Source organism: uncultured Propionibacterium sp. (assembly GCF_963539965.1).
GTDB lineage: Bacteria > Actinomycetota > Actinomycetes > Propionibacteriales > Propionibacteriaceae > Propionibacterium.
Window position 1 is genome coordinate 1 of record NZ_CAUTOU010000003.1, and the last position, 57,071, is coordinate 57,071.

The 57,071-nt window shown below is 68.3% G+C and carries 54 protein-coding genes, 1 tRNA gene and 1 pseudogene (1 of these 56 running past the window's edge); 25 read left to right on the forward strand and 31 right to left on the reverse strand.

Translation table 11 applies throughout. The features are described 5' to 3' along the window. From R2N01_RS01630 to pgl, 4 genes and pseudogenes are all read left to right on the forward strand, one after another. Positions 1-949 (forward strand): annotated as a pseudogene (locus R2N01_RS01630) (hypothetical protein); the annotation flags it as partial. Positions 950-978: 29 nt separating this feature from the next. After that, entirely contained in the window at positions 979-2,520 is a 1,542-nt protein-coding gene (gene zwf / locus R2N01_RS01635; protein WP_316667797.1) for a glucose-6-phosphate dehydrogenase, read from the forward strand. A gap of 12 nt (positions 2,521-2,532) precedes the next feature. Then, on the forward strand, positions 2,533-3,441 hold the full coding sequence (locus R2N01_RS01640) for a glucose-6-phosphate dehydrogenase assembly protein OpcA (RefSeq protein ID WP_316667799.1): 909 nt from the start codon (positions 2,533-2,535) through the stop codon (positions 3,439-3,441). Then, complete coding sequence (gene pgl / locus R2N01_RS01645) at positions 3,438-4,178, forward strand: 6-phosphogluconolactonase (protein ID WP_316667801.1); 741 nt, start codon at positions 3,438-3,440, stop codon at positions 4,176-4,178. Before R2N01_RS01640 ends, pgl begins: the two co-directional genes overlap by 4 nt. A 53-nt stretch (positions 4,179-4,231) precedes the next feature. On the opposite strand, the gene R2N01_RS01650 is transcribed toward pgl, so the two are convergent. The 10 genes from R2N01_RS01650 to R2N01_RS01695 all read right to left on the reverse strand — a co-directional run bounded on the left by R2N01_RS01650 (position 4,232) and on the right by R2N01_RS01695 (position 13,838). Beyond that, complete coding sequence (locus tag R2N01_RS01650; RefSeq protein ID WP_316667803.1) at positions 4,232-4,588, reverse strand: RNA polymerase-binding protein RbpA; 357 nt, start codon at positions 4,586-4,588, stop codon at positions 4,232-4,234. A gap of 49 nt (positions 4,589-4,637) precedes the next feature. Next, positions 4,638-4,883 carry a preprotein translocase subunit SecG gene (secG, locus tag R2N01_RS01655; RefSeq protein ID WP_316667805.1) on the reverse strand — a complete coding sequence of 82 codons (246 nt, stop codon included), beginning with the start codon at positions 4,881-4,883 and terminating at the stop codon, positions 4,638-4,640. 172 nt (positions 4,884-5,055) lie between these two features. Then, positions 5,056-5,844 (reverse strand): triose-phosphate isomerase, encoded by a 789-nt coding sequence (tpiA, locus tag R2N01_RS01660; RefSeq protein WP_316667806.1) that lies wholly within the window; start codon positions 5,842-5,844, stop codon positions 5,056-5,058. A gap of 2 nt (positions 5,845-5,846) precedes the next feature. After that, entirely contained in the window at positions 5,847-7,058 is a 1,212-nt protein-coding gene (locus tag R2N01_RS01665) for a phosphoglycerate kinase (RefSeq protein ID WP_316667807.1), read from the reverse strand. A gap of 97 nt (positions 7,059-7,155) precedes the next feature. Beyond that, positions 7,156-8,160 (reverse strand): type I glyceraldehyde-3-phosphate dehydrogenase, encoded by a 1,005-nt coding sequence (gene gap, locus R2N01_RS01670; RefSeq protein ID WP_316667810.1) that lies wholly within the window; start codon positions 8,158-8,160, stop codon positions 7,156-7,158. A 248-nt stretch (positions 8,161-8,408) separates the two neighbouring features. Further along, entirely contained in the window at positions 8,409-9,398 is a 990-nt protein-coding gene (gene whiA / locus R2N01_RS01675; protein WP_316667812.1) for a DNA-binding protein WhiA, read from the reverse strand. A gap of 78 nt (positions 9,399-9,476) precedes the next feature. Then, positions 9,477-10,427: a uridine diphosphate-N-acetylglucosamine-binding protein YvcK gene (gene yvcK / locus R2N01_RS01680; RefSeq protein WP_316667813.1), complete on the reverse strand. Its 951-nt coding sequence runs from the start codon at positions 10,425-10,427 to the stop codon at positions 9,477-9,479. A 27-nt stretch (positions 10,428-10,454) separates the two neighbouring features. Next, positions 10,455-11,336, reverse strand: coding sequence for an RNase adapter RapZ (gene rapZ, locus R2N01_RS01685; protein ID WP_316667899.1), 882 nt, complete (start codon positions 11,334-11,336; stop codon positions 10,455-10,457). A 62-nt stretch (positions 11,337-11,398) separates the two neighbouring features. Further along, positions 11,399-13,339: an excinuclease ABC subunit UvrC gene (gene uvrC / locus R2N01_RS01690; protein ID WP_316667814.1), complete on the reverse strand. Its 1,941-nt coding sequence runs from the start codon at positions 13,337-13,339 to the stop codon at positions 11,399-11,401. 313 nt (positions 13,340-13,652) lie between these two features. Next, complete coding sequence (locus R2N01_RS01695; protein WP_316667815.1) at positions 13,653-13,838, reverse strand: hypothetical protein; 186 nt, start codon at positions 13,836-13,838, stop codon at positions 13,653-13,655. Between the two features lie 110 nt (positions 13,839-13,948). Between R2N01_RS01695 and R2N01_RS01700 the strand changes: the two genes are divergently transcribed. The 9 genes from R2N01_RS01700 to R2N01_RS01740 all read left to right on the forward strand — a co-directional run bounded on the left by R2N01_RS01700 (position 13,949) and on the right by R2N01_RS01740 (position 23,197). Continuing rightward, positions 13,949-14,860 carry a histidine kinase gene (locus R2N01_RS01700; protein WP_316667816.1) on the forward strand — a complete coding sequence of 304 codons (912 nt, stop codon included), beginning with the start codon at positions 13,949-13,951 and terminating at the stop codon, positions 14,858-14,860. Then, positions 14,857-15,528 (forward strand): response regulator transcription factor, encoded by a 672-nt coding sequence (locus R2N01_RS01705; protein WP_316667817.1) that lies wholly within the window; start codon positions 14,857-14,859, stop codon positions 15,526-15,528. Before R2N01_RS01700 ends, R2N01_RS01705 begins: the two co-directional genes overlap by 4 nt. Before the next feature lie 103 nt (positions 15,529-15,631). Beyond that, a complete protein-coding gene (locus tag R2N01_RS01710; protein ID WP_316667820.1) occupies positions 15,632-16,513 on the forward strand; it encodes an ATP-binding cassette domain-containing protein in 882 nt (293 codons plus the stop codon). Then, positions 16,510-17,715: an ABC transporter permease gene (locus R2N01_RS01715; RefSeq protein WP_316667821.1), complete on the forward strand. Its 1,206-nt coding sequence runs from the start codon at positions 16,510-16,512 to the stop codon at positions 17,713-17,715. The genes R2N01_RS01710 and R2N01_RS01715 overlap by 4 nt, the downstream gene beginning before the upstream one ends. A gap of 475 nt (positions 17,716-18,190) precedes the next feature. Beyond that, the gene (locus R2N01_RS01720; RefSeq protein WP_316667823.1) at positions 18,191-19,501 is read left to right on the forward strand and encodes an extracellular solute-binding protein; all 1,311 of its coding nucleotides are present in this window, start codon (positions 18,191-18,193) and stop codon (positions 19,499-19,501) included. Further along, the gene (locus tag R2N01_RS01725; RefSeq protein WP_316667825.1) at positions 19,498-20,427 is read left to right on the forward strand and encodes a sugar ABC transporter permease; all 930 of its coding nucleotides are present in this window, start codon (positions 19,498-19,500) and stop codon (positions 20,425-20,427) included. Before R2N01_RS01720 ends, R2N01_RS01725 begins: the two co-directional genes overlap by 4 nt. A gap of 6 nt (positions 20,428-20,433) precedes the next feature. Beyond that, on the forward strand, positions 20,434-21,276 hold the full coding sequence (locus tag R2N01_RS01730) for a carbohydrate ABC transporter permease (protein ID WP_316667827.1): 843 nt from the start codon (positions 20,434-20,436) through the stop codon (positions 21,274-21,276). 19 nt (positions 21,277-21,295) lie between these two features. Further along, positions 21,296-22,543, forward strand: coding sequence for a sn-glycerol-3-phosphate ABC transporter ATP-binding protein UgpC (locus tag R2N01_RS01735; protein ID WP_316667830.1), 1,248 nt, complete (start codon positions 21,296-21,298; stop codon positions 22,541-22,543). Between the two features lie 117 nt (positions 22,544-22,660). After that, complete coding sequence (locus R2N01_RS01740; protein WP_316667831.1) at positions 22,661-23,197, forward strand: GNAT family protein; 537 nt, start codon at positions 22,661-22,663, stop codon at positions 23,195-23,197. 13 nt (positions 23,198-23,210) lie between these two features. On the opposite strand, the gene uvrA is transcribed toward R2N01_RS01740, so the two are convergent. Further along, positions 23,211-26,252: an excinuclease ABC subunit UvrA gene (uvrA, locus tag R2N01_RS01745; protein ID WP_316667901.1), complete on the reverse strand. Its 3,042-nt coding sequence runs from the start codon at positions 26,250-26,252 to the stop codon at positions 23,211-23,213. Between the two features lie 232 nt (positions 26,253-26,484). Here uvrA and R2N01_RS01750 point away from each other — a divergent pair, with 232 nt between their 5' ends. Both R2N01_RS01750 and R2N01_RS01755 read left to right on the forward strand, forming a co-directional pair. Then, complete coding sequence (locus R2N01_RS01750) at positions 26,485-27,231, forward strand: maleylpyruvate isomerase family mycothiol-dependent enzyme (protein ID WP_316667833.1); 747 nt, start codon at positions 26,485-26,487, stop codon at positions 27,229-27,231. After that, positions 27,228-27,830, forward strand: coding sequence for an MBL fold metallo-hydrolase (locus R2N01_RS01755; protein ID WP_316667835.1), 603 nt, complete (start codon positions 27,228-27,230; stop codon positions 27,828-27,830). Before R2N01_RS01750 ends, R2N01_RS01755 begins: the two co-directional genes overlap by 4 nt. 35 nt (positions 27,831-27,865) lie before the next feature. On the opposite strand, the gene R2N01_RS01760 is transcribed toward R2N01_RS01755, so the two are convergent. Both R2N01_RS01760 and uvrB read right to left on the reverse strand, forming a co-directional pair. After that, positions 27,866-28,915: a TerC/Alx family metal homeostasis membrane protein gene (locus tag R2N01_RS01760; protein ID WP_399553212.1), complete on the reverse strand. Its 1,050-nt coding sequence runs from the start codon at positions 28,913-28,915 to the stop codon at positions 27,866-27,868. Positions 28,916-29,144: 229 nt separating this feature from the next. Then, positions 29,145-31,229, reverse strand: coding sequence for an excinuclease ABC subunit UvrB (gene uvrB, locus R2N01_RS01765; RefSeq protein ID WP_316667836.1), 2,085 nt, complete (start codon positions 31,227-31,229; stop codon positions 29,145-29,147). 662 nt (positions 31,230-31,891) lie between these two features. Here uvrB and R2N01_RS01770 point away from each other — a divergent pair. From R2N01_RS01770 to R2N01_RS01800, 8 genes are all read left to right on the forward strand, one after another. After that, entirely contained in the window at positions 31,892-33,082 is a 1,191-nt protein-coding gene (locus tag R2N01_RS01770; RefSeq protein WP_316667838.1) for a hypothetical protein, read from the forward strand. A 15-nt stretch (positions 33,083-33,097) separates the two neighbouring features. Beyond that, the gene (locus R2N01_RS11380; protein ID WP_399553213.1) at positions 33,098-33,418 is read left to right on the forward strand and encodes a hypothetical protein; all 321 of its coding nucleotides are present in this window, start codon (positions 33,098-33,100) and stop codon (positions 33,416-33,418) included. 13 nt (positions 33,419-33,431) lie between these two features. Beyond that, complete coding sequence (locus R2N01_RS01775; protein ID WP_316667839.1) at positions 33,432-34,097, forward strand: aldolase/citrate lyase family protein; 666 nt, start codon at positions 33,432-33,434, stop codon at positions 34,095-34,097. Between the two features lie 2 nt (positions 34,098-34,099). Further along, positions 34,100-34,630: a citrate lyase holo-[acyl-carrier protein] synthase gene (locus tag R2N01_RS01780; RefSeq protein WP_316667841.1), complete on the forward strand. Its 531-nt coding sequence runs from the start codon at positions 34,100-34,102 to the stop codon at positions 34,628-34,630. A 5-nt stretch (positions 34,631-34,635) separates the two neighbouring features. Next, complete coding sequence (locus R2N01_RS01785; RefSeq protein WP_316667844.1) at positions 34,636-36,096, forward strand: L-threonylcarbamoyladenylate synthase; 1,461 nt, start codon at positions 34,636-34,638, stop codon at positions 36,094-36,096. A 21-nt stretch (positions 36,097-36,117) separates the two neighbouring features. After that, the gene (locus R2N01_RS01790; RefSeq protein WP_316667846.1) at positions 36,118-37,056 is read left to right on the forward strand and encodes a triphosphoribosyl-dephospho-CoA synthase; all 939 of its coding nucleotides are present in this window, start codon (positions 36,118-36,120) and stop codon (positions 37,054-37,056) included. Further along, positions 37,034-38,569: an MFS transporter gene (locus R2N01_RS01795; protein WP_316667847.1), complete on the forward strand. Its 1,536-nt coding sequence runs from the start codon at positions 37,034-37,036 to the stop codon at positions 38,567-38,569. Before R2N01_RS01790 ends, R2N01_RS01795 begins: the two co-directional genes overlap by 23 nt. A gap of 731 nt (positions 38,570-39,300) precedes the next feature. Next, a complete protein-coding gene (locus R2N01_RS01800; protein WP_316667849.1) occupies positions 39,301-39,975 on the forward strand; it encodes a hypothetical protein in 675 nt (224 codons plus the stop codon). Here the strand turns inward: R2N01_RS01800 and R2N01_RS01805 are convergent. From R2N01_RS01805 to rpsA, 6 genes are all read right to left on the reverse strand, one after another. After that, positions 39,941-40,528, reverse strand: coding sequence for a metal-dependent phosphohydrolase (locus R2N01_RS01805; RefSeq protein WP_316667851.1), 588 nt, complete (start codon positions 40,526-40,528; stop codon positions 39,941-39,943). The two genes, R2N01_RS01800 and R2N01_RS01805, sit on opposite strands and share 35 nt — an antisense overlap. Then, positions 40,525-40,947 carry a hypothetical protein gene (locus R2N01_RS01810; protein WP_316667853.1) on the reverse strand — a complete coding sequence of 141 codons (423 nt, stop codon included), beginning with the start codon at positions 40,945-40,947 and terminating at the stop codon, positions 40,525-40,527. The genes R2N01_RS01805 and R2N01_RS01810 overlap by 4 nt, the downstream gene beginning before the upstream one ends. After that, positions 40,944-41,591, reverse strand: a complete 648-nt coding sequence (locus R2N01_RS01815; protein WP_316667855.1) for a hypothetical protein — start codon at positions 41,589-41,591, stop codon at positions 40,944-40,946. Before R2N01_RS01815 ends, R2N01_RS01810 begins: the two co-directional genes overlap by 4 nt. A 96-nt stretch (positions 41,592-41,687) precedes the next feature. Continuing rightward, on the reverse strand, positions 41,688-42,329 hold the full coding sequence (gene coaE, locus R2N01_RS01820) for a dephospho-CoA kinase (protein ID WP_316667857.1): 642 nt from the start codon (positions 42,327-42,329) through the stop codon (positions 41,688-41,690). A 6-nt stretch (positions 42,330-42,335) separates the two neighbouring features. Next, on the reverse strand, positions 42,336-43,115 hold the full coding sequence (locus R2N01_RS01825) for a nucleoside phosphorylase (protein WP_316667860.1): 780 nt from the start codon (positions 43,113-43,115) through the stop codon (positions 42,336-42,338). A 160-nt stretch (positions 43,116-43,275) separates the two neighbouring features. Continuing rightward, positions 43,276-44,730, reverse strand: coding sequence for a 30S ribosomal protein S1 (gene rpsA, locus R2N01_RS01830; RefSeq protein ID WP_316667861.1), 1,455 nt, complete (start codon positions 44,728-44,730; stop codon positions 43,276-43,278). A 534-nt stretch (positions 44,731-45,264) separates the two neighbouring features. Here rpsA and R2N01_RS01835 point away from each other — a divergent pair. Next, complete coding sequence (locus R2N01_RS01835; protein ID WP_316667863.1) at positions 45,265-45,933, forward strand: class F sortase; 669 nt, start codon at positions 45,265-45,267, stop codon at positions 45,931-45,933. On the opposite strand, the gene R2N01_RS01840 is transcribed toward R2N01_RS01835, so the two are convergent. The 3 genes from R2N01_RS01840 to R2N01_RS01850 form a co-directional block, all read right to left on the reverse strand. Then, complete coding sequence (locus tag R2N01_RS01840; protein ID WP_316667864.1) at positions 45,920-46,306, reverse strand: MGMT family protein; 387 nt, start codon at positions 46,304-46,306, stop codon at positions 45,920-45,922. The genes R2N01_RS01835 and R2N01_RS01840 overlap by 14 nt on opposite strands. A 10-nt stretch (positions 46,307-46,316) precedes the next feature. Beyond that, entirely contained in the window at positions 46,317-49,013 is a 2,697-nt protein-coding gene (gene polA, locus R2N01_RS01845; RefSeq protein WP_316667866.1) for a DNA polymerase I, read from the reverse strand. 144 nt (positions 49,014-49,157) lie between these two features. Next, complete coding sequence (locus tag R2N01_RS01850) at positions 49,158-49,775, reverse strand: response regulator (protein WP_316667868.1); 618 nt, start codon at positions 49,773-49,775, stop codon at positions 49,158-49,160. Positions 49,776-49,943: 168 nt separating this feature from the next. Here R2N01_RS01850 and R2N01_RS01855 point away from each other — a divergent pair. Then, positions 49,944-50,026, forward strand: a tRNA-Leu gene (locus tag R2N01_RS01855). A 125-nt stretch (positions 50,027-50,151) separates the two neighbouring features. Here the strand turns inward: R2N01_RS01855 and pyk are convergent. The 9 genes from pyk to ftsZ form a co-directional block, all read right to left on the reverse strand. Next, complete coding sequence (pyk, locus tag R2N01_RS01860) at positions 50,152-51,612, reverse strand: pyruvate kinase (protein WP_316667870.1); 1,461 nt, start codon at positions 51,610-51,612, stop codon at positions 50,152-50,154. Positions 51,613-51,679: 67 nt separating this feature from the next. Continuing rightward, positions 51,680-52,597 carry an RluA family pseudouridine synthase gene (locus R2N01_RS01865; RefSeq protein WP_316667872.1) on the reverse strand — a complete coding sequence of 306 codons (918 nt, stop codon included), beginning with the start codon at positions 52,595-52,597 and terminating at the stop codon, positions 51,680-51,682. After that, positions 52,594-53,151 carry a signal peptidase II gene (lspA, locus tag R2N01_RS01870; protein WP_316667875.1) on the reverse strand — a complete coding sequence of 186 codons (558 nt, stop codon included), beginning with the start codon at positions 53,149-53,151 and terminating at the stop codon, positions 52,594-52,596. Before lspA ends, R2N01_RS01865 begins: the two co-directional genes overlap by 4 nt. Positions 53,152-53,156: 5 nt before the next feature. Further along, positions 53,157-53,594, reverse strand: coding sequence for a TraR/DksA C4-type zinc finger protein (locus R2N01_RS01875; protein ID WP_316667876.1), 438 nt, complete (start codon positions 53,592-53,594; stop codon positions 53,157-53,159). Positions 53,595-53,706: 112 nt separating this feature from the next. Further along, positions 53,707-54,708: a DivIVA domain-containing protein gene (locus R2N01_RS01880; RefSeq protein WP_316667878.1), complete on the reverse strand. Its 1,002-nt coding sequence runs from the start codon at positions 54,706-54,708 to the stop codon at positions 53,707-53,709. A gap of 131 nt (positions 54,709-54,839) precedes the next feature. Continuing rightward, a complete protein-coding gene (locus tag R2N01_RS01885; RefSeq protein ID WP_316667880.1) occupies positions 54,840-55,127 on the reverse strand; it encodes a YggT family protein in 288 nt (95 codons plus the stop codon). Positions 55,128-55,134: 7 nt separating this feature from the next. After that, positions 55,135-55,671, reverse strand: coding sequence for a cell division protein SepF (locus R2N01_RS01890; RefSeq protein WP_316667882.1), 537 nt, complete (start codon positions 55,669-55,671; stop codon positions 55,135-55,137). Beyond that, positions 55,656-56,528 carry a polyphenol oxidase family protein gene (locus R2N01_RS01895; protein ID WP_316667884.1) on the reverse strand — a complete coding sequence of 291 codons (873 nt, stop codon included), beginning with the start codon at positions 56,526-56,528 and terminating at the stop codon, positions 55,656-55,658. Before R2N01_RS01895 ends, R2N01_RS01890 begins: the two co-directional genes overlap by 16 nt. 15 nt (positions 56,529-56,543) lie before the next feature. Beyond that, on the reverse strand, positions 56,544-57,071 hold the 3' portion of the coding sequence (ftsZ, locus tag R2N01_RS01900) for a cell division protein FtsZ (protein ID WP_316667887.1). Its footprint extends 687 nt past the window's final position; the window shows 528 of its 1,215 coding nt (coding positions 688-1,215); its start codon lies off the right edge, out of view; the stop codon is at positions 56,544-56,546.

The following is a 57,071-nucleotide window of genomic DNA, read 5'->3' on the forward strand; positions in this document are numbered from 1 at the left end:
GCTCGGTGCGCTCCCTGGCCCCCGCGCCCCGCGGCGGCTGAGAGTCGGTGTCGAGCGCCCGGGCCACCCCGCGCTGTCGGGGCTGCCCGCGGCCCTCGGGCACCGGACCATCGCCCTGGCGAGCGACGCCGGCGGGCTCGCCACCGAGCGCCTGCCGGACGCCGCGCGGATCGACGCGGTCATCGTCACGCCCAATCATCAGTACCCCTACGGCGGCGTGCTGGCGGCCCGGCGCCGTCAGGAACTGCTGGCCTGGGCGCAGTCCGGGCGGGTGCTCGTCATCGAGGACGACTACGACTCCGAGCTGCGCTACGTCGGCATGCCGCCGCCCTCGCTGGCCGCCCTCGACGACCCCGAGGCCGGCCGCGTCCTCACGCTGGGCACCTTCTCGACAGTGCTGTCACCGGCCCTGGCGACCGGTCATCTCATCGCCCCGGCCAATCTGCTCGAAACGCTGCTGAACCGCCGCCGGGCCCTCGGCCTGCCCGCCGGCGCGATCGTCCAGCAGGCCCTGGCCGGCTACCTGGCCAGCGGAGAGCTGCGCCGCCACATCCAGCGGATGCGCCGCAGCTACCGGGCGCGCCGGCGCATCGTCATGGAGTCCTTCGCCGATGCGCCCGGCGCACGGCTGGCCCCCCTTACGGGCGGCCTGCAGGCCGTCGTCCTCACCGCCGCGCCGGGGGCGCGGGTCATCGAGACGGCCCGGGCCCGCGGCGTCCTGGTCGGGGACCTGGCCGGCTACTGGGGGCCGACCGGCGGCGAACAGGGCGTCGTCTTCGGTTTCGCCGGCGCTCCCCTGCCCCGGCTGGAGACGGCGCTGAAGGTGATCGTCGAGGCGTGCGCGCGCCCCGCGCAGGATGCGCGCCGTGCGCGCCCGGGGCGGGGTGAGGCCGAGGACGGGGGGCGCGCGGGCGCGCGCGGGGAACCGCGGTCCTGCGGCTACCCTTGAGGGACGTTCCCGACATCCGGAAGGACCCCATGAACGCAGCTGCAGACCAGCAGGAGTGGGTGAACCCGCTCCATGACCCCGAGGACAGCCGCATGCCCCACATCGCGGGGCCGTGCGCGCTCGTCTTCTTCGGCGTGAGCGGTGATCTCTCCCGCAAGAAGCTCCTGCCCGCCGTCTACGACCTGGCCAACCGCGGCCTGCTGCCACCGGGTTTCGGCCTGGTCGGCGTGGCGCGCCGCGACTACACCAGCACCCGATTCGCCGAGATCGTCAAGGGCTACGTGCAGGAGAACGCCCGCACGCCCTTCCGGGACGAGACCTGGAAGCAGCTCGCCGCCGGCATCCGCTTCGTCCGGGGCGACTTCGACGACGGCGGTACCTTCGAGCGCCTGCACGACACGCTTGACGGGCTCGACGCCCGGCAGGGCACGGGCGGCAACCACGTCTTCTACCTGTCGGTGCCCCCGAGCAGCTTCGAGAAGGTCATCGACCAGCTCACCTGCCACGGCATGACCGACCAGTCGACCGGCTGGAAGCGCGTCGTCATCGAGAAGCCCTTCGGCCACGACCTGTCCAGCTCCCGCGAACTGTACGGCACCCTGTCCAAGGCCTTCCCGGCCGAGTCGGTCTTCCGCATCGACCACTACCTGGGCAAGGAGACCGTGCAGAACCTGCTGGCCCTGCGCTTCTCGAACCAGATGTTCGAACCCATCTGGAACAGCAACTACGTCAGCCACGTGCAGATCACCATGGCCGAGGACATCGGCATCGGAGGCCGCGCCGGCTACTACGACGGCATCGGCGCGGCCCGCGACGTCATCCAGAACCACCTGCTCCAGCTGATGGCCCTGACCGCCATGGAGGAGCCGAACAGCTTCGACGCCGGCCAGCTGCGCATCGAGAAGCAGAAGGTCCTCGCCGCGGCGCGGGTGCCCGGGGACCTGGACGCGCACACCGCGCGCGGCCAGTACGCCGCCGGCTGGCAGGGCGGCCTGGAGGTGCCCGGCTTCCTCGAGGAGACCGGCATCGCCCCGGACTCGATCACCGAGACCTACGCGGCCGTCCGCTTCGACATCGACACCCGCCGCTGGGCCGGCGTGCCGTTCTACCTGCGCACCGCCAAGCGCATGCCGCGCCGCGTCACCGAGATCGCGCTCATGTTCAAGCGGGCCCCGCACCTGCCCTTCAACAACACCGAGACCCGCGAGCTCGGCACGAACGCGCTCGTCCTGCGCATCCAGCCCGACGAGGGCGTCTCGATGCACTTCGGCGCCAAGGTACCGGCCACGTCCATGGAGATCCGCCAGGTCAGCATGGACTTCGCCTACGCCGGTTCGTTCAACGAGTCGAGCCCCGAGGCCTACGAGCGCCTCATCCTGGACGTCCTGCTCGGCGAGCCCCCGCTCTTCCCCCAGCAGGAGGAGGTCGAGCTCTCCTGGCGGCTGCTCGACCCGGTCCTCGAGCACTGGGCGGCCCGGGGCCGCCCCGAGCAGTACGCATCCGGCACGTGGGGCCCCGTCGGCGGCGCCCGCATGCTGGCCAACGACGGCTTCACCTGGCGCCGTCCGTAGGGAGTCACGCAAATGATCATCGAACTCACCAATACCAGCTCCGCCGAGGTGGCCTCGCAGGCGCTGACCGCCCGCCGTTCCACCGGCGTCGCCTCCGGCCTGGTCATGACGCTCATCGTCGCCAGCACCACCCGCCAGTACTCCGACGCCTTCGACGCCGCCCAGGCCACCGCCGTCGAGCACCCCTCGCGCATCATCGTCGTCATCGAGGGCAGCAGGGAGCGGCCCACTGCCATGGACGCGGAGATCCGCGTCGGCGAGGGCACGCCCGGCGACATGATCACCCTGCGCCTGACCGGCGATCTCGTCGGCCACGGCGACTCGGTCGTCCTGCCGCTGCTGCTGCCCGACCTGCCGGTCGTCGCCTGGTGGCCCGGTCGCGGCCCCGAGCTGCCCGGCAAGGACCCGATCGGGGCGCTGGCCCAGCGCCGCATCACCGACGCGGCCAATGCCGACGACCCGATCGCCGCCCTGGTGGCCCGCGCCAGCGGCGAGTACAGCGGCGCTGACACCGATCTGTCGTGGACCCGTCTGACGCGCTGGCGCGCGCTGGCGGCCTCCGCCCTCGACCAGTGCCGTCTGCCCGTGCGCTCGGCGATCGTCGAGGCCGCCGCCGACAACGCCCCGGCCGAGCTGTTCGCCGCCTGGCTGGACGCCCGTCTGGAGGTGCCGGTCGAGGTCAAGAGCTCGATGGGCCCGGGGCTGACGGCCGTCCGCCTGCAGACCGAGGCCGGCGAGGTCGCGGTGCGCCGCGAAAGGACCGCCGATGCGGCCTTCGTCATCCCCGGCCAGCCGGTACGCACCGCCGCTCTCGGTCGCCGCAGCGCCGTGGCCCTGCTGAGCGAGGAGCTGCGCCGCCTGGACCCCGATGCGGTCTTCGCCCAGGCACTGGGCAGGCTGGCCGAACGGGCCGGGAGATGAGCCCCCCGCGCGTCCTGCGCTACTCGGACGAGGACGAGCTCACCACCGAGGTGAGCAAGCATCTGGTGAACGCGCTGGCGCAGGCCCAGGCCGAGCGCGGGGACGCGCATCTGTGCCTCTGCGGGGGTCAGGTCGAGCGCGCGGTGTGCGGCCACCTGGCCTCGCTGGCCCGCTCGGGCAGCATCGACCCGGCCCGCCTGCACCTGTGGTGGAGTTGCGAGGCCTTCGTGGCCACTGCCGATCCCTCGCGCAATTCGCTGGCGACCCTGAGCGTCCTGGGCGGTGCCCTGGCCGTGCCGCCGGCCAACGTCCACGCCATGCCCAGCTCCAACGGCTCGGCGGACCCGGACGACGCCGCCTACGCCTATGCCAAGGAGCTCGACGGGACGGTCTTCGACATCTGCCTGCTCGAGCTGGGCCCGGGCGGGCGCGTGGCCTCGATCTTCCCGCGTCATCCCAGCTTCACCGCGCAGAGCGGCACGAGCCTGCTGGCGACCGGCGTCGCCGACGCCCCGGAGGGCCCGGCCGAGCAGGTCACGCTGACCTACAACGCGATCAACCGTTCACGTCAGGTCTGGGGTCTGGCCAGCGGCGCGGGGCACGCGAACTGCCTGGTCGCCACGCTCGGGGACGACCCGCGCACGCCGGCAGCCCGGGTGCGCGGCGTCGCCGGGACGATCTGGTTCGTCGACCGGGCCGCCTCCTCGGAAGTGCCCTATTTCCAGTGCGACCTGTGAGCGGCCGCGAAGGACGAGGGGGCCGTCCCATCCCCCGCCCGACCGGCGTCGGGTCAGTAGATGACCTCGCCGCTGCGGCGGCGCTCCTTGAGACTGGCCAGGGCCTCCTTGAGGATGGCCGCGGCCTCCTTGTCGCTGCGGCGCTCCTTCACATAGGCCAAGTGGGTCTTGTAGGGGGTGTTCTTCGGCGGTGGCGGCGGGTTCTGCTGGTCCCGGCTGGCCGGGAGACCGCACCTGGTGCACTCCCAGCCCTCGGGGACCTCGGCGTCTTCGGCGAACGAGGGGCGCGTCACATGCCCGTTCGCGCAGTAGTACGCGACCTGGGTGCGGGGCGCGGTCTCGCCGCGCTCGGCCTCACCCATCGGACCGGCGCCGACGCGACTGCCGCGGATTGCGCTGCCACTAGCCACAGCTGAATGCTCCTATCGGGGAGGGGATGATGCTGGCCCGGAATTCGACTCAAGCCGTCGCCCTGTACAGCACGAGCAGGCCGAGGATGCAGGCCAGCCACAGCAGACCGATGATGATCGTGAGCCGGTCGAGCATGCGCTCGGCCGAGGACGTACCGCTCGTCGAGGTGGTCATGCCGCCACCGAAAAGATCCGACAGGCCTCCGCCGCGGCTTCTGTGCAGGAGGATGAAGGCGGTGAGGGTGAAGCTCAGCACCACGAGCACGATGGACAGCGTCGTGATGGGCCATGTCATGAGCGGGATTAGCATCACTCGGTGATTTTAACCCACGGCCCAAGGCCGCCCCGTGCGGCGCAGGCGCCCGGCCCGAGCGCATCGACCGCCGGCGCCGCGAACCGCCCCGGACAGCCGTCAGGGGCGCCCGGCCGATGCCGGGCGCCCCTGACCCGCTCGTGCCCGAGCCCGCTCAGGCCTGGACCATGGCGTAGAAGCGGACGATGGCCGCGAAGTCGTCGGGCTTCAGGCTGGCGCCGCCGACGAGGGCGCCGTCGATGTCGGGCTTGGCCATGATGGCCGCCACGGAGCCGGGCTTGACCGAGCCGCCGTACTGGATGCGCACCCCCTGGCCGGTGGCCTCGTCGTACAGGCCGGTGACGGCCCGGCGGATCGCCCCGCAGACCTCCTGGGCGTCCTCGGGGGTGGCGACCTCGCCGGTGCCGATGGCCCAGACGGGCTCGTAGGCGATGACGAGACCGGCGACCTGCTCGGCCGGGATGCCGGCCAGCGCCCCTTCCACCTGGGCGACGGTGTGCTCGACGTGCCGGCCGGCCTTGCGGACCTCGAGGGGCTCGCCGACGCAGATGATCGGCGTCAGGCCCCTGGAGAGGGCCTTGACGGCCTTGGCGTTGACGACCTCGTCGGTCTCGCCGTGGTACTGGCGGCGCTCCGAATGGCCGACGACCACATAGGCGCAGCCCAGTTTGGCGAGCATGTCGGCGCTGATGTCGCCGGTGTAGGCGCCGTCGTCGTGCTCCGACAGGTCCTGGGCGCCGTAGACGATCGGGAGCCTGTCGCCCTCGACCAGCGTCTGGACCGTGCGGATGTCGGTGAACGGCGGGATGACGACGCACTCGGAGGCATCGGGGTCGTAGCCCTTGTCCTGCAGTGTGAAGGCCAGCTTCTGGACCAGGCCGACGGCGTCGACGTGGTTCATGTTCATCTTCCAGTTGCCGGCCATGATCGGCTTGCGTGCCATGATCAGTCGTCCCCTTCCAGGACTGCCAGGCCAGGCAGTTCCTTGCCCTCAAGGTACTCGAGAGAGGCGCCGCCGCCGGTGGAGATCCAGCCGAACCGGTCGTCGGAGTAGCCGAAGGCGCGCACTGCGGCGGCGGAGTCGCCGCCGCCGATGACGGAGAAGGCGTCGGAGGAGGCCAGGGCCTTGGCGATGGCCTCGGTGCCTCCGGCGAAATCGGCGATCTCGGAGACGCCGGCCGGACCGTTCCAGAAGACGGTCTTGGCGCCGGCGATCTCGGCGGCGACGGCCTCGGCGGAGGCGGGGCCGATGTCGAGGCCCTCACGGTCGGCGCCGATGGCGGCGGCGGGCACGACCTCGACCTCGCCGAGGGCCTTGCGGGCGTCGAGGTCCATGCCCTCGGCGACGACGACGTCGACGGGCAGCAGGATCTTCTTGCCGGCCGCCTCGGCGCGGGCGAGGTACTCGCGGCAGGTCTCGACCTTGGACTCGTCGAGGATCGAGGCGCCGACCTCGTGGCCCTGCGCCTTGAGGAAGGTGTAGGCCATGCCGCCGACGATGGCCAGCGTGTCGGCTACCTTGAGCAGATTGTCGATGACGGCCAGCTTGTCGGCGACCTTGGCGCCGCCGAGGACGACGACGTAGGGGCGCTCGGGGTCCGTGGTGATCTTCGACAGGACGGAGACCTCCTTGGCGACGAGCTCGCCGGCCGCGTTCGGCAGCAGCCCGGCCAGATCGTAGACGCTGGCCTGCTTGCGATGGACGACGCCGAAGCCGTCGGAGACGAAGATCTCGCCGAAGCGGGCGTACTCGGCCGCCAGGGCCTCGCGCTCGGCATCGACCTTGCTGGTCTCGCCCGGTTCGAAGCGGACGTTCTCGACGAGGGCGATCTCGCCGTCGGAAAGGGCCGCGCTGGTCGCCCGGGCGGAGGGGCCGACGGTGTCGGCGGCGAACTTCACGTCCCGGCCGAGCAGCTCGCCCAGGCGGGCGGCGACGGGGGCCAGGGAGAACTTGGGGTTGACCTCGCCCTTGGGACGGCCGAGGTGGGCGAGCGCGGTGACGCGGGCGCCGGCATCGAGCAGGGTCTTCAGGGTGGGCAGGGCGGCACGGATGCGGCCGTCGTCGGTGATGGTGGTGCCGTTCAGCGGCACATTGAAATCGCAGCGGATCACGACGCGCTTGCCGCGCAGGTCGCCGAGCTGGGAGACGGTCTTCACTGGGTAACTCCTGGAATCGGTTTGTCGTAGGCGAACAGGGCGCGCCAGCCCGTGCCGGCGCGCCCTGTTCTCATGTGGTCCCTCCGGTCCTGCCGGCTCAGAGCTTGTCGCAGACGAGCCTGGTCAGGTCGACGAGGCGGTTGGAGTAGCCCCACTCGTTGTCGTACCAGCTGAGCACCTTGACGAGGTTGCCGATGACCTTGGTCTCGGAGGCGTCGAAGATGCTGGCGTGGGGATCGCCCTGGATGTCGGTCGAGACGATCGGGTCCTCGGTGTAGGCCAGGATGCCCTTGAGCTCGCCCTCGGCGGCCTCCTTGACGGCGGCGTTGACCTCCTCGACGGTGACCTCGCGGCTCGGGATGAACGAGAGGTCGGTCAGCGAGCCGGTGGGGGTGGGGACGCGGATGGCCAGGCCGTCGAACTTGCCCTTGAGCTCGGGCAGGACCAGGGCGACGGCCTGGGCGGCACCGGTCTTGGTGGGGATCATGTTGAGCGCGGCGGCGCGGGCGCGGCGCAGGTCCTTGTGGGGGGCGTCGAGGATGCGCTGATCGCCGGTGTAGGAGTGGATCGTCGTCATGATGCCGCGCTCGATGCCGAACCTCTCCTGCAGGACCTTGGCCACCGGGGCCAGGCAGTTCGTGGTGCAGGAGGCGTTCGAGATGACGTTCTGGGAGGCGGGGTCGTAGTCCTCGTCGTTCACGCCCACGACGAAGGTTCCGTCGACGTTCTTGGCGGGCGCCGAGACGATGACCTTCTCGGCGCCGGCGGCGATGTGGGCCTTGGCCTTCTCCCCGTCGGTGAACAGGCCGGTCGACTCGACGACGACCTGGACGCCGAGATCCTTCCAGGGCAGGTCGGCGGGGCTGCGCTCGGAGAGCACCTTGATGGCCTTGCCCTCGACGATGATGTTGCTGTCGTCGTAGTCGACCTCACCGGCGAAGCGGCCGAGGATCGAGTCGTACTTGAGCAGGTGGGCGAGGGTCTTGGTATCAGTCAGATCGTTGACGGCAACGATGTCGAGATCGGCCTTCTGCTCGATCATCGCACGGAAGAAATTGCGGCCGATACGGCCGAAACCATTGATGCCAACCTTGACAGTCATGTAATCGATTCTCCTTCGACGGGTCATGATGCCTGGCCACCCGGCTCCAGCTGGTTGGGCTTCACCCGGCCCCCAGACTCGGACAAGCCGATCCTACCCGACCGGCAGGGGCCGAGCCCATGGGTTCGCCCCCTGGAATTCCGTGGTGAGAACCCCTCGGGAGGCGGGGATCCGTACGCGGCGCGCCGGTTCGTCGCGGGCGTCATCGTCCTCGGCCCCCTCCGGACTGCCCGCGCGCCCGGGACCGGCTACCTGCCGTCGTCGGCCAGCATCTCGGGGGTCAGGGCCGCCGAGGTGGCCGGGACGCCGCGCTCACCCGCCGTCCTGTCGGCCAGGGCGAGCAGGCGGCGGATGCGGCCGGCCACCGCATCCTTGGTCAGCGGCGGGACGTGCAGCTGGCCCAGCTCCTCGAGGGAGGCGTCGCGGTGGGCCAGGCGCAGCTCGCCGGCCGAGCGCAAATGGTCGGGGATGTCCTCGCCGAGGATCTCCAGGGCGCGCTCGACGCGAGCGCTGGCGGCGACGGCCGCGCGGGCCGAGCGGCGCAGGTTCGCATCGTCGAAGTTGGCGAGGCGATTGGCGCTGGCGCGCACCTCGCGGCGCATGCGGCGCTCCTCCCAGGCGAGCACCGACTCGTGGGCGCCCATGCGGGTGAGCAGCGAGGAGATGGCGTCGCCGTCGCGGACGACGACGCGATCCATCTGCCGCACCTCGCGGGCCTTGGCGCTGATGCCCAGCCGACGGGCCCCCCCGACCAGGGCCAGCGCGGACTCGGAGCTCGGGCAGGTGATCTCCAGGGCCATCGAACGACCGGGCCCGGTGAGCGAGCCGCGGGCCAGGAAGGCGCCGCGCCAGGCGGCGACCTGGTCCTCGAGGGAGCCGCCCACGATCTGCGCCGGCAGGCCGCGCACCGGCATGCGGCGGGCGCCGATGAGCCCGGTCAGGCGCGCGAGGTCCTCGCCCCGGCGCACCTGGCGGACGACGTAGCGGGTGCCGCGGCGCAGCCCCGAGGAGTTGACCATGATGATGTCGCAGTCGAAGTCGTACAGGTCGCGGATGCCGGCGCGCAGGCGCCGGGCCGCGCTGCCCGTGTCGAACTCCCCCTCGACGACGATCTGGCCGCTGACCAGGTGGATGCCGCCGGCGAAGCGCAGCATCGCAGCGATCTCGGCACGGCGCGACTCGGGTTTGAGCACGGCAACCGTGGCCAGCTCGGACTTCACCTGCTGCGTCAGTGCCATCTGCTCACTCCCCCTGCTCGACGCCGACCCCACCAGATTACGCAGGCGCCCACACGCCCCGGCCCGCGCCCGTGAGCCTCAGCCGAGCATGATCTCGCTGTAGACGGCGGCCAGGCGCAGGCGGTCGTGACGGGCCGTGTTGTCGTGCATGGCGACATCCCCGACGACCAGCCGGGCGCCGAAACCCGCGCAGGTCTCCCCGAGCATCTCGTCCTCGCCGGCGAAGGTCTCGTCGGCGATCACCGTGTCGAGGTGCAGGCCGGGCGCGTGCTCGGCGACGAGCTCCATGTGCCGGGTCGGCGAGAAGCCGGCGGTCTCGTAGCCGGAGGCGACGTTCAGCGTGAGCACCTTGTGGGCCTCGGCACCGATGATCGCCTGCGCGAGCTCGGGGACCATCAGGTGCGGCAGCACGGAGGTGAACCAGGAGCCCGGACCGAGGACGATGTAGTCGGCCTCGGCGATGGCGGCCAGGGCCTGGGGGCAGGCCGGGGGGTCGTCGGGCAGCAGGCGGATCGACTGCACCAGGCCGCGCGTGACGGCGACCTCGTGCTGGCCGTGGACGACCTGCACCTCGGCGGGGAACTCCAGGTCGAGGCCGAGCACGTCCGCCTCGATGTCGAGCGGGACCGTCGAGGCCGGCAGCACGCGGCCGCGGGCGTCGACCAGGTCCGCGACCATGTCGAGGCCGGCGACCGCGTCACCGATCGTCTGCCAGACCCCCTCGATGAGCAGATTGCCGACGGCGTGGCCGTCCAGCGGCCCCTCGGAGCGGTAGCGCTGCTGCAGGACGGTGGCCCAGCGGCGCCCGCTGTGGTCGTCGCCGCACAGGGCGGCCAGCGCCATGCGCAGATCGCCCGGGGGCAGGCCGCCGAGCTCTGCGCGCAGCCTGCCCGACGAGCCGCCGTCGTCGGCCACGGTCACCACCGCGGTGAGGTCATCGGTCACCCTGCGCAGTGCCGACAGGGACGAGTAGAGGCCGTGGCCGCCGCCGAGGGCGACGACCCTGGGCAGTTCATCTGGATCACGCACTCCGGGTCCTCCTCGCTCAGGGCCGGGTCATTCGAGACCGAGGTCGCGGTGCAGGACGCTCACCTGCATACCGTCCGCGCGCAGGCGCGCGGCGACGGCCTCGGTCATGGCCGTCGAACGGTGCTTGCCGCCGGTGCAGCCGATGGCGATGGTCACCTGGCGCTTGCCCTCGCGCAGGTAGCCGGGGGCGACGATGCGGAACATGCCCTGGAGCTCGTCGAGGAACTCGGTGGCGCCGTCCTGGGCCAGCACGTAGTCGCTGACGGCCTGGGACAGGCCGGTCTGGGGGCGCAGCTGAGGCACCCAGTGCGGGTTGGGCAGGAAGCGCACGTCGAAGACGAAGTCGGCGTCCAGCGGCACGCCGTTCTTGAAGCCGAAGCTCATCACCTGCACGCGCAGGGTTCCGGCCTCGTCGCCGCCGTAGGCGTGGGCGACGCGGGCGGCCAGTTGGTGGACGTTGAGGCGGGAGGTGTCGATGACCAGATCGGCGCTGGCGCGCAGGTCCGACAGCATCCGGCGCTCCTTCTCGATGCCGACGAGCAGACGGCCGTCGCCCTGCAGGGGCAGCGGACGACGACTGGACTCCTGGCGACGGACGATGGCCTCGTCGCTGGCCTCGAGGAAGCATATCTCCGGCGAGATGCCCCTTTCGCGCAGACGGGTGAAGACGGCGGGCAGCTGATCGAACATCTCGCGACCGCGCACGTCGAGGCCGACGGCCAGGCGGGCCAGGCCGGAGTCGTTGGCGGTGCCGATGAGCTCGGGCAGCATCGACGGGGGAAGGTTGTCGACGACGAACCAGCCGAGGTCCTCCATGGCGTGGGCGCAGGTGCGCCGCCCGGCCCCGGACATGCCGGTGATGATGACGGTGCGGGGGGCCTTCGGCAGGGTACGGGCGGGTGCTGGCATATCACTCACGGAACCATTATCGACCCGCGGTCCGACGGCCGCCGGCGCGCCCGGCCGCCGGATCACTCGATGATCTCACCCGTCGTCACGTTGACGGCCGGGGCCGCGTCGTCGGCCGCCAGGGCCGCCACGATCGCCTCGGCGGTGGCGCGCCCGATGCCGGGCAGCTCGGCGAGCTCGTCGGCGGTGGCGGCGCGCAGCCTCCTCAGCGAGCCGTAGTGCTTGAGCAGGGTGGCCCGGCGCACCTGACCCAGGCCGGGCACCGCGTCGAGCACCGACTCGACCATCGCCCTGGAGCGGCGCCGGCGGTGGTGCGTGATCGCGAAACGGTGCGACTCGTCGCGCACGCGCTGGAGCAGGTAGAGCCCCTCGGAGTTGCGCGGCAGGATCAGCGGGTACTCCTCGTCGGGCAGCCAGACCTCCTCGAGGCGCTTGGCCAGGCCGATGACGCGGATCCCCTCGACGCCCAGTTCGTCGATGGCGCGCTGGGCCGCCCCGACCTGCAGGGGGCCGCCGTCGATGACCACGAGCGAAGGCGCGTAGGCGAATTTGAGCGGGCGGCCCGTGTCGGGGTCGACCAGGCCGCCACCGCGGTCCGGGCTCCTCGCGGCCGCGCGATCGTTGATGAGCCGGGTGAAGCGGCGCGACAGGACCTCGTCCATGGCGCGCAGGTCGTCCGAGCCCTCGAAGCCCTTGATGACGAAACGGCGGTACTCGCTCTTGCGGGCCATGCCGTCCTCGAAGACGACCATGGAGCCGACCGCCTGCGTGCCCTGGAGGTGCGAGATGTCGTAGCCCTCGATGCGCAGCGGCGCCTCGGGCAGGTCGAGCAGTTCGGCCAGTTCCGCCAGCGCCCGGTTGCGGGTCTCCAGGTCGGCCGAGCGCCTGGCCTTGTGCCGGGCCAGCGCCTGGGCGGCGTTCTGGGCGACCGTGTCCATGAGAACGCGCTTGTCGCCGCGGCGGGGGACGTGCAGGTTCACGGACGAGCCGCGCTGATCCCCCAGCAGGTCGGCGAGCGCCCCGGCGTCCGACGGCAGGGCGGGCACGAGCACCTCGCGGGGCACGGCCGAGTCGGCGTACAGGTTCAGCAGGAAGGACTCGACGAGCCCGCCGGCGTCCGCGTCGTCGGCCCGGTCGGCGACCCAGGAGCGTTCCCCGCGCACGCGGCCGGCACGCACGTGGAAGACCTGGACGGCCACCTCGAGCGGGTCGATCGCCAGAGCGATCACGTCGGCGTCGGTGCCCTCGGGCAGCACGATGGCATTGCGCTCGCTGGCCTCGGCGAGCGCCTTGAGCGAGTCGCGCAGGACGGCGGCGCGCTCGAAGTTCTCGTCGTCGGCGGCCCGCGTCATCCGCTCGGTCAGCTTCTTCTCCAAGCGCCTGGTGTGGCCCTCCATGAAGGCGCAGAAGTCGGCCGCGATCTCGCGGTGCTCGGCCTCGCCCACCCTGCCCACGCACGGCGCCGAGCACTTGCCGATGTAGCCCAGCAGGCAGGGGCGGCCCGCCGAGGCGGCCGAGTTGAAGACGCCCTTCGTGCACGAACGCATCGGGAAGACGTGCAGCAGCATGTCGACCGTCTCGCGGATCGCCCAGGCCTTGCCGAAGGGGCCGTAGTAGCGCCAACCCCTGTGCTTGGCCCCGCGCCCGACGAAGACGCGCGGGTACTCCTCGCTCCAGCTGACGCACAGCCACGGATAGGTCTTGTCGTCGCGGTACTTGATGTTGAACCGCGGTCTGTAGTGCTTGATCCAGGTGTACTCGAGCTGCAGGGACTCGAGTTCGTTCTGCACCACCGTCCACTCGACGCGGCTGGCCGTGCGCACCATCGTCTGGGTGCGCGGATGCAGCGCCGAGACGTCCTGGAAGTAGGAGTTCAGGCGGTTGCGCAGGTTCTTGGCCTTGCCCACGTAGAGCACCCGGCCGTGCACGTCGCTGAACCGGTAGACCCCCGGGCCGGTGGGGATCTGGCCCGGAGCAGGACGGTAGACGGACGGGTCGGCCATGCCTGCCAGACTACTTGGGCGCATCGGCGGACCGGGGCCCGCGCGGCGACGCCCCGGCCGGTCCATCCGGTGGTCGGGGCCGTCGGCCGGCACGGTACGGGCCGCTAGGCTCGCCCCGGGCCCGGGCCGTCGGACCGGGCCGGAGCACCACAGGAGGCGCAATGGCCGTTCAGTCGCTGCCCGATCGCGTCGGCGCATGGCTCGGGCTCGACGACGACTGGCTGCGCCCGGTGGCCCGTCTCGAGCGGCGCGATGCCGTCATCGCCCTGATCATGGCGGGCAGCTCCGCGCTCAACCTGGAGCTGCTGCGCGGCTACGTCAGCTCGTTCGACATGCGTCCGCGCCCGCTCGAGTACGGGCTCATCCTGCTCGAGACCGCGCCCCTGCTCTGGCGCCGGCGCTTCCCCCTGCTCTCGGCCGCGGTGGTCTCCACGGCCTTCGCCGTGACGAGCGAGACCGCGGGCGAGGTGAACCTCCAGCTGGTCGGCATGACGCTCATCTTCCTGTCGGTCTTCTCGGCGGCCTGCTGGGCGTCGAATCGGCGGGCGATGGCGGACCATCGCGGGGATCATCCTCGCCGATCTGCTCTGGCTCACCTGGGACCTCGCGGTGGGTCTCAGTCTCCAGCACGTCGTCGACGACTTCGGCGGCGACTCCGCGCACGGCCTTCTGGGGCCGGCCGCCTCGTACGGCATCTACTCCTATCTGATCAACACCGTCTTCCTGGGCGCGGCCTTCGTCTTCGGCAACGCCGCTTGGCGCCGTGCGCGCCAGCAGGCCCAGTTGGAGGCCCAGGCGGCCCAGATCGCCGAGCAGGCCGATCGGCTGCGCGACCAGGCCGTCATCGAGGAGCGGCTGCGCATCGCCCGCGAGCTGCACGACGTCGTCGCCCACCACGTCTCGGTGACCGGCGTGCAGGCCGCCGCCGCTCGGCGCGCGCTCGGGAAGAGGCCGGAGCAGGCCGCCGGAGCGCTGGAGGCGGTCGAGGAGTCCGCCCGCGAGGCCATCGGCCAGATGCGCGGGCTGCTGGGCGCGCTGCGCGGCTCGGAGAAGGCCGAGGAGTCCCGCCGGTCCTCCCCCACGATCGCGCAGATCGCCGACCTGGTCGCCGGCCAGGAGACCGGGCTGCGGGTCCGCTACGAGCTCATCGAGTCGGCGCCGGGGCTCGCGGGGAGCGTGCCGCTGCCGATCGCACTGTCCATCTACCGCGCCGTCGAGGAGGCGCTCACCAATGTGCGCCGCCACTCGACGGCCACCACCGCGCAGGTCGCCGTGCGCGTCAACGACCGCTACGCCGAGGCCGAGATCCTCGACTCCGGCCATCCGCTGACCGGCACCTCGGGCACCGGCCTGGGCCTGCTCGGCATGCGCGAGCGCGTCGCCGGGCACAGGGGCGAGGCCGAGATCGGCCCGCGCCTGACCGGCGGATTCCGCGTCCGGGTCCGCCTGCCCCTCGCGGGAGACCCCCGGGGGCAGGACCGGCTCTCCCGGGCCGTCCGGCAGCCCACGGAGCGGCCATGATCCGCGTCCTCGTCGTCGACGACCAGAAGCTGGTGCGCACCGGCTTCGACATGATCCTGTCGCTGGAGGACGACATCGAGGTGATCGGCCAGGCCTCCGACGGCGCCCAGGCCGTCGAACTGACGCGCACCGTGCGCCCGGACGTCATCCTCATGGACGTGCAGATGCCCGGCGTCGACGGCATCGAGGCCACTCGGACGATCATCGGCGAGCAGCTCGCCAAGATCATCATGGTCACCACCTTCGACCGCGACGACTACGTCTTCGAGGCGCTGGCGGCCGGCGCCTCGGGCTTCGTCCTGAAGAACTCCGGCCCGGACGAGCTGGTCTCCGCCGTACGGGCCGTGGCCCGGGGCGACGCGCTGCTCAGCCCGCAGGTGACGCTGCGCGTCATCCGCGCCATGGCGGGCGCCCTGCCGAGGGTCGAGGGCCCGGGCGCGCCCGACGGCTCCCCGGCCGGGCCCCGGCGCCCCTCCGAGCTCACCGAGCGCGAGATTGATGTGCTGAGGGCCCTGGCCAGAGGCCTGTCCAATGCCGAGATCGCCGCCGAGCTGTTCGTCTCGGAGGCGACCGTCAAGACCCACGTCTCGAATCTGCTGGCCAAGCTCTGCCTGCGTGACCGCGTGCAGGCCGTGGCCTGGGCGTTCAGGCACGGCCTGGCCTCCTGAGCCGACCGGGGACCGCCTCATCCCTTCGAACGAGCCCATGGCACCGGCGGGATTCCTCCGCACGGCCGATGCGCCGGCGCCAGCGGTCCGGCAGGCTTGGGCCATGCTCGAAACGCGACATCTCACCCGCCGGTTCGGCGACCTGGTCGCCGTCGACGATGTCAGCCTCCAGGTGCCCGACGGCTCGACCGTCGGCTTCGTCGGCGGCAACGGCGCCGGCAAGACCACGACGATGCGGATCATCATGGGCCTGCTCGGCCCCGACGCCGGCGAGGTGCTGTGGGACGGCGCCCCGATCACCACGGCCGAGCGCCGCCGCATCGGCTACATGCCCGAGGAGCGCGGTCTCTACCCCAAGCAGCGGGTGCTCGACCAGCTCGTCTACCTGGCCAGGTTGCGCGGCGGCGCCGCCGCCGGGGCCCGGACCGAGGCCATGCGGCTGCTCGAGGTCTTCGGCCTGGGCGAGCGCGCGAGGGAGAAGCTCGAGAAGCTCTCCCTGGGCAACCAGCAGCGCGTGCAGATCGCCGCAGCCGTCATGGCCGAGCCGGCGGCCCTCATCCTGGACGAGCCCTTCAGCGGCCTCGATCCCGAGGCCGTCGACTCGCTGGCCGAGGTGCTGCGCACGCGCACCGCATCCGGCGTCCCCCTGCTGTTCAGTTCCCACCAGCTCGACCTGGTCGAGCGCCTGTGCGACCGGCTCGTCGTCCTCTCCAACGGACGGGTCGTGGCGGCCAGCACCCACGAGGAGCTGGCCGGCCGCGGCGAATCCCACTACCGCCTGGTGATGGACGTCGACACGGGCTGGGTGCGCGATCTGGCCGGCCTGACCGTCCTGGACGTGGCCGGCCCCACCGCCCTGCTGAGCTTCGAGGACGAGGGCGCTCGACGCGCGCTGCTGGCCGAGGCTCTCGGCCGGGGCGATGTGCGCGAACTCGCCGAGATCCGTCCCACCCTTGCCGAGATCTACCGTGAGGTGACCCGATGAGCACCGACAACAAGAACCTGTGGACGATCGTCGCCGGCCACGAGATGTCGGTCAAGCTCCACGACAAGAGCTTCATCATCTCGACCGTCCTGATGCTGGCCATCATCGTCGCGGGCCTCGGCTTCTACGCCTGGTCGGCCTCCAGGCAGCAGACGTGCACCATCGTGGCCAGCGACTCCCCCTCGGCCCAGGTGGCGCAGGCCGTCGAGCCCGTGGCCAGGGCCGACGGGGCCAGGATGGAGATCGACGTCGTCCGGGTGGATGACGAGGCCGCCGCCCGGGCCAGGCTCGCCGATGACGACGACGCGGCCTGGTTGCACGCCACCGCCACCGGTTGGGTGCTCACCTTCGGCGGCTCCAGCGACGACCAACTGCTGTCGTACACCAGCACCGCCGTCTCGCAGACCGTCCTGGCCCAGGTCGCCGCCCAGGCCGGCATGAGCGACGAGCAGCTGGCCGCGGCCGTGAGCGTCACGGACGAGGAGCTCGACCCCGACAGCGGCTTCAACCTCAGGAACTACTTCGTCGGCATCGTCTTCGCCCTGCTGTTCATGGTCTCCTCGATGATGTTCGGCATGCAGATCGCCCAGTCGGTGACGACCGAGAAGCAGTCCCGGGTCATCGAGATCCTCGCCGCGGCCGTGCCCGCCCACCAGCTGCTGCTGGGCAAGATCGTCGGCAGCACCCTGATGGCCCTGCTCCAGATGCTCCTGTACGCGGTCATCGGCCTGATCGGCCTGTCGCAGACCGATCTCGGCATCATCCTGCCCGGCCTGTCCGGCTCGATCGTCTGGTTCCTGGCCTTCTTCCTGGTCGGCTTCGGCGCTCTGGCCTGCCTGTGGGCGGCCGCCGGCGCCCTGGCCGGCTCGCAGGAGGACCTGCAGCACACCGCGCAGCCCCTGACCTGGCTGCTGATGATCGTCTACGTCACCGGTTTCGCCGTCCACGGCACGGTCCAGACGGTGCTGTCCTTCGTCCCGATCATGTCGAGCGTGCTCATGCCCGTCCGGATCGCCGCCGGCACGGCGAGCTGGTGGCAGGTGCTCGTCGCCCTGACGATCACGCTGGCCTTCACCCCGCTGGCCATCTGGATCGGGTCCCGGATCTACAACCGCTCGCTGCTGCAGACCCACGGCAGGGTGAGCCTCAGGCAGGCGCTGGGCCGGCAACCGGCGCAGCCCGCCGGCCGTGCACGCCGGTGATCGACGTCGCGGTACGCCTTCCCGCGATCGTCCCGGGACAGCGCGAGCACGTAGACCCAGCCGGGACCCGCGGGGCGGTCACACGCCACCGGCGTTCGCGCGGCAGCAGGTGGGACGCCGAACCCGCTACGGCAGGCCCGGACGGGCGATCGCATCGGCCGTTTCGCGGTCAGGTGCGCCTGCCCGGACGACCCCCTCACGGGCCGCTCCCCTCGGATCGCGCGAATTGCGCGTGGCCAGCACGTCCCGGTCCGGGCATCGGCGGGCAGTCGTCCCCCCCGGTGGGGGCGCATCGCCGTCGAACCGGGCGAGCGGGACGCGGCCGGCAACCGTCCCGGGCCGCGCGCGGGCCCTGGAGTCCCGTCCCGGGCCGCTGCGTGGTGAACGGGCGCCCAGCATGCGGTCCGCCATTCCGGCCGGCCCCCGGCGCGTAGAGTACGGACACACATCCATGCAACGAGGCAGGGAAAGGATCATGAGACCAAGAAGAACCCTCAAGCCCCTGCTGGGCGGCTGCCTGCTCGCCCTGGCAGCCTCAGGCCTGACCGGCTGCTCGGGAGGAGGAGCAGGCGGCACCGACACCCTCACCTGGTTCATCAATCCCGACGGCGGCGGCTCGTCCCCCACCGGCGGGGGCCAGGCCCAGCTGGCGGCCGAGTGCTCGCAGGCCTCCGGGGGCGCGTACACCATCAGGGTGGAGCTGCTGCCGAACGAGGCGTCCGACCAGCGCCAGCAGCTGATCAGGCGTCTGGCCGCCCACGATTCGGGAGTGGACATCATGAGCCTCGACCCGGTGGTCGTGCCGGAGTTCGCCGAGGCCGGCTACCTGGTGGACGTGCCCGAGCAGTACACCGCCGACTTCACCCAGGACCGGGTGCAGGGCTCGCTGGACGCCTCCCAGTGGGACGGCAGGCTCGTCGCGGCCCCCTTCTGGTCGAACACGCAGCTGCTGTGGTACCGCAAGTCGGTCGCCGCGGCGGCGGGCCTGGACATGACCCAACCGGTCACCTTCGACCGGCTCATCGAGGCCGCCCAGGCCACGGGGACGGACATCGCCGTCCAAGCCAAGCGCTACGAGGGCTACACCGTGTTCGTCAACGCCCTCGTCGCCGGGGCGGGCGGCTCGATCGTGCAGAACGAGGGGGCCTCCGCCGAGGACACCCAGCTGGGGCTCGATTCCCCGCAGGGCCAGCGCGCCGCCGAGATCATCCGGGAGCTGGCCTCCTCGGGGGCCGTCGGCCCGGCCCTGTCGTCGATGAACGAGACCACCTCGCTGAACATGTTCCAGGACGAGGCGACCTCGGGCTTCATGCTCAACTGGATGTACGTCTACGCCGCCATGAAGGAGAACAACCTGTCGTTCCTGGACGACATCGGCTGGACCACCTACCCGCGGGTCGACGCCGACAAGGAGGCCGCGCCCCCGTTCGGCGGTATCGAGCTGGGCGTCAACACCGCCTCGCGGAACAAGGACGAGTCCTGGCAGGCGATCTCCTGCATCACCAGCGCCGAGCACCAGAAGGCGTACATGATCGGCACGGGCAATGCCGCCTCCCGCTCGTCGGTGTTCGACGACCCGCAGATCCAGGAGCAGTTCCCGATGGCCGACGTCTTCCGCGAGTCCCTGAACAATGCGGTGCAGCGTCCCCGCACCGCCTACTACGGCGACCTGTCCACCGCCATTCAGCGCACCTGGTCGCCGCCCGAGCAGGTCGACCCGGCCACGACGCCGGCCGAGTCGACCGAGCTGATCATGAAGGTCCTGCGGGGAGAGGCCCTGCTATGAGCACCACTTCCGACACCGTCAAGCCCCGGCTGAGCGACCGGGCCCGCGAGGAGCGCAGGCTCGGCTGGAGGCTGGCCGGGCCGGCATTCGTCATCATGCTGCTGGTCACCTTCTACCCGATCCTGCAGGCGGTCTACACCTCGCTGTTCAAGTACCGCCTCACCGACCCCGGGGGGCGCGAGTTCGTCTTCCTGCACAACTACGGGATCATCCTCACCGACTCGCTGTGGTGGCGGGCGTTCGGCACGACCGCCTTCATCACCGCGGTGACCGTGGTCGTCGAGCTGGTGCTCGGCTTCGCCATAGCCCTGGCGATGGAGAAGATCATCCACGGGCGGGGCCTGCTGCGCACCATCGTGCTGATCCCCTACTCGATCATCACCGTCGTCTCGGCGTTCTCCTGGTTCTACGCCTTCGCGACCGACACCGGCTTCGTCGACCGACTGCTCAACAAGCTGTCGTTCGGGCTGTTCCCGGCCGACTACGACTGGTTCGGCGGCTTCTGGAGCTCGATGGTGCCGATCTGCGGCTCGGAGATCTGGAAGACCACCCCGTTCATGTCGCTGCTGCTGCTCGCCGGCCTGACCCAGATCGACAGCGCCATGGAGGAGGCCGCCATCGTCGACGGGGCCACCTGGGGCGAACGGCTGCGCAGGGTGATCCTGCCCAACATGAAGTCCCAGATCATGGTGGCGCTGCTGTTCCGGACGCTCGACGCCTTCAGGATCTTCGACAACATCTTCATCATGACCGCCGGAAGCCACGACACCTCGTCGCTGTCGCTGATCGCCTACAACCAGACGATCTCCCGCACCGAGGTCGGGCTCGGCTCGGCCGTGTCGGTGCTGCTGTTCTGCTGCGTCGTGATCATCGCGGTGGTCTTCGTCAGGGGATTCCGCGTCAACCTGGCGGGTGGAGAGGAGTGAGCACCGATGAATCGTGAACTGTCCGGCGCCCAGAAGTTCTGGCAGACCGTCGCCTCGGTGGCGATCATCGTCTACACGGTCGTCCCGCTGCTGTGGATCCTCAACATGTCGCTCAAGTCGACGGCCGACCGGGCCGACGGGAAGTTCTGGGCGCACCACCCGACGCTGGAGAACTACCAGCTCATCTTCACAGGGGGCGCGAAGGACCTCTTCCTGCCGGCGCTGCGCAATTCGATCCTGGTAGCCGTCATCGCCACGCTCATCGCCGTGATCCTGGCGACCTTCTGCGCCTACGCGATCGCCCGCCTGGACTTCCCGGGCAAGCGGATGATCCTCGGCACCGCCCTGACGGTGTCCTTCTTCCCGGTCATCTCGCTGGTCACCCCGCTGTTCGACCTGTGGCGCCGCATCCACCTGTTCGACACGATCCCGGGCCTGATCCTGCCCTATCTCGTGCTGACGCTGCCCCTGGCGATCTGGACGCTGTCGGCGTTCTTCCAGCAGATCCCCTGGGAGATGGAGCAGGCCGCCCAAGTCGACGGCGCCACGAGCTGGGAGGCCTTCCGGAAGGTCATCGTCCCGCTCGCCGCGCCCGGCGTCTTCACGACCGCGATCATCGCCTTCTTCACGGCTTGGAACGACTTCGTCTTCGCCATGTCGCTGACCAGCGACCATGCCCGGACGGTCCCAGCCGCGCTGGCGTTCTTCACCGGCGCCAGCCAGTTCGAGTCGCCGACCGGCGCCATCTGCGCGGCCGGCGTCGTCGTGACCATCCCCGTCGTCCTGCTCGTCCTCTTCTTCCAGCGCCAGATCGTCTCCGGGCTCACCTCCGGTGCCGTCAAGGGCTGAACCGGTTAGGAGATCCACCATGGCTCAGATCACTCTGAAAAACATCGTCAAGGAATACGGCGACGGCTTCAAGGCCGTCAACGACATCAGCCTGGACATCGCCGACGGCGAGTTCATGATCCTCGTCGGGCCCTCCGGCTGCGGGAAATCGACGACCCTGCGCATGATCGTCGGGCTGGAGGACATCACCGGCGGCGACCTGGCGATCGACGGCAGGAGGGTGAACGACCTGGCGCCGAAGGACCGCAACCTGGCGATGGTCTTCCAGAACTACGCGCTCTACCCGCATCTGAGCGTGCGGGACAACATCGCCTTCCCGCTGCGGCTCGGCCACAACAAGATCCCCGAGGAGGAGGTCGACCAGCGGGTGCGCCAAGCCGCCGAGATGCTCGAGCTGACCGAGCACCTGGACCGCAAGCCGGCCAATCTGTCCGGCGGCCAGCGTCAGCGCGTGGCCATGGGGCGGGCCATCGTCCGCGACGCCGACGCCTTCCTGTTCGACGAGCCGCTCAGCAACCTGGACGCCAAGCTGCGCGGCCAGATGCGCACCGAGATCGCCCGCCTGCAGCGCAGGCTCGGCATCACGACGGTCTACGTCACCCACGACCAGACCGAGGCCATGACGCTGGGCGACCGGGTGGCGGTAATGCGCAAGGGCGTGCTCCAGCAGTGCGCGTCCCCTCGCGAGCTCTACGAGGAGCCGGTCAATCTGTTCGTGGCCGGGTTCATCGGCTCCCCCCCGATGAACTTCCTGCCCGCCACGGTGCGCGGCGACCATCTGGAGCTGCCGATGACGAGCGCCCCGATCCCCGAGGCGATCCGCGCCGACCTGGCCGGCAAGGACGTCGTCGTGGCGGGACTGCGCCCCGAGGCGATCAAGGACGCCGGGGTGCGCACGCCTCCGGCCGGGGCCGTCGTCTTCTCCTGCACCGTGGACGTCACCGAGTGGCTGGGCAACGAGCAGTACGCCTATGTCCCCTTCACCTCGGACCCGGCGGTGCAGAGCACCCTCGAGGAGCTCGACCGGGACCTGGACGGCGAGGGCCTGCGCACGCAGTTCATCGTCAACCTGGAGCCGAGCTCGCGCATCCTGGAGGGCGAGGAGGCCTCGCTGTACTTCATGCCCGAGGACATGATGGTCTTCGACCCCGCGTCGGGGCGCAACCTCACCCGCGACGAGCAGCATGCGGCCGAGATCGCCGAGCGCTCCGAGGCCGCCCGCAGACGTGCGCTCGAGCGCTCCAAGGCGAGGGCGGAGCAGTCCTGACCGTGCCGAGCTGGTGCGTCCGGGGCCCGGGCACGCTAGCGTGGACCGGAGAAGCCGGGCGCGGGGCGGCCCCGCGCCCGGGCGCCGCAGGGGCGCCATCGCATCGGAGGTTCAGACATGCTTCGTTGGCCATTCGCCGAGACGGCGCTGACCGCCGGTGATCTCACCGCACGGGTGTGGGATCCCGAACGCGACGCCGAGCCGTTGTGGGCGGCACTGGCATCCCCCGAGGTCTGGAGGTCGGCGCCCCGGGGCATGCCCGACGGCCCCGGGGACCTCGCCATCAGGCTGGGACAGCGCGAAGGCGGCCCCGAGCGCATCACCTGGACGGTCGATCTCGCCGGCGAGGTCATCGGCACCTCCAGCCATTTCCGCCGCGGCGAGTGCGTCGAGCTGGGCGCCACCTACCTGTCGCCCAGGGTCTGGGGCACCGGCCTGCACCTGCGCCTGGTGCGCCTCATGATCCATGAGGCCCGCGCGAACGGCTGCTCAGGTATCGTCACGCGCGCCGACGACACCGACGAGCGCGCCAACAAGGCCGTCCAGAAGCTGGGCTTCGTGTTCATCCACAAGTCGGCCGAGCAGGCCCTGCGGGCCGACGGCACCAAGCGCATCACCCGCGTCTACCGCCTCGACAACGAGGAGGTCGTCTGAGTCGGCGGGCCGTTCACCGGCCCGTCGTGGCCCTGCTCCTGCGCGTCGTGGTCCGCCGCGCGGCGGACTTCGCCGCAGGGCCCGCGGCCCCGCCCTTGACGGCCTTCTTCGCGGCGGCCTGCTCGGCCCTCTTGAGCCTGGCCCGGGCCTTGAGCTGGGCGGCGGTGGGCACCTCGGGGCGCGGCGGCAGCGGCACCGAGCCGGCATCGGGCGTGACATGCCGCGCCAGGTGGCGGCCGGTGAAGGAGTTCTCGCAGGTGGCGACGTACTCGGGGGTGCCCTGGGCGACGACCGTGCCGCCCTTGCCACCGCCCTCGGGGCCCATGTCGATGACCCAGTCAGCGGTCTTGATGACGTCGAGGTTGTGCTCGATGACGACGACCGTGTTGCCGGCGTCGACCAGCTTGCCGAGCACCGCGAGGAGCTTGCGGATGTCCTCGAAGTGCAGGCCGGTGGTGGGCTCGTCGAGGACGTAGAGGGTGCGGCCGGTGGAGCGCTTCTGCAGCTCGGCGGCCAGCTTGACGCGCTGGGCCTCGCCGCCGGACAGCGTGGTGGCCGGCTGGCCCAGGCGCACATAGCCCAGGCCCACCTCGACGAGGGTGGCGAGGTGGCGGTGGATCGAACCGATCGGCTCGAAGAACTCGGCGGCCTCCTCGATGGGCATGTCGAGCACCTGCGAGATCGACTTGCCCTTGTAGTGCACCTCGAGCGTCTCGCGGTTGTAGCGCGCGCCCTTGCACACCTCGCAGGGCACGTAGACATCGGGCAGGAAGTTCATCTCGATCCTGATCGTGCCGTCGCCGTAGCAGTTCTCGCAGCGGCCGCCCTTGACGTTGAAGCTGAAGCGGCCCGGCTGGTAGCCGCGCATCCTGGCCTCGGGGGTCTGGGCGAACAGCTGGCGGATCTTGTCGAAGACGCCGGTGTAGGTGGCCGGGTTGGAGCGCGGAGTGCGGCCGATCGGCGTCTGATCGACGTGGATGACCTTGTCGATGTGCTCGACGCCGGTAATCGAATGGTGCCTGCCCGGCACCGCCTTGGCACTGTACAGGCGCTTGGCCAGGGCGGTGTAGAGGATCTGGTTGACGAGCGTGGACTTGCCCGAGCCGGAGACGCCTGTAATGGCGATGAGCTGGCCGAGGGGGAAGCTCACGTCGATGCCGCGCAGGTTGTTGGCGACCGCCCCGTGCACCGTGATCCTGGCGCCGTTGGGGGCGTGGTGCTGCGCGGGCACCTCGATGCGGCGCCGGCCGGTGAGGTAGGCGCCGGTGACCGATCCCCCGGCGGCGAGCAGGTCGTCGACGGTGCCGTTCACGACGACCTCGCCGCCATGCTCTCCGGCGCCGGGGCCGATGTCGACGACCCAGTCGGCGGAGCGGATGGTCTCCTCGTCGTGCTCGACGACGAGGAGCGTGTTGCCCAGGTCGCGCAGACGCCGCAGGGTCTCGAGCAGCCGCTCGTTGTCGCGCTGGTGCAGGCCGATGGAGGGCTCGTCGAGGACGTAGAGGACGCCGGTGAGGCCGGAGCCGATCTGGGTGGCCAGGCGGATGCGCTGGGCCTCGCCGCCGGACAGCGTGCCGGCCGAGCGGGACAGCGTGAGGTAGTCCAGGCCGACGTCGACCAGGAAGCGCAGGCGCTCGCGGATCTCCTTGACGACGCGGGCCGCGATCTGGGCCTCGCGCTCGGACAGCCGCATCGATTCGAGGACCTCGAGCACCTCGCCGATGGACAGGTCGCACAGCTCGGCGATGGAGCGCCCGGTCATGGTGACCGCCAGCGACGTGGGCTTGAGGCGCGCACCGGCGCAGGCCGGGCACGGGATCTCGCGCAGGTAGGCCCCCCACCGGTCGCGGGCCGCATCGGTCTCGGCCTCGTCGAAACGGCGGTGCACGTAGGGCAGGACACCCTCGTACTTCTGCGTGTAGGTGCGCACGCGGCCGAAGCGGTTGCGGAACTTCACGTAGACCGGGTCGTCATAGCCCTCGAGGATGAAGGCGCGGATCTTGGGGGGCAGCTCCTCCCACGGCGCATCGACGCTGAAGCCCTCGCTGGCGGCCATCGCCTCGAAGACGTGGTCGTAGTGACGCTTGACCATGGCCGAGGCCCACGGCGCGACGGCGCCCTCGGCCAGCGAGAGCGTCTCGTCGGGCACGACGAGGGCCGGATCGACCTCGAGCTGGGTGCCCAGACCGGTGCAGGCCGGGCAGGCGCCCCACGGGGAGTTGAAGCTGAACTGGCGCGGTTCGAGCTCGTCCATCTCCAGATCGTGCCCGTTGGGGCAGGCCATCTTCTCGCTGAACCGGCGCCGACGGTGCGGATCGGTGGCATCGCGATCGACGAAATCGATGACGACGAGACCCTTCGCCAGGCCCAGAGCGGTCTCGACCGAATCGGTGAGGCGCTGGGCCGCGCCGGCCTTGACCACGACGCGGTCGACGACGACGTCGATGTCGTGCCTGCGCTTCTTGTCGAGCGCGGGCGGGGCCGACAGCTGGTGCTGCTCGCCGTCGACCAGGACGCGGGCGTAGCCGTCGGTGGCCAGCTCGCGGAACAGATCGACGTATTCGCCCTTGCGGCCGCGTACGACCGGGGCGAGGATCCGGAATCGCGTGCCCGGCTCGAGCCCCATGAGACGGTCGACGATCTGCTGGGGCGTCTGACGTGCGACGGGTTCGCCGCACGTCGGGCAGTGCGGATGGCCGATGCGCGCGTAGAGCAGGCGCAGGTAGTCGTAGACCTCGGTAATGGTGCCGACGGTGGAGCGCGGGTTGTTGCTCGTGGACTTCTGGTCGATCGAGACGGCCGGCGACAGGCCCTCGATGAAGTCGACGGCCGGCTTGTCCATCTGGCCGAGGAACTGGCGGGCGTACGAGCTCAGCGATTCGACGTAGCGGCGCTGGCCCTCGGCGAAGATCGTGTCGAAGGCCAGGGAGGACTTGCCCGAACCCGACAGGCCGGTGAGCACCACCATCCTCCCGCGCGGAATGTCGAGGCTGACATTGCGCAGGTTGTGTTCACGCGCGCCACGGATAACGAGCTTGCCATTCACGGCCCCCATGGTATGGGCGGGCACTGACGATTTCCCACCCGCAAGCCGCCAGCGGGCACTCGGGACGTCGCATTCCGCGTCTTCCGGCGGCGAACGGCAGCACCGGTTCCCACTCGCAGGGTACGGTTTCCCCAGACGCGGACGAGCACCCGCGCCGAAGCAGTGCCCGGGCCATGGTGCTGGGCCGGGAACCGCACAGCAGGTGCGAGGGGGCACCAGGGGGAACAGGAGGAGTTCCGCGATGCCATCACTGGACGACCAGCAGCTCCTGCCCGGGGCCGGTGACACCCGTCTGGTCCGCCGCCGCAAGCTCGAGGCGACCCAGCAGCTGCTCGGCGACACGATCATGATCGAGGAGGAGGCCTGGCACGAGCCGAGCGCCCTGCCCGGCTGGTCGCGCGCCCACGTCGCCACCCATCTGGCCCGCAGCGCCGACGCCCTGGCCCGCTTGGCCGAGTTCGCGCCCGACGGCGTCGGCATACCCCTGTACCTGTCCGACCGGGACCGCTTCACCGACATCGAGCGCGGCGCCGAGCGCAGGGCGCTCGATCTGCAGATCGACCTGGACACCTCGGCCGGCCGCTTGCACCGCAGCTTCAACAAGATCGGCGTCTCCCCCGGCACGACGCTGGTCGGCCTGGGCGGCGGACGCCTGGTGCGCCTCGACCTGCTGCCGCTGGCCCGCCTGCGCGAGGTGCTGCTGCACCACGTCGATCTCGACTGCGGCTTCTCGATCATCGACGCGGACGACGACATCGCCCGCTGGGTGCTGGGGTGGACCTGCTACTGGCTCACGGACGATGAGAACCTGCCGGCGCTGCAGATCGAGTCGACCTCAGGTTTCCACGCCAGACTGGGCGCGAGGGGCCGGCCCATCCCGGTGGGCGGCAGCGACGCCCTGCTGCTCGGCTGGCTGACCGGCCGCCTGCCGGGCCACCACCCCGCGCTCGACGAACTGCCCGAACTACCCGAAGGATGGCGAGCATGACCATCAGCATCGAGACCCTCGTCGTCGGTCCCCTGGAGAACAACGCCTACCTGCTGACCGACACCACTGGCCACCACGTGCTGGTCGACGCCGCGGACGAGGCCGGCCGCCTCACCGAGTGGATCGCCGGCCGCCGCATCGACGCGATCATCACCACCCACCGGCACGCCGATCACACCGGTGCCCTGGCCGAGCTGGCCGCTGAGACCGGCGCCGTGCTCCACGCCGGCGCCCCCGACTCCGCCGCGATCGGCTCCCGGACCGGCGTCGAGCCGACCGGCGTCTGGGACGGCGACACCATCGCCGTCGGGGCCGACCGGCTCGAGGTGATCGGCATCGTCGGCCACACGCCCGGCTCGATCGCGCTCGTGGTGCCCACCGAGCCGGCCACCACGCTCATCACCGGCGACTCGCTGTTCCCGGGCGGCGTCGGCAAGACCGCCTCGCCGGCCGACTTCGACAGCCTCTACACGGACGTCACCACCAAGCTCTTCGACCGCTTCGGCGACGAGGTCCGCGTCCTGCCCGGCCATGGCGCGCCCACCACGCTGGGCGCCGAGCGCCCCCACCTGGCGCAGTGGCGCGAGCGCGGCTGGTGAGCCCTGCACCGCGGCCCGGCCGGGTCGACCGGGCCCTAGCTCCACTGGTCCTGGTTGGCCTCGAAACGGGCCCTGTCCCTGGCCAGGCGCTCGGCCTTGGCCCGCGCGACGGCCCGGCGGTCGTGACGGATCCGGGCGATGCTCACGATGGTCGTCACGCCCAGGATCGCGACGATGACGAGCAGGGACGCCGAGGTCGGGATCTCGCCGTCGAAGCCGAGACGGGCGTCCAGGCCGTAGTGGTGCATGGCGTGCAGCACGAGCTTCACGCCGATGAAGGTCAACAGCACCGACAGGCCGATCGGCAGGTAGACCAGGCGGTTGAGCAGATTGCCGAGCAGGAAGTACAGCTGGCGCAGCCCCATGAGCGCGAAGACGTTCGCGGTGAACACGATGTACGGCTGCTGGGTGAGGCCGAAGATCGCCGGTATGGAGTCGAGGGCGAACATCACGTCGGTGGAGCCGAGGGCCACGATGACGAAGAACAGGCTGGTGGCCAGGAACTTGCCGTCCTCGCGGACGAAGACCCTGTCGCCGACGAACTCGTCGTTCGAGGGGACGGCCTTCTTCACCCGGCGCATGAGCCGCCCCTCGGTGGCATTGTCCGCGTCATCGTCCGGGTCGTGCCGGACGTAGTCGCGCACGAGATCGACGGCGGTGTAGATGAGCCAGGCGCCGAAGAGGAGGAACACCCAGGCCAGGCGCGAGATGAGCGTGGCGCCGAGGGCGATGAAGGCGCCGCGGAAGAGCAGGGCCAGCATGATGCCGACGAGCAGGGCGAACTGCTGGCTCTCGCGCGGCACCTTCATCTTCCGCATGATGATGAGGAAGATGAACAGGTTGTCGAGCGAGAGGCTGTACTCGGTGAGCCAGCCGGCGAAGAACTCCCCCGAGTGGATGCCTCCGACGAAGAGATGCAGGCACAGCCCGAACGCGACGGCGAGCCCCACGTACATGCCGATGTAGGCCATGCACTCTCGCGCGCTCGGCACATGGGGATGCCTGGCCATGTGCACCGCGTCGGCGACGAGCGCGCCGAGCATGACGACGACGGTGACGACCCAGGTGAGCACGGAGACGTGCACTGCAGGACCTCCACGAAGACGACTGTCTTTGCGATGAGGTCTCTTCCCTCCGCCGGGGACGCGGAGCGCAGCACCGGGTGCCTGGCACCGTACTGACGATCACTGCACGAGTGGAGTACTCCCCTCAACGATGTCCATTGTGGCACCGGTGGTCAACGCGGCGGCCACTCGACCGCCCCGAACCGGGCCGGCCGCCCCGTCCTCGGGGGCCCGGGGTACGGCGTACGGCTCAGCGAACGGCCTCGGCCATGGCGCGCAGCTCGCGTTTGAGCTCGCCGATCTCGTCGCGCAGCCTGGCGGCCACCTCGAACTGCAGCTCGGTCGCCGCCGTGTGCATCTGGTCGGTGAGCTCCCCGATCAGGTCGGCCAGCTCGGTGGCCGGCATCGCCGACGCATCGGCCGCCCTCACGGCACCGAGCGGCACCGGCGAGGCGTGGCGGCCCCCGGACTGGGCGGACGCCATGAGCCGGTCGGTGTCGGCGTCCTCGCGGGCGAGCATGTCGGTGATGTCGGCGATCCTCTTGCGAAGGGGCTGCGGATCGATGCCGTGCTCGGCGTTCCAGGCCATCTGGATCGCCCGCCGGCGGTTCGTCTCGTCGATGGCGAAGCTCATGGACGGGGTGATCTCGTCGGCGTACATGTGCACCTGGCCTGAGACGTTCCGGGCGGCGCGGCCGATCGTCTGGATGAGCGAGCGCTCCGAGCGCAGGAAGCCCTCCTTGTCGGCGTCGAGGATGGCCACCAGGGAGACCTCGGGCAGGTCGAGGCCCTCGCGCAGCAGATTGATGCCGACGAGCACGTCGTACTCGCCCGCGCGCAGTTCGCGCAGCAGGTCGACGCGCTTGAGCGTGTCGACCTCGCTGTGCAGGTAGCGGGTGCGCACGCCGCGCTCGAGGAAGTAGTCGGTGAGGTCCTCGGCCATCTTCTTGGTGAGGGTGGTGACCAGCACGCGCTCGTCGCGGGCGGCGCGCGCGCGGATCTCGCCCAGCAGGTCGTCGATCTGGCCGTGGGTCGGTTTGACGACGATCTCGGGGTCGACCAGGCCGGTGGGGCGGATGATCTGCTCGACGACGCCGTTGGAGCGGGCCGTCTCGTAGGGCCCGGGCGTCGCCGACGAGTAGACGGTCTGGCCGATGCGCTCGGTGAACTCCTCGAAGCGCAGCGGGCGGTTGTCCACGGCGCTGGGCAGGCGGAAGCCGTGTTCCACGAGGGTGCGCTTGCGGCTCATGTCGCCCTCGAACATGGCGCCGATCTGCGGCACCGTGACGTGCGACTCGTCGATGACGAGCACGAAGTCCTCCGGGAAGTAGTCGAGCAGGCAGTTCGGCGCCGAGCCGGGCCCGCGCCCGTCGATGTGGCGCGAATAGTTCTCGATGCCGGCGCAGGTGCCCACCTGGCGCATCATCTCGATGTCGTAGGTGGTGCGCATGCGCAGGCGCTGGGCCTCGAGGAGCTTGCCGTCCTTCTCGAGCTCATCGAGGCGGTCGGCCAGTTCGGCCTCGATCGAGGCGATGGCGCGCTCCATGCGCTCGGGGCCGGCCACGTAGTGGGAGGCCGGGAAGACGTGGACCTGCCGGTCCTCGCTGAGGATCTCGCCGGTGAGCGGGTGCAGCGTGGTGAGGGCGTCGATCTCGTCGCCGAAGAACTCCACGCGCAGGGCGTTCTCCTCGTACATGGGGAAGATCTCGAGCGTGTCGCCGCGCACGCGGAAGGTGCCCCGGGCGGCGGCGACGTCGTTGCGGACGTACTGCATCTCGACGAGCTTGCGCAGCAGCTCGGTGCGCTCCCATTCGTCGCCCACGGCGAGGGTGACCATGCGGTCGACGTACTCCTGGGGGGTGCCCAGGCCGTAGATGGCGCTGACGGTGGCGACCACGATGACGTCGCGCCTGGTGAGCAACGAGTTCGTGGCCGAATGGCGCAGGCGCTCGACCTCCTCGTCGAGGCTGGAGTCCTTCTCGATGTAGGTGTCCGTCTGGGGGATGTAGGCCTCGGGCTGGTAGTAGTCGTAGTAGCTGACGAAGTACTCGACGGCGTTGTCGGGGAAGAACTCGCGCAGTTCGGTGGCGTACTGGGCGGCCAGTGTCTTGTTGGGCTGCATGACGAGCATGGGCCGCTGCAGGCGTTCGGCCAGCCAGGCGATGGTGGCGGTCTTGCCGGTGCCGGTGGCGCCCAGCAGGACGATGTCCTGTTCGCCGGCCTTGATACGACGCTCGAGTTCGTCGATGGCGGCCGGCTGGTCGCCCGAGGGCTGGAAGTCCGCGTGCACCTTGAAGGGGGCCACGGTACGGGTTATCGACTCGACTGGACGCATGACTCGAGCCTATGCGCAAGGGCCGACTGCGCAGAGGCCAACGGCCCCTCCCGGCCCCGCCCCGGGACCGGCCCCGCGAAGAACCGCCGGGCCTACCGACGGAGCGGGTCGGCGCTCGTCCGCACACCCGCCGGCAGCGGCCTGACCGGGGCCCTCGGCACCATGCCGACTCGAGGCCGACTCGGGCGTGCAGCGAACACCGCGGACGCCGATCGCGTCGGTCGTCTTGATCCCCGGCTTCCTGCGAAAGCCGCCCACGGGCACTGCATCCATGGGGTACTGCATCGTGAATGGCACCGCAGCCACCGTTCGGACGTCCCGCGTCATGAGGGCGTGGGGCCACATGGTCCGGTGGCCGACCGGAGTGCCGACGCCCTCATCGCCCCACCAGGCCCATACCGCACCCGGGCTCCCCGGTCGGCAGCCCCTCACCGAACCTGCCGACCTCCACAGCTCAATCGCATTGACACCGCATGACGATCGGCGTAGTACTGAATCACGTCACACCATGTGACATAAAAACCAAGAGGCTTATTCATAGAGATTGGATCACGATCGTCACCCCCAGTCAGAACACTCTCCACGGATTCTGTGAATAGGTCTCCAAATACACTGCATGCATCATCTGCCCGTTCCTCAACCTATTCAGGTGAAACCTTGTCATGAACGAATTAGATATAATATTGAAGGAGCCGCTGGCCAAGGATGCCGTACAAGAAGCGGCTTATTGGCTTAACTTCGCCGATGAGGGCATCGTGCGCTTTGTGATTGATCCCGTGGACCGGGATCGAGTGCGAGTATGGGCTCTGCCCTCATCGTCGGCTGACACCGTCGAAGCGAAGGTTCATGCAACTCTTGAGCGGTTCACAGAGTCATTTTCCAGTGTGGAATCCTCATCCGAGGACTCAGTTCGACGGATTGGTGGGTCGCCAGACAACGACTGTTCACAGTTCGACCCGGATACCATCATTGAGGCCGGGTTGCTCAATCAGCTGGGCTTTGCTGATGTTGAGATTCGGGGAATCACAGTAGTACTGACCCGCGCCTTCGACGAAGTGTTCCGAAAAATAGGAACTCGAATGGGAGGGCAAGAGCGCGCATATTCAACTCTTTTACCAATCGATTTCCTAGAGCATTGCCGTTATTTCGATGCCTTTCCTCAAAACATCATGTACCCAGCAATGATGCACGCAGACGTTGATGCCGCCAACAGGTTTGTCACGAAAACGCTGGCAAACGAGGGTCGCCCTCCCCGAGATTTCACAGGTTTTACCGATCGCACTCATGTGCTCGCCCCCGCAGCCTGTTTCCATGTTTACTTAGCGAACGCAAATGAAACACTTCTCGACAACACGATCATCACGACCTTGGGGCGGTGTTACCGGTATGAAGGACGTAATGCACGGACACTAGAACGACTATGGGATTTCCAAATGCGTGAACTAGTGTTTTTAGGAGATCAAACTTTCGTAGAAGAATGCCGACGGCAAACTCAGCACAAAGTACTTGAGCTGGTAGAACAATGGGGATTGTCTGGCGTGGTGGAAACAGGCCACGATCCCTTCTTCCTGCGTGGCGGTCATCTTGACTGCGAATTAGCCGATGAGCCGAAGTTCGAGCTGAGGCTCGATCTTCCTTATCGTCATGCTGATTTTGCATGTGCCTCATTCAATAATAGTGGAACATTCTTTTCCTCCACCTCGGATATAATGCTTGCCAATGGTTCGCCCGCGTGGACCGGATGTTCCGCATTCGGGATCGAAAGGTGGGCATGGGCTGTCCTGGCTCAACACGGCCCCGATCCGGATCACTGGCCTCAAAGCCTGCAGAAATTAATCAAAGAATCCGATTAGATAAAAGGACGATACATGTCTGACAAAGCAACTCCCACGAAACAAACAAATCGGGATCACCCAGTATCGATAAGCGCAGGAACTCGACTATCAGGAGACGTTCTGATATACATCACGGCTCATCCCAATCGTCGAGTCAAGATTGTCAGTCAAGTAGGAGATGCAGTGGTTGATGCAATCAGAAAAACTGTCATTCGGATACTGGATGCCGGTAAGTATCCCAATCTGTACGTACGCGTATTCGATAACGCCGCACCTAACTGGGTTCTTGAGGCCCGTATGACCACCGCGCTTCGGCGCTGGCAAGCAACCTTATCGGAGGGGGTTCATGTCTAGCCCTTGGATTTCAATGTACGTACCAGCTACTAGGCCTGGTTACATCGAGTACGCGCTTGTCGTACCGGTTGACGCTGTTGTGGTTGACCTAGAAGATGCGGTCCCCGAAGATGAAAAAGACAGCGCCCGTGATATTGCATCATATCTATTGAGAACTCACAATGCCATAGAGAACTTAGTATTTCGGGTCAACACCGCCGCCAGCGGGCACATGATCCCGGATTTGGAGGCGCTGCTTCCCGCCGGTGTCCGTACTATACGCCTGGCTGATCCTCGCGACAGAGGCGACGTAGAAACAGCCGTCAAAGTTGTTCGTCAATTAAGAACCCGGGATGTGAAGATTGAATTAATGATCGAGAACGCGACAGCCCTGAGCTCCCTACCACAATTAGTTGACGGCTTTCCAGAGATTCATGCAGTCACCTTCGGCGGGAGTGATTATCTTTCCGATGTCGGCACTACTTCCACTGAGACCCTTTGGGAAGCCAAAAAGCAACTAGTCCGTACTGCTGAACTTTGCGGCTTGCCTGCATATGACACAGTATTTTCAGACTATCGCATGAAAGAACCGGTATTCAATGATGCACATCGAGCAGCATTGATTGGATTTGCAGGCAAAAGCGTTATTCACCCTGCGCAGATCCCGGTAACACGAGAGGCGTTTCAGGCCGCGGAGTGATCATGCGCACACCATCGATAACGGCTGCGGTCAGCTGGTTGCATGAGCATGATGAGCTTGCTCGGTTAATCAATACTGTCAGTACCGATAATCTTCCCGTTCTGGTTATTACACGACGTATGCCCCACGACACCTTACCCGACCGGGTGGTTCAGTGGTTATTGCGCAGAGCCCGACAAAAAATTGCAAACATTCTTGATCTTTCGCCAGTGAATACTGGCAATGAATATGTCCAGCTCGTTGAAGGAACATCTGCACCCACAATCAAGAGTATTGCAATGACGTTCGAGGAAAACGATCCATTCGGCATGTTGATCGATATTGACGTGTTTCAATACGGTGTTCCATTGACTCGTTCGGGGAGAGGAGCCCCAGCACGACATTGTTTAGTCTGCGACAAGCCTGCGAAGTATTGCATTTCCGCTAATTCACATCCGCGATCAATTCTATTCTGGTCCGTTTGGAGATATTTTTTCACAGCCGTCATAAAATGCGGCAGGAATTTTATCATCAGTCGTAATTCATTAAAATAGCTTGAGTGCCGAACTATCTATGGAAGAACTACATCATGCCAATGACTGACGACAGAGCGAACTTCGATATGGAAATAATTGAACGGGCGACTAAAATCCTTGCCAGCGGAAATGCTGTAGTCGCACCGACTGACACCCACTATACGCTGCTGGCAGATCCTACGAATCCGGTCGCTACGGCTCAGGTCTATCAGATAAAAGAACGTGATCCGGATTTCCCCCTAACTATATTCCTCAGCAATCCGAATTCACTCGACCGCGTCGCCGTCGTCACGGATGCGGTGCGTCAACTTGCAAAGGAGCAATGGCCAGGTTTTCTCACCATCATCGTCCCCAAGCGCAATGAAATCATACCTGATTATGTTACCGCTGGCCTGCCGACGGTTGCTGTCGCCTGCCATCACAATCCGATATTGACCCAGTTGATTGAAAACATCGGCGGTTATGCGGCTTGTACTTCGGCTAATCGATCTGGGCAAGGCAAAGACCTGATCACCTTCGCAGAGGCTCGTCAACAGATCGGAGATCGAGTGCCACTGCTCATCGATGCGGGCGAGCCTATCGCAAGCAAAGGGAATACTATTGTCGACCTCACCGGGCCACTTCCCCTACTCGTTCGTGAAGGTGAGATCCCGATCGATAAAATCCGCACCTATCTTCCAGATATAGTAGACAAATCGTCAACCTACAAAACAGACCTGAAACGGCGTCAACGTAGTATCGCCACTTGGCGCCCGACCCTCGAAGGGATGACAGCACTCGTGACGGGCGCAGCGCGAGGGCGAGGAAGCGAACTGGCCAGGGTTCTTGCCCATTGCGGCGTGCATGTCATGGTCACCGATCGGGTGTCGAAGGGCGAATCGATCGCCGATGAATTGCAGACTCAGGGCCTGGAAGCCGAGTTTCGCACTATGGATGTGACCGATCCATCCGCATGGGAGGCCACTACTGCAAGGATCATAGAACGATGGGGCAGACTTGATCTGCTAGTTAATAATGCTGGTTACTTCGAATCGCTCCCGCTGAAGAAGCTCGATAACCATACATGGGAACAAGCATTTCAAGTTAATACCTATGGCGCCCTCTATGGTTTAAGAACAGTCGCCGCGATGATGCATGATGGCGGCTCGATAGTAAACATGTCATCCGTATTCGCATTGACGGCCCGGCCTTACGCTGGGATTGCTTACGAGACGAGTAAAGGTGCTCTGCTGTCATTAACCAGATCTGTTGTAAGTCAGTTAGCGCCCGCTGGCATCCGAGTCAATGCCGTCGCACCCGGGTTGATCCGAACACCGATGACGGAAGAACTCTTCACAACACACGATGTAACCACTGATATTCCATTGGGCAGAACGATTGATATTTTTGACATCGTGGATTCGGTATGTTTTCTCGCCTCCCCTGTCAGCAGTTACATCACCGGGACCATCCTGACCGTTGATGGAGGACTATCGACATGCTGACCATGGACTAGGAAAAATGGAATGCATCTGGCCTCCTTAGAACGGGCTGCTAATGAGATAGCGGCCCATCTCAGTTACGCACTTGATGCTGAAGCCGTCACCTGGCCGAAGCCAGGGTTGGTGACCGCGACCAGCACTGGTTGTCACGACGACATGGATGTGTTCACTTTCTTGCGTAGCGCTAGCCATCTACAGCAAACCTTTCATGATGCTGCGCTGGTCGCAGCGTACAAGAAGTCTCCCACCACGTTGATGTCGGCGCTGCGGGTCATAGGCCTGCACGGCGAACACCAAATGAATGCAGCTACTGGCGGGATCAACACTCATCGCGGGGCCATCTTCTTCGGTGTATTATTGGCAGCAGCAACCATGCGAACATTATACCTCTCTGACACCATCCAAGAGATAAGCCCGAACTCAATATGTGACATGGCGCGAGAAATTGCAGAACACACACTTCTCACTGACTTGTGTCTTACCGAAAAATCATCACCGAAAGACCTGACGACCGGGTTACGCGTGAACCGTCAATTCGGGATTACAGGTGCACGGGGTGAAGTGCTGACTGGTTTTCCCAGCGTACTCGCGTATGGGCTGCCGGCACTTCGCGCCGCTCGCCAAAAGGGTGCAAACCGTAGATCGGCACAAGCTCACGCGCTGGTTGCGCTTCTTGCAGTGACACAGGATTCAACCGTCCTCAATCGCAACAACGATCCCCTACGACTCACCTTGGTGCACCGTTTGGGCAAAGAAATCCTCTCTGCGGGAAGCGTATTCACGGCAACAGGCAGACGTTTGATCGAGAAGGCTGACACATTGTTCTCGGAACGATCGATTAGCCCCGGGGGAAGTGCAGACTTGTTGGCAATATGCATCTACTTGGATGAGTTGAAACAAAAGCTAATTTGCATTCCAGATCAACGAAGCGGAGACAGGCATGGCATCTCACACAGATTCTGAGTCTACGTTCGGTGAACAACGGCGACAGAACATGCTTTCATTGCCGTTCGTACTGGTAGGGTCATTCTTATCAATCTTCGACCAATTCGTGATCAACGTGGCTGCAACCCCGATCAGTCGCGATCTGAATCCGTCAACCACTCAGCTAGAGGGAATTGTCAGTGGATACGCGCTCGTCTATGCACTCGGTCTGATCACCGGCGGCCGAATCGGTGATCGATTTGGGCGGCGAAGCGTGTATCGTTTGGGCCTGGCATTATTCACCGTGACCTCCACCTTTTGCGGAGTCGCGCAGAGCCCCGAGCAGTTGGTGGTCGCGCGTCTCGCGCAGGGGGTTTCCGGAGCAATCATGGTGCCCCAGGTTCTAGCGCTGATCCGGGTGAACTTCTATCGGGAGGCCCGAGTACGAGCGCTCTCTTGGTTCGGCGTGTCAATTGGATTAGGACAGATCTGCGGTCAGATCCTCGGCGGGTTGATTCCGAGTTGGAATCTTTTTCACTGGAGTTGGAGACCAATTTTTCTGCTGAACGTCCCGATCTGCCTGACAGCATGGCTAGCGTGCAGCCTACTGTCGCACGACCAAGGAAACACTGGCATCAAGCTCGACCTGGTCGGAGTTGCATTATCCGGAATAGGTTGCATCCTCGTATTCATCCCATTGTTGGGCGGACGGCACACCCCATGGCTGTCTTGGGGTATTGCGAGTATGGCTACGGGTGTCATCGTGTTGATTTTTTTCGGCAATCAACAGTTGCGCCAAGAAATTCATGGCCGGGTGCCCCTCATTCCATTTCGGTTATTTGATCACCGCGGCTACACGCTCGGAGTACTTCTCAGCATAATGCTTTATCTCGCTATAATTCCATTTTTCTTCACCCTCGGCCTCTTCTTGCAGAACATATGCAATCTCAGCCCGTGGGCAACTGGGCTGACTTTCGCACCAATCGGCATCGGCTTCATCATCGGTTCTGCGATAGGGCCATCCTTGATGCAACGTTTCGCTCCAGGCACAGCGCTATCCGTCGGCACCGCCAGCACTACTGCGGCTCTGCTAGGCATTCTCGGCTACACCTGTCTCGGGCCAACGAAAGTTACACCATCGCTGATAGCCGCATTGTTGGTTTTCGGTTTCGGCAATGGAACCACTTTACCTATCATTACCGGTGTCGTGCTACATTATCTGCCCGTCACCGATGCAGGCTCTGGATCTGCCGTGCTCACCACCGGCCAACAATTGTTTGGTGCGATCGGAGTCGCACTCACCAGTGTTTTTGTCCTGGCTGATGGCGTTTCGCCCACCTCCACCGGTGCTTATGCAGGCGGTCTCATCGCTCAGACCTGCGCGGCCTCTGCCGCCCTTGCATGCGCACTGTTGCTAAAGCATTCCAACATAGATGATGAACAAAAAGACTGGCGGGAGGAAGGTGAGTCTGGAACGGACCCGACCGAAGAGGGAGAATCCATGGGTACTGAACGAGGTCAGCAACCCCACGACGGGAGAGATCACCGCTGAATGCCCGTTATGTCAAATATAGTCGCCATGAATGAATTACTGATTCGAGGCTATGGCGAGCATGAGATGAAGCCGTATTCCCGATGGACTCAGCACACCGGCTCGGATACAATCCGTATATGCGGGTTGAGGTCGCTCCGACTGGAGTGGAACGGGTTTTCGGGCGGTGGTCAACGTCTGGCCCAGGCCGCCTGGTCGTGTCGTCCGATTCCCGGTGCCGGTTTCGTCCGGTGTGCGGTGACCGATCGCCGAACAGAGGCCGCCTTCCGATCGCATCTCGACCCGACGCCGGGATGTCACGCCCCGGGGGTTCGCATGGGCTCTCGCGGGGGGTGATGAATCCTCCGGTTCACGAACCCCTGTCGTCAGGGTCCCGGCCGGCAGGGGCCGGCCGCCGCCTCGTCGTAGCAAACACCGATCCCGCGCACCGGCGGGAGAGCCCCCCGCACCCCGGGCCGGGAGTGCATCTGAGGCCCCGGGGCCGGTGGACAGCCCCCTGGTGGCGGCCACGGTGAGAGCCTGCGCGATCAGCCCGGCGCCGCGTGCGCCCCGACCGAGGCGCGGCCGACGGATCCTCTCCCCGTCAGATGCAGCCCCCCATGACGGTACGGGCCCGACCGGTGACCGCAGCGTCCGGCCCGGGACAGGCGAGGAACCCGGCGGGGACCGCACCCGTCCACGGCCCCTTGGACCCGGCCGGCACCGCTGACGCCCGTCGATACGGTAGGGGCATGGCCAGCAGATACGCGTCGCAGCGATCCCCCATCGTCCCCGGGGCGATGCTGCTGCGCGCCATCCCGACGATGGCCGTCGTCCGTCATGGCGATGATCATTTCCCCGAGCTGCTGCCCGGCATCACGCTCGTATCCGCCCAGAGCCAGCACGACGACGCCCTGCTCATGATCGACGAGGCCCTGGCCGCCGCCCACGGCGGCCCGTCGGCACTCTACGCCAAGGCCCGCGCCGCACTGCGCACACGACCGGTCGACCTGGCGCCCACCGGCGACGCGAGGAACGGCTCCGCCACCGTGTGGGCGGTGTCCGGCGACGAGTTCATCAGCGGCCGCCTCGGCCTCATCACCACCTGTCTGCCCGAACCCTGGCGGGGCTCCCTGCCTGCGACCGGCGTCGTCCTGGCCGTTCCACGAGCCGGGCTCATGCTCGTCCACGTGCCCACCGGCGACGGCCTCGCCCGAGCCCTCGGCACCATGTCGTCCCGGGCGCGCAACGAGTACGACGACGGCGCCGACCCGCTGTCGCCCTTCCTCTACTACATCTCCGCGCAGGGCCTGTCCCAGCAGCTGTCCGAGTACGGCCCCGACGGTGCGCGTCTGATCATCCAGGGGCCCTTCCGCCGAGTCTACGAGCATTTCAGCGCAGGACACTCAGTTCGTCGCACAGATTGATCCGGGCCTGCGCACCCCACAGCCTCCGTCCGGCCCCGGTCGCATAGTGATGGGTGTCCAGCAGACGCTCGACGACGGCCAGGCGCATCCGGTGCCACCGGGCGTCGTCGACGCCCGGCTGCTCAGCGCGCAGCTGGGCCACCGACTCCCGGTACCGCTGCGGCGGGGCTCCGAGGACGGCCAGGTCGGCGTCGCAGACCCGGGCACCCGGGCCGTCTCCCGGGGGCGGGCGGTGGTGCTCGGTGAGCGCCACCAGCCGGGCGGCCTCCGCCGCCTCGGCCCGTGGCCATCCGGCTGCGGGCAACCAGGAGAGGGCCAGTTCGGACGAGGCCCGCTCGTCGGCGCCCGGGCGGTTGCGGTGCACGGCGTCGTGGAACCAGAGGGCCAGCCGTTCGGTGCGGGTGCAGCCGAGCCGGTCGCCGGCGGCCAGGGCCTCGGCCAGGTGCTGCGGGCCGTGATAGCACCGCCAGGGCTCTCCCCACAGCCCCAGCAGGCGGCGCCCCACCTCGGGGTGATCGGGCCAGTCGTCGGCCCAGCGCTGCGCCAGGCTCACCACAGGCGCACCACCCAGCCGGTCAGCACGGCCAGCCCGCCGGCGACCAGGAGACTGGCCAGCGTGCCGATGATGAAGTGCTCGGCCACCTCGCCGGTACGGGCCCCTCGGATCTCCGGGAAGCGGGCGAAGGCCTTCACCGCCACGGTGACGGCCACCAGCACGGGCTGGCCGGCCAGGAGCGCCCCGAACACGGCGGCACGCTCCAGCATGCCGATCCACCGGCCCCCGCGCAGCGCCCCTACGTCGCCCGCCATGCGCGGCGAGGACTCGGCGGTCCTCTCGAGACCGGCCTGCGGCCGTGGCCCGCCGACGCGCCGCAGCAGCCCCTCGACGAGCGGGCAGCCGCCGAACACCGCGGCCGCGCCGAGCGCGCAGGCCACGAGGAAGCGCAGAAGATCCGCCAGTATCGGGTTCATGGTCTCACTGTATGGCCCGCCTCCGACACCCTCATGGCCTCGGCGAGCCGGGCGGTGGCGAGCTCCAAGCCGGCCGCGACCTCCTGGTAATGGGCTGCGCGCAGGCGCTGACCGACCGCCTGGGGGCTGATGCCCAGCCGGGCGGCCGCCTGCGTCCGGGTCAAGCCGGAATCGATGAGGTCGATCACCTGCCACCCGGCCGCGCTGCGCCGGTGCACCAGCGCGGCGGCGAGAGCGAGCACCGTCTGCACCTCGCCGAGCACCCGGTCGGTCCGCCCCCCGGCCCCGCCGACGAGCCGGAGAGCCGCCGCGCCCGCCCGCTCGACGGCCCGGCGGGCCGCCAGATAGGCCGGGCCACGGGCCGCGCGGGTGGAGTCCGGCAGGGGCATCTCGACATCCCCCACGCCGACGCCGATGTGCCAGTCCCCCAGGCGCAGGAGCGCAGTCACTGCGTCGACGACCGCACCGGGGCTGGCGCTGAGCCCCTGGATCTCGTCGCCCGCGGTGCGCTCGAAGCCGAGCCGGAAGCCGCCTGCCAGGCGCCCCAGGACATCCAGTGCCTGAGGCACACGGTCCGGGCCGCGCCGGCTCGCGCGCTGATCGGCGATCACCACCGCCCAGTACCCGGTGTCCTCGTCACTCATGGCCAATATACAAGTTGAAAAACTTGATCAAGGCAAATAAAACCTCGGACCTTTACCATGATCTTCTGCCCAGGCGCCCACGGCACCGTGAAGAACTCACCGGCGCCACGCCTCGCCGGGAAGGACCACCTCGGCCCACAGCCGGTCCACCTGGGCGCGCGTGGCAGCCAGGGGGCCGGAGTTGTCGATGACCGTCCCGGCCACGGCCAAGCGCTCGGTCCGCGAGGTCTGCGCGCCGACGCGGGCCCTGGCCTGTGCCGCGCTCATGCCATCGCGGGCCATCAGCCGCTCGACCTGCACCCGGACCGGCACGTCGACGACGACCAGATGGTCGAAGTCACCGGCTCTGCCGGCCTCGACGAGCAGCGGGATGTCGTGCAGCACCACCGAGCCATCGGGCGCGGCGTCCTGAGCGGCATCGGCGGCCGCGTTGACGAGCGGGTGCGTGATCTCGTCCAGCCGGGCGCGCGCGGCCCGGTCGGAGAAGACGAGGGCTCCGAGCCCGGCCCGGTCGAGGGCGCCCTCAGGGGTGAGGACCGAGGGGCCGAACTCCTTCACAAGAGCAGCCAGGCCGGCGGTTCCCGGCTCGACGACTCGTCGGGCCAGCAGATCGTAGTCGATGTGCACCGCCCCGTGCCCGACGAGCATGGCGGCGACGGCGCTCTTGCCGGAGGCTATGCCACCGGTGAGGCCGAGCGTGAGGACCCGGCCCGCCGCCGCCCGGCCGGCTGCTGCCACAGCGGGTCAGGCCTCCAGACGGCTCAGCGCGTCGAGGGCGATCCGGAGGGCCGCCCCGCGCGAACCGCGGCCCCAGTCGCGCTCGTCGTGACCGTTCTCGGGGTCGGCCAGCGAGTCGGCGGTGTAGAAGAGCTGGGCGAACCGGGCACCGCGCAGCGCGGCGGAGGCGGCCATCGCCGAGCACTCCATGTCGACGATCGCGCAGCCCTCGGCGCGACGGCGGCTCAGCATGGACCTGGTCTCGCGGTAGAAGGCGTCGTTCGTCCACACGGGCGAGTCGTTGACCGTGTAGCCGGCGGCCTCGACGGCCTGCCCGATGACGGCGCGCATGTCCGGGTCGATGTCGATCCAGCGGCTGGCCGGCACGTACTGGAAGCTCGTGCCCTCCCCGCGCAGCGCCCTGGCCGGAACGACCAGCTCGCCGACCGCCAGCGGCTCGAGCGCGCCGCACGAGCCGACCGCAATGGCCCTGCGGACGCCGTGGCGGAAGAGCATGTCGGTGTTCATGACGGCGGCCGGGGCGCCCAACGGCATCATGAGGATCGCGAAGTCGCCCCGCCCGTCGCGGCCGCGATAGACCGGGTAGTGGTTGCCGATCTGCTCGAGCGTCTCGATGACGGGCAGCCTCCCGGCCCGGGCGTACTGGTCGACGATCTCGCCGAGGAAGGCCAGGACGGCGCGGCTGGGGTACAGATCGGCCGGGATGGACGCGGCCTCCCCCTCGCCGATGAGATCGGTGGAGTCGTCGTCCCGCTCGAGGATGGGCAGCTCGTGGGTGTGCAGCATCTGGTGTCCTAGGATCCGGCCGGGCGCGCGCACGGCCTGTGTGATGCGACGGCGAATCGGAGGAGACGGCCGCCCGACAGGGCGAAGGCCCCGGCCCGAGCACGGGCCGGGGCCTTCATCGTGCATGCGTCTCTTGTACGACCGCGCCCCGCGGCGCGGCTCAGCGGCCGCCCGACAGCCTGTCCCGCAGGGCCTGCAGGGCCTCGTCCGAGGCCAGCGAGCCCTCGTCGTCACCGGAGGCCTCGGCCTCGACGGGAGTCGCGGAGTAACTCGTGCCGGCCTCGACGGCGGCCTGCTGGTCGGCCTCCTCGGCCTCGGTGGCCTGCTTCTTGAGGGCCAGCCACCGGGCCTGGGCCTCGGCGTACTGGGCCTCCCAGGCCGCCTGCTGCTCCTCGTACCCCGGCTTCCACTCGTTGGTCTCCGGGTCGAAGCCCTCGGGGTAGATGTAGTTCCCGTTCTCGTCGTAACTGGCGGTCATGCCGTACAGCGAGGGGTCGAAGTCCTCGGCGGCGATATCGACGCCCTCGTTGGCCTGCTTCAGCGAGAGGCTGATACGGCGGCGCTCCAAGTCGATGTCGATGATCTTGACCATGACCTCGTCGTTGACCGAGACGACCTGCTCGGGGATCTCGACGTGGCGCTCTGCCAGCTCGGACACGTGGACCAGGCCCTCGATGCCCTCCTCGACACGGACGAAGGCGCCGAACGGAACGAGCTTGGTGACCTTGCCCGGCACGATCTCACCGATCTGGTGGGTGCGGGCGAAGACCTGCCACGGATCCTCCTGGGTGGCCTTGAGCGACAGGGAGACGCGCTCGCGCTCCATGTCGACGTCCAGGACCTCGACGGTGACGGGCTGGCCGACCTCGACGACCTCGCTCGGGTGGTCGATGTGCTTCCAGGACAGCTCGGACACGTGGACCAGGCCGTCGACGCCGCCGAGATCGACGAAGGCGCCGAAGTTGACGATGGAGGAGACGACGCCCCTGCGGATCTGGCCCTTCTGGAGCTGCTCCAGGAAGTTGTGGCGGGTCTCGGACTGGGTCTGCTCGAGCCAGGCGCGGCGCGACAGGACGACGTTGTTGCGGTTCTTGTCGAGCTCGATGATCTTGGCCTCGAGCTCCTGGCCGACGTACGGCTGCAGGTCGCGGACCCGACGCATCTCGACGAGCGAGGCGGGCAGGAAGCCGCGCAGGCCGATGTCGACGATGAGGCCGCCCTTGACGACCTCGATGACGGTGCCGGTGACGACGCCGTCCTCGTTCTTGATCCTCTCGATGGCGCCCCAGGCGCGCTCGTACTGGGCACGCTTCTTGGAGAGGATCAGGCGGCCGTCCTTGTCCTCCTTCTGCTGGACGAGGGCCTCGATCTCGTCGCCGACGCCGACGACGTCGAAGGGGTCGACATCGTGCTTGATGGAGAGTTCCTTGGACGGGATGACGCCTTCGGTCTTGTAGCCGATGTCGAGAAGAACCTCGTCGCGATCGACCTTGACGACGGTGCCGGTGACGATGTCGCCGTCGTTGAAGTACTTGATGGTGGCGTCGACCGCGGCCTCGAAGGCCTCAGCGGTGCCGATGTCGTCGATTGCGACGGCCTCAGTGGAGGAGGTCATGTAGTTAGGGCTCCGATGGTGGATTGGATTATGAGTTCTTGCACCGTGCCTGCTGACGAACACGGTGGTGGTGGGATCGTTCGAGAAGAGCCCGAGACCGCCACCGGGAACATCCACCCGCGACCCGCGGGGCATTGCTGCGACGCGGTCCGCCGGTGACGACGCCGCGCCCTCTGTCCGGTGCGGCGTACACAGCGCTTCGTCAAGTTTAGGCGTCGGCGCCGCCCCCGGGCAACCTCACCCTTCCCCCACATGTCCCCTGGTCCGGCTCGAGCCCACCGCCACGGGCCCGGCAGTGCGACGTGGATCGTCTCCAGATGCTCCTCGATGCCCTGAAGGCGGTGATCGGCGCGAGCGGCCGGCGGCGGCCGCGTCCCGGGCGAGGCCGCTCAGGCACCGGTACGTCGGACCATGCCGGCGCGTCCCTCTCCGGGAGAGCGAGGCCTGCGGTCACGGCGTCGCGCTCCCCGCGCCGCGCTGTTAGGCTTGACGCCGTTGCCGCCATGACCCCAGGCGGCTGAACGAAAGGTTCTCGTGAAGAAGACTACGAAGCGCCGACTCGGCTGGGGCATTCCCCTGCTCGTCGTGGTGCTCGTCGCCGCCTATTTCGGCTGGCGCTGGTACCAGACGCGCCCCTCCGACTACGAGCGGGAGATCCCCGTCTACCCGGCCTCCCCCAGCCCCAGCGCCAGCGCGAGCCCCGGCGACGTGCCTGAAGGCTGCTCCTCCGATCCGTCGGCGATCGTGGGCACCCGCATCAAGTTCGACGGCCACACCGACGAGTTGAGTCTGCTCTCGCTCGGTCTCGACGCCGAGGGCCTGCCCGGCACCCCGCCCGGCAACGAGGGCTACACCGTGGCCTGGTGGAACGAGGGCCCGGCCGTCGGCTCCGACCAGGGCAAGGCGGTCCTCACCTCGCACACCTTCCGCTACGGCGGTGCGCTCGGCAACGACCTCAACGATGGCATGCTCGCCGAGAACGACATCATCCGCATCAGCGACGACGCCGGTGACACGATCTGCTACCGCTTCACCAATGCGCTCAAGATCTACGTCGACGACTACGACCCCGACTCGACCGTCCTCTACGACGATCACGGCGACCCGATGATCGTCATCGTCGTCTGCTCGGACTACCCCTCCAACGGGGGCGATCCCGAGGCACGGGTCCTCTACTACGCCGAACTGGTCAGGGCGGCCTGACAGCCCTGCCAGCGCCGCTGTGGGACCCGGGTCGGCTCGGGGGGAGGTCCGCGACGGCCTCCTCGTAGGCGGCGGCGAGCGCTCCGGGATCGGCGCGGTGGGCGGCCATGGCGCAGCCGTCACCGCGGTCGTTGAGCGCGATGCCCTCATCGGCCCAGTGCCCCAGCGCATGGCGCCACGGCCCGAGCGTCCCCCGGGCGTCGACGACGCGCCACCACGGCACCGATGAGCCGTCGGTGGACATGATGCGCCCCACCTGGCGCGGCCCGATCCCCACGAGGGCCGCGATGTCGCCGTAGGTCGCGACGGACCCGCACGGGACGCACTCGACGGCGCGCAGCACGCGCTCGATGAGCAGCTCGTCGGTCACCATCGCCGCCTGCTCAGTGGGCGGCGTCGTTCCAGCTGCGGCCGTAGCCGAAGGAGACCGACAGCGGCACCTTCAGCTCAGCGGCATGACTCATGGCACCGGCGACGATGGCCTCGACCTGTTCGCGTTCGCCGGCGGCCACCTCGAGGACGAGCTCATCGTGGATCTGCAGCAGCATGCGGCTGGACAGCCCGGCCTCGCCGAGCGCCCTCTCGACCCCGAGCATGGCAACCTTGATGATGTCGGCGGCCGTGCCCTGGATGGGCGCGTTGAGGGCCATGCGCTCGGCCATCTCGCGGCGCTGGCGGTTGGACGAGTTGAGATCGGGCAGGTAGCGGCGGCGGCCCATCATCGTCTGCGTGTAGCCCTGGGCGCGGGCCCGGACGACGACCTCGGCCAGATAGTCGCGCACCGCGCCGAAGGTCCTGAAGTAGTCGTCCATGAGGGCTCTCGCCTCGGGCACGGAGACGCCGAGCCTGCTCGACAGGCCGTAAGCCGACAGCCCGTAGGCCAGACCGTAGTTCATCTGCTTGACGCTGGAGCGCTGCTCGGGTGTGATCGAGTCGACCGGCACCCCGAAGACGTGCGAGGCGGTGACGGTGTGGAAGTCGACACCCGAGTTGAAGGCGGCGATGAGCGTCTCGTCGCCCGAGGCGTCCGCCATGACGCGCATCTCGATCTGGGAGTAGTCGGCGCTCATCAGCGCCTCGTAGCCCCTGGCCGCGGTGAAACCGTCGCGAATGCGCCGGCCCTCGGCGGTGCGGATCGGGATGTTCTGCAGATTCGGCTCCGTGCTCGACAGCCGGCCCGTGCCGGCCACGGTCTGCAAGTAGGTGGTGTGGATGCGTCCGTCGTCGCCGATCGATTTCGCCAGGGAGTCGACGATCTGACGCAGCTTGATGGAGTCGCGGTGGGCCAGCAGGTGCTCGAGGAAGGGGTGGCCGGTCGTGGCGTACAGGCTTTCGAGCGCGGCCGCGTCGGTCGTGTAGCCGCTCTTGGTGCGCTTGGTCCTGGGCATGTCGAGCTGATCGAAGAGGACGCCCTGCAGCTGCTTGGGCGAGCCCAGGTTGATCTCGCGCCCGATCGCCTCGAAGGCGGCGGCCTGTGCGGCCCGCACCTTGGCGTCGAACTCGTCGTGCAGATCGGCGAAGACGTCCTCGTCGGTGCTGATGCCGCGTTCCTCCATGGTGGCCAGCACCTTCTGGAGGGGCAGTTCGAGCTCGCGCAGCAGGCCGAGCTGGCCGGTCGTCTCGAGCTCCCCGTCGAGGACCGGGACGAGCCGGCCGACGGCCCGGGCCCGCACCATCGCCGCCGGCCCCGCCTGTCCGCCCGGGTCGTCGCCGAGGTCGAGGGCCTCCTGGGTCTCCTGGTGGTCGCCGCCGGCCCCGAGGGCGAGGCCCAGATGACGCTCGGCGAGATCGTCGAGATCGTAGCGGCGCTGGTCGGGGCGCATGAGGTAGGCGGCGAGCTGGGTGTCGCAGACGAGGCCGGCCAGTTCCAGGCCGCGCGCGGCCAGGGCCAGCATCGGCCCCTTCGCGTCGTGCATGGCCTTGAGCGCGGCGGGATCGGCCAGCCATCCGGCCAGTGCGGCGTCGTCGTCGGCGCCCAGCGAGCCGGGCTCGCAGCGGATCGCCTCGCCATCGGGGGCGGCGAGGGTCAGGAAGTCGACATCCCCGGTGCCGGCGCCCCAGTGGCCGGAGACGTCGATGCCGACGACGCCGGCGCAGGCGTGCTCGGCGAGCCAGCCGGCCAGGGCGCCATCGTCCACGTCGACGGCGGTGACCTCGATGACGTCCTGCACCGCGGACGCCGGGGCGTCGTCGGCGCCGAGCGTGGCGAACATGCGCTCGCGCAGCGTGTTGAACTCGAGGGCGTCGAACAGCTCGTTGATGGTCTCGCGATCGATCCGTCCCCTGGCAAGGCCCTGCGCCTCGACCTCGAGGGGCAGGTCGCGTACCAGCGCGTTGAGCCGGCGATTGCGCCGGACGTCCTCGAGGTGCTCGCGCAGACTCTGGCCGGCCTTGCCGCCAACCCGGTCGGCCTGCTCGATGAGATTGTCGAGTCCGTCGTATGCGGCAAGCCACTTGGCGGCGGTCTTCGGGCCGACGCCCGGCACGCCGAGCAGGTTGTCGCTGGCCTCGCCGACCAGGGCGGCCAGCTCCGGGTAGCGCCGGGGGGGCACCCCGTACTTGCTCTCGATGGCGGCCGGGTCCATGCGCACGAGGTCGGAGACGCCCTTGCGCGGGTAGAGCACCGTGGTGTTCCGATCGACGAGCTGGAAGGAGTCGCGGTCGCCCGAGACCACCAGTGACTCCCAGCCGAGCTCGTCGCCCTGGCGGCTCCACGTGGCCAGGATGTCGTCCCCCTCGTAGCCGGCGAGACTGGTGTGGACGATGCCCATGGCGTCGAGCAGCTGCTCGATGAGCGGGACCTGGCCGGCGAACTCGGGCGGGGTGGCCGCGCGGGTGGCCTTGTAGCCGGGATAGGCCTCGGAGCGGAAGGTGCCGCCCGACAGGTCGAAGGTGACGCCCACGTGCGTGGGCCGCTCGTCGCGCAGAAGGTTGATGAGCATCGCCGTGAAGCCGTAGATGGCGTTCGTGCACTGGCCGGTGGATGTCGAGAAGTTCTCGGCGGGCAGGGCGTAGAAGGCGCGGAAGGCCATGGAGTGGCCGTCGATGAGCAGCAGGCGAGGGCGATCGTTCACACCCATGAGCCTAGGCGCCCCCACTGGCGGTTTTCATCCCGGAGCGGGGCGGTCCCCTCCTGTCGGCGTGTCCTGGCGACCGGCGACGAGGACCGGGGCCAGGATCGCAGTGCGGCCGAGCCGTGCCGCAGGCCCCGCCCCGGGCCGCGTTCAGTCCTTCTTGGCCTTCTTGTGATCGACGACGCCCTCGGCGACCTCGCGCATCGACTTGCGCAGGTCCATGGCGGTCTTCTGGATCCAGCGGAAGGCCTCCGGCTCGGTCATGCCGAGGGTCTCCTGCAGGATGCCCTTCGCCTGGTCGACGAGCTTGCGAGAGGCGAGACGCTCCTCGAGCGTGGCGACCTCGTCGTCGAGAGCGACGATCTCGGCGAAGCGCGCGAGCGCGATCTCGATGGCGGGGACGACGTCGGAGGCGTCGAAGGGTTTGACGACGTAGGCCATCGCACCGGCCTCGCGGGCCTTCTCGACCAGCTCGCGTTGGCTGAATGCCGTGAGCATGACGCATGCGGCGATGCGATCCCCGGCGATCCGCTCGGCCGCGGCGATACCGTCCATGACGGGCATGTTCACGTCGAGCACGACGACGTCGGGCTCGAGCCCTCGGGCCTGTTCGACTGCTGCCTGCCCATCGCCCACCTGGCCGACGACGTCGTACCCCTGCTCGGTGAGGAGCTCGACCAGGTCGAGCCGGATGAGCGCCTCGTCCTCGGCGACGAGAACGCGGGGCCGCCTGTCGGCTGCAGCATTGTCGGTCTTCTTGGCCACCATCCCTCGATTCCTGTCTGACAATTGAAGACGGACAGATCTGTCGAGGACGGCACTGCCCGCGTCGCCCGAGCATAGCGCTGTTCAGCCCTCCCCGGAGCGGAATCCGCAATAGTTCTCACTCACCGAATGTGCCATGACACTAGGCATGTGACACAATGAACGGCGTCTGCCCGAGTGGCGGAATGGTAGACGCGGCGCACTCAAAATGCGCTGCCCGCAGGGGCGTAGGGGTTCGAGTCCCCTCTCGGGTACCGATCGGCGGGCGACCATGTGCGGGAGCCCGACGGCTCCGCGGGCGGATTGCGCACGAGGAGAACGGGCCGGGGCGGAGGACCGGGTCCTCCGCCCCGGCGGGAGGCCGTCCGCCACGAACGGCTCACTCGGCGTCCTTCATGTACGGCGGCAGCCTGACGGGCTCGACCCAGTCGGCGTCCTTGAGCCGGTGGACGCGCATCGTATTCGTCTTGCCCTTGATGCCCATCGGGGCGCCGCAGACCAGGATGACGACGTCGTTCTGCTCGGCCAGGCCCAGCTGCTGCAGTTGACGGTTCACCTCGGTGACCATCTCCTCGTTGGAGCCGTAGTTCGGGGTCTTGATGACACGGGTTCCCCAGCAGAGGGTCAGCCAGTGGGCCGTCTTCTCATCGGGGGTGAAGGCGACCAGCGGGATGTCCGAACGCAGACGCGACATGCGGCTGGCGGTGTCGCCCGAGCGGGTGAAGGCGATGAGGTACTTCGCGCTGAGCTGGCGGCCCGAGGTGACGGCGGCCATGGCGATGACCCCACCGGTCGTGTGCGGGTCCCAGTCGATCTTGGCGATGCTCCCGAAACCCTGCTTCTCGGTGTTCTCGACGATGTTGGCCATCGTCTGGACGGTGATGACCGGGAAGGCGCCCACCGAGGTCTCGCCGGAGAGCATGACGGCATCGGCGCCGTCGAGGACGGCGTTCGCGACGTCGGAGGCCTCGGCGCGCGTCGGGCGCGGGTTCGAGATCATGGAGTCGAGCATCTGGGTGGCGACGATGACCGGCTTGGCCCATATGCGGGCCTTCTGCACGATGGTCTTCTGGACCAGCGGCACCTGCTCCAGCGGCATCTCGACGCCGAGATCGCCGCGGGCGACCATGAAGCCGTCGAAGGCATCGATGATCTCGTCGAGGTTCTCGACGGCCTGCGGCTTCTCCAACTTGGCGATGACGGGGAGGCGCACGCCCTCCTCGTCCATGATCTCGTGGACGCGGTTGATGTCGGCCGCGCGGCGCACGAAGGACAGCGCGACCATGTCGAAGTCGTTGCGCAGCGCCCAGCGCAGGTCGTCCTCGTCCTTCTCGGACAGGGCCGGCACGTTGACTGCGACACCGGGCAGGTTGATGCCCTTGTGGTTCGAGACGGGGCCGGCGACCGCCACCCTGGTTACCACGTCGCTGCCGTTGACCTCGACGGCCTCGAGGCCGATGTTGCCGTCATCGATGAGGATGCGGTCGCCGGGCTTCACATCGCCGGGCAGGCCCTTGTAGGTGGTGGAGGCGCGGGTGACGTCACCGAGAACGTCGTCGGTGGTGATGGTGAAGGTCTGGCCATGAGTCAGCTCGACCTTGCCCTCGGCGAAGACGCCGAGACGGATCTTGGGCCCCTGGAGATCAGCCAGCAGGCCGACGGTCTTGCCGACGGCCTCGGCCGCGGCACGGGTCTCGGCCAGACGGCGGGCATGCTCGTCGTGATCGCCGTGACTCATGTTGAAGCGGGCGACGTCGAGGCCCGCGCGGATGATTTCTTCCATTCGCTCCTGGGTCGACGTGGCCGGCCCGAGAGTGCACACAATCTTCGCTCTACGCACGTCATCAAGCCTAGCTGTTGCGGGGCGTGATGTTGAGGGCGCGGTGGGGTGCGCCCCCGCGGGCCGCTCAGCCGCGCAGGAGCTCCAGGGCGTGCGCCAGCTCGGCCGACGGCGCCGATTCGAAGTGCACGTACTGCCCCGACCCGGGATGAGTGAAGCCGAGTTCGGCGGCGTGCAGCCACTGGCGATCGAGGCCGAGCCGTACGGCCAGCCCCGGATCGGAGCCGTACAGCGGATCGCCGACGCACGGATGGTGCATGGCCGAGAAGTGCACGCGGATCTGGTGGGTGCGCCCCGTTTCGAGATGGACGCGGGCCAGGCACGCCGAGCGCATCATCTCGATCACCTCGTAGTGCGTGACCGAGGGGCGCCCGTCGGCGGTGACCGCGAACTTCCACTCCGAGCCGGGGTGGCGCCCGATCGGGGCGTCGATGGTCCCCTCGAGCGGGTCGAGGTGGCCTTGGACGAGCGCGAGGTAGACCTTGTCGACGGCGCGGTCGCGGAAGGCGCGCTTGAGCATCGTGTAGGCGTGCTCGGACTTGGCGACGACCATCAGGCCGCTCGTGCCGACGTCGAGGCGGTGGACGATGCCCTGGCGCTCGGCGGCCCCGGACGTGGTGATGCGGAAACCGGCGCCGGCGAGACCGCTGACGACGTCGGGGCCGTCCCAGCCGAGCGAGGGGTGGGCGGCCACACCGGCCGGTTTGTCGACGACGACGACGTCCGGGTCGTCGTGGACGATCGACATGCCCTCGACCACGGCGGGGGTGACACGGGCCCGCCGCACCGGTTCGGACAGGTCGATGTCGAGCAGCTGCCCCGCATGCACTCTCTGGGAGGCCTTCGTCACCGCGGCTCCGTCGAGCAGCACCCCGCCCCCCTCGATGAGGTCCGCCACCCGCGAGCGGGTCAGACCGGTCATGCGGGCGGCCGCGGCATCGATGCGGTCGCCGGCCAGGCCGTCGGGGACGAGCAGGACGCTCATGCACCTCCCCCCGCGCCGCGGACCCGGCCGGCGGCCGCATCGGCGGGCCGGCCGGAGCGGCCGACCGTCCGGTCGGAGCGCACGGCCCACCAGACGAACAGGATCGCCGCGCAGGTGATGCACATGTCGGCGACGTTGAACACCGCGAAGTAGCGCACCGCGATGAAATCGACGACGGTGCCGCGCATCGGGCCGGGTTCGCGCAGGAAGCGGTCGAGCAGATTGCCGGCGATGCCGGCGGCGATGAGGCCCGATGCCCAGCTGGCCAGCCAGCCACGGGCCCGCGGGAAGACCCAGACGAGCACGAAGACGAGCGCCGCGGCCGAGATGCAGCTGAGGAGGGCGGTGAAGGAGGTGCCCATCGAGAAGGCCGCACCGGAGTTGTAGACCAGGTGCAGACTCAGCCAGCCCTGGATGATCTGACGGTCGTGCGCCGAGAGCGCGTGCAGCGCCCACAGCTTCGTCACCCTGTCGAGGACCAGGGCGAGAACCGCGACGGCGGTCATGACCGCGCGCGTGGCCTCCAGGCGCGAGTGCGCGCGGCGGGACGTCACCGGATTCAGCGCCTCTCCGCGCGCTGCTTGCACCTGACGCACATGGTGGCCTTCGGGAAGGCCTCCAAACGCCCCCTGCCGATGGGGTTGCCGCAGTTCTCGCAGACACCGAACTCGCCGGCCTCGAGACGACGCAGAGCGGCCTCGTTCTGCTCCAGCAGGGTGCGGGTGTTCGCGTTCATGCTGAGCTCCTGGTCGCGCTCGAAATTCGTGGACCCGACATCGCCCGGGTCCTTGCCGGAGGTGTCGCTGCCCTCGCCCATCAGCTGCTCGAGCTCGGCATCCGAGGCCGCGACGGCCCTGCGCATGCGCTCGATCTCGGTGATGAGCTCCTCGCGCACCTCGATCACTTCTTCCGCGGTCCACGCGTCCTCGCCCTCGAGGACGGGCAGCTTGGCGGCGAGCTCCTGCGCCGCTGCCCTGGACAAACCACTGGCTGCCATCGTTCCAACTTCCTCCAGATGGAGACCCGACTCGTAGGGGGGACCATACACCAGCAGCCGACGACGGGTACACCCCGTCATCGGCTGCCGGTACGTTCTCGGGGGATGCCGTTCAGCCGCCCTGATTGTTGTTCATGAGGGCGTCGAGCCGGGGGGTCTGACCACCGGCAGGCGGAGTCATGGACAGACTCTTGAGGCTCTCGAGATGCCCCTGGATCTGGTTCGCGATGTTGGCGCGGTACTCCGACTCGAAGCCTCGCAGCTGGCTCACCGAGGCGGTGAGGTTGTCGCGCTCGGACTCGAGTGCGCTCAACAGCTCGGTGCGCTTGTTGGCGACCTCGCCGTCGAGGGCATCGGCGCGCTGCTGGGCCTCGTCGGTGAGACGCCTGGCGTTCTCCTGGGCCTCCGCGGTGACCCGGTCGGCGGTGTTGCGGGCCTCGTAGTCGAGACGGGCGGCCTTCTGAGTGGCCTCCTCGACGAGCTGATCGGCCCGGACCCGGGCATCGGCGCGGGTCCGCTCGGCGTCGGTCTCGGCGTCGACGCGCACCTGGGCGGCCTGCCTGTTGGCCTCCTCGACGAGCTGATCGGCCTCGCGAGTGCTCATCTCGAGCAGGCGGGCGGCCCACGGACCGGCCTCCTCCGCAGTGGTGACGACGATGCGCTGGGCCTCGCCCGAGACGACGGCCGGCTGGATGCTGGTGGCCGCAGCGGCCTCGGCGGCGGTGTTCTGGTTCTGGGCCGCCTGCAGCCGGGACTGGAGCTCGGAGACCTGGGCGCGCAGCTGCTCGTTCTCGCCGGCGAGCTGGGCCGAGGCGGCGGAGCCCTGGCTGGAGGCCGAACGGAGCTCGCCCAGCTGGCTGCGCAGCTGCTCGTTCTCCTGGCCGAGACTGGAAACCTGGGCGTTGAGCTGGTTGACCTGCTGGGCGAGCCTGGCGCTCTCCTCGCCCGAACCGGCGTTCGCCTTGAGCTTCTCGTTCTCACTGACCAGATCCGCGTAACTGATCTCGAGTTCGTCCATGAACTTGTCGACTGAGCTGGCGCGGTAGCCGTCCTCATTGGGCTTGCGGGCCATGGGGAAACGGATACTGCGAACCTCGTCAAGGGACAGCGTCATTTTGTGCGCTCCAAACCTCGATGCGTTGATTCCAATCCTGCCCGCAACTGCGGGGACAGTCCTTGAGGCTACTCTGCTTGCCCCGGACAGGGGCAGTCCGAGGTCCAAAACTCAACTTCGGGTTGAGACTCTCACACGAGCAGCCACACCAGTCTCTGGATCACCAGAACGACGAAGAAGACGACCATGAAGGCGATGTCCAGGCCGATGCTCCCCAGCCTGATCGGCTTGATGTAGCGCCTCACGAAGCCGATCGGGGGATCGGTGACCGTGTAGATCGCCTCGAAGATCGCGGCCACCGCTCCCCGCGGATGGAAACCGGGCACCAGCAAGGGGATCCAGCTGAGAACCATGCGTGCGATGAGCACCCAGATGTACAGGGTGCACAGCAGCGAGACGAGTTGGACGAGGATCAGCACGGGCCGCTCAGCTCTGGTTGAAGAAGCTGGGGCTGGCCAGCCGCTGCTTGTCCTCGGCCGTGACGTGGATGTTGCGCGGGCTGAGCAGGAAGACCTTGCTGGTGACGCGCTCGATGGAACCGTGCAGGCCGAAGATGAGGCCGGCCGCGAAATCGACCAGGCGCTTGGCGTCGGCGTCATCCATGTCGGTGAGGTTCATGATGACGGGGGTGCCCTCACGGAAGCTCTCGCCGATGGTGCGCGCCTCGTTGTAGGTGCGGGGGCGGACCGAGATGATGCGGGCCAGGTCGGCCGGCTGCGACTCCTCGGCGTCATCCTCGACGTCATGGTGATCACGGCGCCGGGGCTCGTGCGGCCCGGAGGGCGCCGACCTGGGGCGGCGCTCGGGAAGACGCGTGACGCTGGACACCTGGACGGATTCCTCGGCCATCGCATCAGTGTAGACGGAGTCGGTGTACTCGGCCGCCTCGGCGCGTTCCTCGTCGAAACGGTCGTCGCTGACAAGGCCCAGCCACACTGCAGCCTTCTTCATCGCTCCCGGCATGCCGACTCCCCCTCTGACCAGCTGCGGTCGTCATGAATGACACGGCTGGAATTAGGGTACCCGCTCAGCCCGTGGCGAGTGGAACGATCGCCTCGCCCGGCGCGCCAGATCAGGCCGATCTGCCGGCCGGTCGCGCCGCGGTCCCGCCGGTGGCTGAACAGTCGCGGACCCGTACGGGTGCACGGGTCGTGGCGTTCGACGCCGATGCCGTCGCGCTCCAGCACCGCCTGCGCCCCGGCGCCGAGATCGAGCGAGGGCGAGCCCCAGCTCGTCATGGCCTCCAGCTCGGGGATGACCGCGCAGGACTCGCTCCGCATGCCGGCGGGCACCTCGTAGCAGTCACCGCAGATGTGGGGGCCCACCCAGGCGCGGATGCGCGTGGCACCGAGCTCGCGCATCCTGGCGGCGGTGGCGGTCAGGACACCGGCCAGCAGGCCCCGGCGCCCGGCATGGGCGGCGCCGATGACACCGGCCTCGGCGTCGGCGAGCAGAACGGGCACGCAGTCGGCCACCCGGACGGCCAGCGGCGCGTCGGGCAGCTTCGTGACCAGCGCGTCGGCCTCGTCCAACGGGGCCTGGCCGGGCACCGCCCCTCCCAGCCAGCCGTCACGACCGGGCAGGTCCTCGCAGGCGACCGTCTTGACGGCGGTGCCGTGCACCTGGTGGACGAAGCTGACCGGCGGCAGGCCGAGCCGGGACCGCAGGGCCGCCATGTTGGCGCGCAGCGCATCCGGGTCGTCCTCGGTGGTGCGCCCGAGGTTCAGGGACGCGAACGCGCCGGCGGAGGCCCCGCCCTCACGGTCGGTGAAGGCCAGACCGATGCCCCCGCCGGCCGGCTCGCTCAGGAAGGCGAACACACGGACTCACTTCGCTCACTTCATGAAGTCGGGGATGTCCAGATCGTCGTCATCGGGCGGCAGAGCGGTCTGCTGCTCGGACTGGACGCCGGTGCGGCGCGTCGGCTCCTCGCTCTCGGCCGGGGCCGGCGGGGAGGAGAACGACGTGCGGCCGGTCGTACGCGGCTGGACGCGCCCGGCGGGGGCGACCGGCGCCGGGCGCTGCTCGGCGGCGGGACGGGGCTGCTGCTGGGGCCGGGCCGTATCGGCGGGACGACGGATCGGAACCGACTGCGGCCCCTGGTCGCTGTCGAAGCCGGCGGCGATGACGGTGACGCGCACCTCGTCGCCCAGCGCGTCGTCGATAACCGTGCCGAAGATGATGTTGGCGTCCTCGGCGGCGGCCTCCTCGATGAGATCCGCGGCCTCGGAGACCTCGAACAGGCCGAGGTCGGAGCCGCCGGCGATGGAGAGCAGGACCCCTTTGGCGCCGTCGATGGTGGCCTCGAGCAGGGGGCTGTTGATGGCCTGCTCGGCTGCGGTCCGGGCGCGCTCCTCGCCGCG

Coding starts and splice junctions, on each gene's coding strand:
- zwf (WP_316667797.1), top strand. CDS start 979: ATGAACGCAGCTGCAGACCAGCAGGAGTGGGTGAACCCGCTCCATGAC.
- R2N01_RS01640 (WP_316667799.1), top strand. CDS start 2,533: ATGATCATCGAACTCACCAATACCAGCTCCGCCGAGGTGGCCTCGCAG.
- pgl (WP_316667801.1), top strand. CDS start 3,438: ATGAGCCCCCCGCGCGTCCTGCGCTACTCGGACGAGGACGAGCTCACC.
- secG (WP_316667805.1), bottom strand. CDS start 4,883: ATGACATGGCCCATCACGACGCTGTCCATCGTGCTCGTGGTGCTGAGC.
- tpiA (WP_316667806.1), bottom strand. CDS start 5,844: ATGGCACGCAAGCCGATCATGGCCGGCAACTGGAAGATGAACATGAAC.
- gap (WP_316667810.1), bottom strand. CDS start 8,160: ATGACTGTCAAGGTTGGCATCAATGGTTTCGGCCGTATCGGCCGCAAT.
- whiA (WP_316667812.1), bottom strand. CDS start 9,398: ATGGCACTGACGCAGCAGGTGAAGTCCGAGCTGGCCACGGTTGCCGTG.
- rapZ (WP_316667899.1), bottom strand. CDS start 11,336: ATGCCAGCACCCGCCCGTACCCTGCCGAAGGCCCCCCGCACCGTCATC.
- uvrC (WP_316667814.1), bottom strand. CDS start 13,339: ATGGCCGACCCGTCCGTCTACCGTCCTGCTCCGGGCCAGATCCCCACC.
- R2N01_RS01695 (WP_316667815.1), bottom strand. CDS start 13,838: ATGAGCGTCATGCCGACCAGCTGGAGGTTCACCTCGCCCGCGGTCTCG.
- R2N01_RS01705 (WP_316667817.1), top strand. CDS start 14,857: ATGATCCGCGTCCTCGTCGTCGACGACCAGAAGCTGGTGCGCACCGGC.
- R2N01_RS01710 (WP_316667820.1), top strand. CDS start 15,632: ATGCTCGAAACGCGACATCTCACCCGCCGGTTCGGCGACCTGGTCGCC.
- R2N01_RS01715 (WP_316667821.1), top strand. CDS start 16,510: ATGAGCACCGACAACAAGAACCTGTGGACGATCGTCGCCGGCCACGAG.
- R2N01_RS01720 (WP_316667823.1), top strand. CDS start 18,191: ATGAGACCAAGAAGAACCCTCAAGCCCCTGCTGGGCGGCTGCCTGCTC.
- R2N01_RS01725 (WP_316667825.1), top strand. CDS start 19,498: ATGAGCACCACTTCCGACACCGTCAAGCCCCGGCTGAGCGACCGGGCC.
- R2N01_RS01730 (WP_316667827.1), top strand. CDS start 20,434: ATGAATCGTGAACTGTCCGGCGCCCAGAAGTTCTGGCAGACCGTCGCC.
- R2N01_RS01735 (WP_316667830.1), top strand. CDS start 21,296: ATGGCTCAGATCACTCTGAAAAACATCGTCAAGGAATACGGCGACGGC.
- R2N01_RS01740 (WP_316667831.1), top strand. CDS start 22,661: ATGCTTCGTTGGCCATTCGCCGAGACGGCGCTGACCGCCGGTGATCTC.
- uvrA (WP_316667901.1), bottom strand. CDS start 26,252: ATGGGGGCCGTGAATGGCAAGCTCGTTATCCGTGGCGCGCGTGAACAC.
- R2N01_RS01750 (WP_316667833.1), top strand. CDS start 26,485: ATGCCATCACTGGACGACCAGCAGCTCCTGCCCGGGGCCGGTGACACC.
- R2N01_RS01755 (WP_316667835.1), top strand. CDS start 27,228: ATGACCATCAGCATCGAGACCCTCGTCGTCGGTCCCCTGGAGAACAAC.
- uvrB (WP_316667836.1), bottom strand. CDS start 31,229: ATGCGTCCAGTCGAGTCGATAACCCGTACCGTGGCCCCCTTCAAGGTG.
- R2N01_RS01770 (WP_316667838.1), top strand. CDS start 31,892: ATGAACGAATTAGATATAATATTGAAGGAGCCGCTGGCCAAGGATGCC.
- R2N01_RS11380 (WP_399553213.1), top strand. CDS start 33,098: ATGTCTGACAAAGCAACTCCCACGAAACAAACAAATCGGGATCACCCA.
- R2N01_RS01775 (WP_316667839.1), top strand. CDS start 33,432: ATGTACGTACCAGCTACTAGGCCTGGTTACATCGAGTACGCGCTTGTC.
- R2N01_RS01780 (WP_316667841.1), top strand. CDS start 34,100: ATGCGCACACCATCGATAACGGCTGCGGTCAGCTGGTTGCATGAGCAT.
- R2N01_RS01790 (WP_316667846.1), top strand. CDS start 36,118: ATGCATCTGGCCTCCTTAGAACGGGCTGCTAATGAGATAGCGGCCCAT.
- R2N01_RS01795 (WP_316667847.1), top strand. CDS start 37,034: ATGGCATCTCACACAGATTCTGAGTCTACGTTCGGTGAACAACGGCGA.
- R2N01_RS01800 (WP_316667849.1), top strand. CDS start 39,301: ATGGCCAGCAGATACGCGTCGCAGCGATCCCCCATCGTCCCCGGGGCG.
- R2N01_RS01810 (WP_316667853.1), bottom strand. CDS start 40,947: ATGAACCCGATACTGGCGGATCTTCTGCGCTTCCTCGTGGCCTGCGCG.
- R2N01_RS01815 (WP_316667855.1), bottom strand. CDS start 41,591: ATGAGTGACGAGGACACCGGGTACTGGGCGGTGGTGATCGCCGATCAG.
- R2N01_RS01825 (WP_316667860.1), bottom strand. CDS start 43,115: ATGCTGCACACCCACGAGCTGCCCATCCTCGAGCGGGACGACGACTCC.
- rpsA (WP_316667861.1), bottom strand. CDS start 44,730: ATGACCTCCTCCACTGAGGCCGTCGCAATCGACGACATCGGCACCGCT.
- R2N01_RS01840 (WP_316667864.1), bottom strand. CDS start 46,306: ATGGTGACCGACGAGCTGCTCATCGAGCGCGTGCTGCGCGCCGTCGAG.
- polA (WP_316667866.1), bottom strand. CDS start 49,013: ATGGGTGTGAACGATCGCCCTCGCCTGCTGCTCATCGACGGCCACTCC.
- R2N01_RS01850 (WP_316667868.1), bottom strand. CDS start 49,775: ATGGTGGCCAAGAAGACCGACAATGCTGCAGCCGACAGGCGGCCCCGC.
- R2N01_RS01865 (WP_316667872.1), bottom strand. CDS start 52,597: ATGAGCGTCCTGCTCGTCCCCGACGGCCTGGCCGGCGACCGCATCGAT.
- R2N01_RS01875 (WP_316667876.1), bottom strand. CDS start 53,594: ATGGCAGCCAGTGGTTTGTCCAGGGCAGCGGCGCAGGAGCTCGCCGCC.
- R2N01_RS01880 (WP_316667878.1), bottom strand. CDS start 54,708: ATGACGCTGTCCCTTGACGAGGTTCGCAGTATCCGTTTCCCCATGGCC.
- R2N01_RS01890 (WP_316667882.1), bottom strand. CDS start 55,671: ATGCCGGGAGCGATGAAGAAGGCTGCAGTGTGGCTGGGCCTTGTCAGC.